A 57,671-nucleotide genomic window follows, 5' to 3' on the forward strand; every position below is an offset into this window, starting at 1 on the left:
CGCGCGCCAATCGTGCGCTGCATGCCCAACACGCCGGCGGCCATCGGCAAGGGCATGATGGTGGTGTTTTCCAACAGGCTGGTGTCCGACGACACCAAGCGCCTCGTCGCCGACCTGCTTTCGGCGAGCGGCGAAGTGACCGATATCGACGACGAAGGCCTGATGGATGCGGTGACGGCGGTGGCCGGGTCCGGCCCCGCCTATATCTTTCATTTCATCGAAGCGCTGACTGTGGCGGCCGAGAAGGCCGGATTGCCGACCAAGACCGCCAGGTTGCTCGCCATGCAGACGGTCTATGGCGCCGCCTCGCTCGCCGCCGAAAGCGGCGAAGATCCGGGCGTGCTGCGCCAGCAAGTGACCAGCCCCAATGGCACCACGGCCGCCGCGCTTGCGGTGCTGATGGGCGAGGAGCGGCTGACAAATCTGCTGACAGAAGCCGTGGAGGCCGCGCGGCTAAGGTCGATCGAACTGGGGAAGTAGTGGCAGGCTTCTGGCTAAGTCAGATCAGTGCGCGAAAAATCGTTGCCTGGTCGCTCCGTTCGCCCCCACAAGTCGTCGATCTCATCCTTGTTCACAGGCCGGCCGTCCTTGCCCGCTCTGGCTTTGAGATCGTGGGCAATGGCCGCGAGTCGTTCGGCCAGAGGACTGCGTCCACTTTCCCGCTTCAATTCGCCTTCACGCGCCTCGATCACTTCCCTGATCTCCGTACAGCATCTCGTCCTGCAGCCGGCGCAAGGCGAAAAGCCTGGTCGTCGGGTCGGGCGCGGCATTGCCTGACGTCAGCAGCTCGCCCTTCCTGACCGGTTTCAGCACCTTGCCGCCTTCGAGCAGCCCGACGGGCACGGCACCGTTGGCGCGAGCCTCTTCGACAGTCATGGTCCAGGAGCGGTAGCAGGTCTCGCCGATCGCATCGAACGTCTCGCCTGCGGCGAGATCGCGCTTGGCCACGGCGCAGACCTCGGCAACCGGTCTCGGCAGCGGCACCATGTCCGGCTTGCCATAAAGCGCAATGCGGGCGGCGGTGAGCGGTACTTCGAGCGAGGTCAGATGATACGGCCGGAAGAAGCTGTAATAGGGTCCGTGGCCGATATGCAGATCGTCCATGCGCTCGATGATGCGCGGATGCGTCGCCTCGACGATGACGAAGACGCCAGGCGCCACGCCCTTGCCGATAGTGTAGTCGACGACGCCCTTCTTCGACAGGATGCCGCCATCCGCGCGCGGGATAAGCACCTTGGCCAGTTCATCGCGGTCGGCCTTGGGGCCGTGCATGCCGGCAATATCGGGCACCAGCCCGGTGGCGTTGGCGATGGCGCACATCTCGACCATGGTTTTGGAGCCGTCGACGAATTCGACCAGCATGCGCGGGTTCATGTTGCGGCGCATCGCTTCCGCGCGATAGTCGTCGGGCACGGCGTCGTGGTTGAGCGGGTTGTTCTTACCCTTGCCAGCCGAGACGATGGTGTAGCCGAGCGCCGAGGCGAATTCGACCAGTTCCATGCAGCTCGACGGCTCGTCGCCGGCGCCCACGGAATAGACGACGCCGAGCCGGTCGGCCTGCTGCTTCAGATAACAGCCAATGGTGACGTCGGCCTCGACATTCATCATCACCAGATGCTTGCCGTGCTCCATCGCCATCAAGTCGAAATCGGCGGCGACGCCCGGCTTGCCGGTGGCGTCGATTACCACGTCGATCAGCGGATTGGTTACCAGCAGCTCGTTTGAGGTGATGGCGATCTTTCCGCTCTCGATTGCCTCGGTGACCTTCGTGTCGGTCTCGGCCTCCCGTGCCATCGCCTCGTCGCCATAGGCGATGCGGACAGCGTCACGTGCCGTATGCGGGCGGCGGGTCGAGACGGCGCACACCGAAATGCCCGGCATAAGCATGCCTTGCGTCACCAGGTCGGTGCCCATCTCGCCTGAGCCGATGACGCCGATGCGCACCGGATGGCCTTCCGCGGCGCGCTTGGCGAGATCGCGGGCAAGCCCGGTCAGGGCAACATTGGTCATGCGCAAGTCCACGGCTTTTGATTTGAACGGGGAATAGCAGGGAATAGTAACCTTTTGCCAACGAAACCGGGCCGCCGTCAGCAATTTCTTGTGGCGGGCTTTCACGCGACGAGCGGATAATGTTCAGCCCAGACACTGTTCAGAGATGAGGAGACGTGTCGGGCGCGGCGCGCGCCGGCAGGGACTTCAGGCGAAGTTGGCACGACAAAAGAGTTCACGCCGGCACGGCTTAGATCGATCAGGGACCGCTCCTCGGCGCTCGTCTGCCAGCTTCGTCGGAACTTGTATGCCGGCGATATCCCGAAGTCCGTTGCTGAACTGCAACAGCGCGGGAAAACCTTCGGCACGTCGAACCCTGGCCCGTATTGCCGCAAAGGGGAGCCCCACGCGGGCGTGGGGCATACGGCGCGTCCAACCGGCATCATGGCAAGCGGCAGGGCATAGGGCACAGCAACTTGACAAAGCCCCAGTCTTTCAAATTGAGTGAAATCACGATTAATAGACAGTCGGCAAAAGACAGATATGAGCGAGACAAACATGGCGTGGAGCGAAAGCACGAGCGATTACGGTAAAGGCCATTATTTCAACCAAATGGGCCTTGCCCTGCTGGTGCTCGTCGTTCTCGTCGCCCTGCCGCTCGTCTTCCTTCCCGACTCCATACGAAAAGTTTACCTCGGTGAGGGCGGTCCGATTGAGGTCTTCTCGGCCTCCGGCTATCTGATCGTCGTGGCAACGCTTATCCGGGAAATGCCCTATCGGGACCTGTTCAAGCGGTGGTATCTCGTCGCTATACCGATCGCGATGTGCCTGCGCGAGCTGGACTTCCATGCGCATTTCACGACATACAACATCACCAAGACCACCCTCTACATTTCGCCTGACGTTCCACTGTTGGAAAAGCTGATCGGCGTGACGATCATTGGTATCCTCGGCGTTGCCGTCTATTTGCTTCTGAGGGACGGCTTCCGTAGCTTCGTGCACGGGCTTCGCCATGGTGAGGCGACTGCGTTTGCCATTGCCGCCGCTATCGGTTGCACTGTTCTTTCCAAGGCTCTCGACGGAGCGCCATCAAATCTCACATTTCTCGACATCCACGTCACCCGGACCTATACCGCCATGGTGTTCGAGGAAATCCTCGAATTGGGGATTCCCATCTTTCTAGCCATCGCGGCGTTCTCGGCCTTCCCGACGCAGGATGGCCTTACGAAAAGGGTTTCGGCCCAAGTCGGTCCCAAAAACCCGAGATCCATCACCTAAACTCCGGATTCAAACGGACCATGACTTCTCGATTGCTGCTCTGGTCCGCTGCCGTGTTGCCTCTAATTGCTTGCTGAGAAGCAAGGTGACGCAACATGTGGAATGTGGCGAAAGAGGGCTGGGTGCTCCTTACGGAGAGCATTCTCGGCTTCATCAATGACAATGCCCTAAGCCACGGCGCAGCAATGGCATTTTATGCAACAACCTCGCTTGCGCCGATCCTGCTCATCGTTGTCGCCATCGCTGGCCTGGCCTTCGGAAACGATGCGGCGCAACTGGCGCTTTCGGCCCAGTTGTCGGGGCTGATGGGTCCGCAGAGCGCCGAGCTCTTGCAAGCGACAATCGAAAACGCGTCACGTCGAACGGCGGGCACTCTTGCTGCCATTGTGGGCCTCGTCGCGCTGTTCGTCACCGCGTCCGGCGTGTTCGGCGAAATGCAGCTTGCGCTGAACGAAATCTGGAAAGTCAAACCGGGCAGAACATCGATTTCCGGGCTTGTGCGCGCCCGCGCCGCAAGCCTTGGCCTGGTCGCGGCGCTCGGCTTCCTGCTCTTGGTGTCCCTGGTCGCCAGCGCTGCAATTTCGGCGCTTGGCGAAATCATCAACGAACATCTGCCCTTCGGCACCATTATCCTGAGTGCAATCAACGGGATCGTCTCGTTTGTCCTGATCGCGCTTTTGTTCGCGGCAATTTACAAGATCCTGCCCGACCGCGCACTGCGATGGCGCGATGTTGGCCTTGGCGCGGTGGTGACGGCGTTTCTCTTCACGATCGGCAAGTCACTGATCGGCTGGTATATCGGAGCAAGCGCGATCGCATCGTCATACGGGGCAGCCGGTGCATTGCTCGTTGTGCTGCTGTGGGTCTTTTATTCGTCGGAGATCTTTCTGTTGGGCGCCGAATTTACACGCGCCTACTCGGTTCGGCACGGCAGCCGGTCCGATCTGCAGGCGACCATCGACGCATCGCGAACAGAAGCTGGCGACGGTGGCCAGGATTGAAAACTCAGAAAACGAAATCCTCGGCTGGATTGTTTTCGGCAGTCTCCTCACCGTGTTTCTAAGCTATTTCTTGCATCGACACCGGCGCTGAGGTATCCGGCGCGGCGCCGCGAAGGGATCGCCCTAGGGGAATCCGTTCGAAGCGACGCGCGAAGTTCCTTCGCAGCGGCAACAAGTTTGGCGCGGTTGCTTCCATGTCTCTTGATCAACTGATGGACTTGCGCTGGGGTGATGCCGTTCTGCCGGGCAAAGTGCGTTACTATGTAGTCCTCGCTGCCGGAGATCCGATCCCGGTGGCGGGGATAGAGCTTCGCCGCGTCGGCTGTCATTGCTTATTCTCCTTTGGTTACGTTTGCTAACGACGCATGGTTGGCCAACGCAAAAGGAGCGATTTCGTTGCCACATGCGACACCGGTGCGCCTCGGCCGTTCGCTGCAGGCCGAGCGTATGCCAAAGCAAACGGACCGACGCACGCCCTCAACACGTCGATTTTTCGAGACTCAGGCCTCTGGCACGCGCATGATATGGGCAGGGAGGACGAGCCATGCGCGAATTGCCAAAGAGCATTGACGCAGACGTTGTAATCGAAATCAGCAGGTTGCTCGACGACCATGCAAAGTCGGCACCGGTGCCGGTCCACAAGCTTGCTTCGATGATCTCGAAGAGTGTCGAGACCGACCTGCAGACAGCTTCCATCGAAGAGCTGATTGTGGAAATGGCCATGACCCGCCAACTCCCGATGCTGTTCGATCTACCGGAGGCGGATGCAGATAACGTCATATCGATCGCCTTGGCACGCGCCAGTTGATCCGGGAATTTTCTGTCGAGCGGATGTGATTTTAAGACGCGGGTCGTCTCCACTCGTTCTCACTCCAATTCGCCCCGCAGGCTCCGGCCGGCGGCTTTTGCTGCGTCGCCAACGATAATCGTCATGGCCGATCCGCTGTTCGGGAACATGTGGCGTTCATTTGCATTTCCTCTGAGCAACAAAGGAGGAAATTCCATGAACTGGGATCAGATCAAGGGAAAATGGATGCAGTTCAAAGGCAGGGCCAAGGAGCAATGGGGCGACCTAACCGACGATGACCTTGATCGCATCGAGGGCAATCGTGACCAACTCGCAGGACGTATTCAGGAGCGGTATGGAATCGCCAAGGAAGAGGCAGAGCGCCAGATAGACGACTGGTCCAGAAGCCTCACCTGATCGTTCAGTCGCGACGTGAAAATCAATCAGTACTGCGAAGGCAGCGGACAGCGCCTTCGCGCTCCTTGTCAAACAAGGCTTGGAATGGTGCTGCGAGAGAGGATTGAACTCTCGACCTCTCCCTTACCAAGGGAGTGCTCTACCACTGAGCTACCGCAGCCGCTGATGGCGGGGCTTCTGCCATATCGAACCGGCAAGCGCAAGGCCGGGTGCAAGGCATATGTTGAAAGCCGGGACTGGAGATTTCCCGGACATGGCAACGCCACAATGTTGGCTATCCCTGATTAGCGGCCGGCGCATCGGCCCGAAAATCGGAATCGATTTTCGGAAAGCACGATGCGTGGATAAAAAGTGTTAGAGCGTACTTTGTGCGTTCAAGCGGACGCACGTCGCTCTAATCGTCAGCCGGGACGGAACCATGAACGACACGACAATTCCACCTGACAAAGACACCCCCCCGAAAAAGGCCGACCGCAAGAGCCGGCTTGCCGAGCAATTGCGCGCCAATCTGCAGAAGCGCAAGGCGCAGTCGCGCTCGCGGCGCACCGGGGACGCCGACAAGCGGCCGGACGGGCTCGGCGCGTTAAGGGAAACGCAAAAGGATTGACCTATATCAACAGGCTGGGACCAGGGTGGGGAATCCTGTTTCTTGAACCAAGCCGGCCAATGGTTTAGACGGGCCGGGGTCTAGACCGGCCACAACAGACTCAACCGATTGAAAACCGGCCTTGCGGCCGAGGGGACCCTCTTAAAATGGATCGCATCAGAATTGTCGGCGGCAACAAGCTTGCCGGAAGCATTCCGATCTCGGGCGCGAAAAATGCCGCGCTGCCGCTGATGATCGCCTCGCTGCTCACCGACGACACGCTGACCCTGGAAAACGTGCCGCACCTTGCCGATGTCGAACAGCTTATCCGCATCCTCGGCAATCATGGCGTCGACTATTCGGTCAACGGCCGCCGCGAAAAGCAGCAGGAGGGCTATTCGCGCACCATCAATTTCTCCGCCCGCAACATCGTCGACACCACGGCGCCCTACGAGCTGGTGTCGAAGATGCGCGCATCTTTCTGGGTGATCGGCCCGCTGCTTGCCCGCATGGGGGAGGCCAAGGTGTCGCTGCCCGGCGGCTGCGCCATCGGCACGCGCCCGGTCGATCTTTTCCTGGAAGGCCTTCAGGCGCTGGGCGCCGATATCGATGTCGACACCGGCTATGTCATCGCCAAGACCAGGAACGGCCGCCTTGTCGGCAACCGCTATGTCTTCCCGAAAGTATCGGTCGGCGCCACCCACGTGCTGATGATGGCCGCGTCGCTGGCCAAGGGCGAGACGGTGCTCGAAAACGCCGCCCGCGAGCCCGAGATCGTCAATCTCGCCGATTGCCTCAACGCCATGGGCGCCAGGATTTCCGGCGCCGGCACCGCGACCATCACCATCGACGGCGTCGAAGCGCTGTCGGGCGCGCGCGTCCGGGTGATACCCGACCGCATCGAGACCGGCACCTATGCGATGGCCGTCGCCATGACCGGCGGTGACGTCGTGCTCGAAGGCGCACGCGCAGACTTGTTGCAGACCGCGCTCGACGTGATTTCGCAGACCGGCGCCGAGATCACGCAGACCAATTCCGGCATCCGCGTGCGGCGCAACGGTGCCGGCATTGCGCCGGTCGATGTGGCGACGGCGCCGTTCCCGGCATTCCCGACCGATTTGCAGGCACAGTTCATGGGCCTGATGACCATGGCCAAGGGCAAGTCGCGGATCACCGAGACAATCTTCGAAAACCGCTTCATGCACGTCCAGGAGCTCGCCCGGCTCGGCGCCCACATCACGCTTTCCGGCCAGACGGCGATCGTCGACGGTGTTGCGAAGCTGAAGGGCGCCCCGGTTATGGCGACCGACCTTCGCGCCTCGGTGTCGCTGGTCATCGCCGGCCTGGCGGCCGAGGGCGAGACCACGGTCAACCGGGTCTATCATCTCGATCGCGGCTTCGAGCGGCTGGAGGAAAAGCTGTCCGGCTGCGGCGCGGTGATCGAGCGGATCTCGGCTTAACCCCAGGCTAACGGGGAGAAGGGGCTGGCCACAACCTCGGCTCCCTTTCTGCAACTCTGGAGATTAGCGAAATCCTCTGCCAAGGCGTCCTTGTCCCCTTCACTATACGGGGAGACGTGCCCGGTAGGGCGATGAGGGCAGCGCAAACCTGAAGCGATTGGCGCGGTTGCACGGATCGCCAAGACCGTCTGTTTTGTTGCCTGGAGCATGATCTTTTCCAAAAACCGGTTTCCACTTTCTGGGATCATGCTCTAACAGGAGGTTGAATAGTCAACTTTCAGGTACGAAATCCGCATGGCTCTCAAGCTTGTCGCGCTCGACGATCAGGATCTGAGCATCGTCTCGGCCCATGTCCAGGACGCCGTGCTGAAGGTCGGCGACCTCGAATACATGCCGGCCCTCAAGCGCTTCGTGATGACCATGAACCGCTTCGTCTGGGAGGCGAAATCCGGTTTCTTCCGCCAGCACAATGAGCGGCGGCAAAGCGTGCTGCATTTCGACCGCGTGCTCGGCGCCAAGACCAGCGGCATTGCCCGCGACAAGCCCGATGAGGTGCTGTCGCTGCTGGCGATCAGCTTCCTCGCCCTCGACAAGCCTGCCGGCATTGTCGAGCTGATCTTTTCAGGCGGCGGCGCGATCATGCTCGATGTCGAATGCATCGAGGCGCGGCTCGCCGACATCGGCGGCGCCTGGGAAGCGACCTCGCGCCCCTTCCACAGAGCCTGAGCAGCGCAAGATGGCCATCACCCTTCGCCAGTCCGATGCCGATTTCGAGCAGCGTTTTGCCGCGTTCCTTTTGACCAAGCGGGAGGTCTCGGCGGACGTCGACGCGGTGGTGCGCGAGATCATCGCACGAGTGCGCGCCGAGGGCGACGCGGCGCTGGTCGACTACACGCAAAAATTCGGCGGCGGCGACCTGACCAAGCTCGGCATTGCCGTCTCCAAGGATGACATTGCCAAGGCGTACGATGCGGCGGATCCGCAGACGGTCGAAGCGCTGAAATTCGCGCGCGAGCGCATCCGCACCCATCACCAGCGGCAACTGCCGCAGGACGACCGCTATACGGACGCCGCCGGCGTCGTGCTCGGTTCGCGCTGGACGCCGATCGAGGCGGTCGGGCTCTACGTGCCGGGCGGCACGGCGAGCTATCCGAGCTCGGTGCTGATGAACGCCATTCCAGCCAAGGTCGCCGGCGTCGAGCGCATTGCCATGGTTGTGCCTGCCTCAGGCGGCGAGGTGCCGCCGCTGGTGCTGGTGGCGGCCGATCTTGCCGGCATCTCCGAGATCTACCGTATCGGCGGCGCACAGGCGATCGCCGCGCTCGCTTATGGCACCGAAACGATAAAGCCGGTCGCCAAGATCGTCGGACCCGGCAACGCCTATGTCGCCGCGGCCAAGCGCCAGGTGTTCGGCACCGTCGGCATCGACATGATCGCCGGGCCTTCGGAAGTGCTTGTCGTGGCCGACGGCAGCAACGATCCGGACTGGATCGCCGCCGACCTGCTTGCCCAGGCCGAACACGACGTGTCGGCGCAGTCGATCCTGATCACCGACGACCCTGCCTTTGGCGCGACGGTCGAACGGGCGGTCGAACGCCAGTTGAAAAGTCTGTCGCGCGCCGAGACGGCGGCGGCGAGCTGGCGCGATTTCGGCGCCGTCATCCTCGTTCCCCGAATCGAGGCGGCACTGCCGCTGGTCGACCGCATCGCGGCCGAACATGTCGAGCTTGCCATCGATGAGCCGGAAGCCTTCCTGGCGCGGATGCGCAATGCCGGCGCCGTGTTTCTCGGCCGCCATACGCCGGAAGCCATCGGCGACTATGTCGGCGGCTCCAACCACGTGCTGCCGACGGCGCGCTCGGCGCGTTTCTCGTCCGGGCTTTCGGTGCTCGATTTCGTCAAGCGCACCTCGATCCTGAAGCTCGGGCCGGAGCAGTTGCGGGCGCTGGCGCCGGCGACCATCACGCTGGCCAAGGCGGAAGGGCTCGACGCGCATGGACGCTCCGTCGCCATACGGCTGAACATGTAGACTGACATGTCGGACTACGATCGAACCCATGCCAGGCTGATCGATGTCGAACTCGACGAGTCGATTGGCCGTTCGACGCCCGATGTCGAGCATGAGCGAGCGGTGGCGATCTTCGACCTGATCGAGGAAAACCATTTCCAGCCGGTCAATGACGACGGCGCCGGGCCCTACCGGCTGAAATTGTCGCTGGCCGAATCCCGCCTGGTCTTCGCGGTAACGCGCGAGGACGGCGCGACCGTGGTCACCCATATCCTGTCGCTGACGCCGCTCAGGCGCATCGTCAAGGACTATTACATGATCTGCGAAAGCTACTACGACGCTATCCGCACCTCGACGCCCAGCCAGATCGAGGCGATCGACATGGGCCGGCGCGGCCTGCACAATGAGGGCTCGCAGACGTTGATGGACCGGCTGGCCGGCAAGATCGACATCGATTTCGACACGGCGCGACGGCTGTTCACGCTGGTCTGCGTGCTGCACTGGCGAGGCTGAACTGCCAGCCCCTCTGCCCCGCTCGATCCTGCCCCGCTCGATCCTGTTTGTCTGCGGCATGAACGCCGTGCGCTCGCCGATGGCCGAGATGCTGGCGCGCAAGGCGCTGCCGACGACCACTTTCGTGGCGTCGGCCGGGGTGCGCGGCGGCGAACGCGACCCGTTCGTCGACGCCGTGCTGGCCGAGGACGGGCTTTCGCTGGGTGGGCGACACCCGAGAACGCTGGACGACCTCGAGGACGACTATTTCGACCTGATCGTCACGCTGTCGCCGGAGGCGCATCACACCGCGCTCGAGCTTACCCGATCGCTTGCCGTCGACGTCGAATACTGGCCGATGCCGGACCCGACCGACGTGGGCGGCACGCGCGAGCAGATCATGGCCGCCTATCGCGAGGTGCGCGAACGGCTGAAGGCGCGGATATCCAGCCGTTTTCTGGCGCCGGAAGCAAAAAACGGCGCTGATTAAGCATGTTCACAAGCGCGCGATTATCATATAGGTTCCGCCCAAATTCCGGCTGGAGTCGGATGATTTCAGGTCTGTTCGATCTGAAATCTGAATCCGCCTCTAAAGAAGTAGAGCATGATGTCGTCCGAAAACCGCTTCACACTTTTCGGCATCATGTTCTAGGCGCTGGGAATCCCATCCAAGCAAAGGTATCGAATGCCGAAGGAAGAAGTCCTCGAGTTTCCGGGTGTCGTCACGGAATTGTTGCCCAACGCGATGTTCAGGGTGAAGCTTGAAAACGAACACGAAATCATCGCCCACACGGCCGGCCGCATGCGCAAGAACCGCATCCGCGTGCTGACCGGCGACAAGGTCCTGGTCGAGATGACACCCTACGACCTGACTAAGGGCCGCATCACCTACCGTTTCAAGTAAGATCGCCAGAGTTCGGCCGGGATCGCGATGAGCATTTTGCAGAAGCTCGTGCTTGCCTCGGGTTCGCCGCGCCGGATCGAACTCTTGCAGCAGGCCGGGATCGAGCCGGACCGCGTGCTGCCGGCCGGTGTCGACGAGACGCCGCTGCGCGCCGAACATCCGCGCTCGCTGGCCAAGCGCCTGTCGAAGGACAAGGCCGAGAAGGCGCTGGCTTCGCTACAGAGCGAAGAGGACTATGCGCCCAGCTTCGTGCTGGCCGCTGACACGGTGGTCGCGGTTGGCCGGCGTATTCTGCCCAAGGCCGAAACATTCGACGACGTCGCCAATTGCCTCGGGCTGCTGTCCGGCCGTTCGCACCGGGTCTATTCCGGCATCTGCCTGATCACGCCGGGCGGCAAGCTGCGCCAGCGGCTGGTCGAGACCAGGGTGCGTTTCAAGCGGCTGCCGCGCGCCGAAATCGACGCTTATGTGGCCTCGGGAGAATGGCGCGGCAAGGCCGGCGGCTATGCCGTCCAGGGGCTGGCCGGCGCCTTCGTCGTCAAGCTTGTCGGCTCCTACACCAATGTCGTCGGGCTGCCGCTCTATGAGACGGTGGCGCTGCTGACCGGCGAAGGGTTCAAGGTGCACGCCAACTGGCAGTCGGTTCGGCCATGAATTTCGGGGCAACCATGACCTCGGGGCAACCATGAGCCCGGACGACAAGGTCACGCCGCTGCGCCCCAAGCGGCCCTGCCCCGAATGCGGCAAGCCATCGGCACGCGAGACCTATCCATTCTGCTCGGCGCGCTGCAAGGACATCGACCTTAACCGCTGGCTCAAGGGCGCCTACGTCATTCCGGCCCGCGACGATGAGGAAGAAACGGACGGCGATCCTCCCAAATGAAGCCGTTCGGGAGCAGTCCGCCGGTCTCGACCGCGCCCGATGAATCGGCCTGTCGAGCAACTCCTCGTTTCCCGCTTGAAATCAACGCTTAAGCGCTGGACAGGCCGGATTCCCGTGCTATAACCCACGCGCTTTCAAGGGGTGCCTGTGGCGCCTTCATGAAATCCGGTGTGCAGAATGCCCGCGTGCCGGAACAGGCCCAGATAGCTCAGTTGGTAGAGCAGCGGACTGAAAATCCGCGTGTCGGTGGTTCGAATCCGCCTCTGGGCACCATTCCCCCTTCTCCCGACATTCCTTTTCGCCGAACCTTCTACGCTGCAGTTTCTGCAAGCCCTTGGGATTGTTGATCTTTTGCAGTCGCATTGCGCAATTAAGCGGGACAGGGAGCGCATAGGGCGCATTTGGTCCAACGGGGCGGGGGGATGGTATTTCCGTTGGTATTGGACATCCTGATGGTATCCAAACAGCCAAGGGAGACCTGACGAATGCCCCTCTCCGACGTGAAATGTCGAAACGCCCGCCCTGCTTCCAAACTCGTGAAATTGTCTGACGGGGGCGGGCTGCAGCTATGGGTACAGCCCACGGGCTCTCGCCTCTGGCGGCTCGCCTACCGCTTTGACGGCAAGCAGAAACTGCTCGCGCTGGGCAGCTATCCCCTTCTCTCTCTCTCCGAGGCACGGGAGGCGCGCGATGATGCTAAAAGGCTCCTGCTAGCTGGCGTCGACCCTGGAAAGGAACGCAGCTTGCGGAAGGCCGATTCGGCAAAGGACTCCTTTCGCTCAATCGCGGAGGAATATGTCGACAAGCTAAAGAAGGAGGGACGTGCCGACCGGACGATCAGCAAGGTCAAATGGCTGCTCGATTTTGCCTACCCGATAATCGGCGACAAGTGCATTCGGGAGATCGATACGGCCAGCATCCTTACCGCCCTCCGTCGCGTCGAGGTTCGCGGTCGATATGAGTCGGCCAGGCGACTGCGCTCCACCATCGGCAGCGTGTTTCGATACGCGATCGCGACCGCACGCGCCGAGACAGATCCGACCTTCGCCCTCAGAGGCGCACTCATCAGTCCGAAGGTAACGTCTCGCGCCGCGATTACCGATCCGAAGGCCTTGGGCGGTTTGCTGAGGGCGATCCATGCATTTGACGGACAGCCTACAACCCGAGCCGGTCTGAAGCTGATGGCGCTGCTGTTTCCCCGCCCCGGCGAGCTTCGCGCCGCTGAATGGGAAGAGTTCGATTTTGAAAGCTCGGTGTGGACGATCCCTGAAGCACGCATGAAAATGCGACGGCCGCACCGCATACCCCTATCAAAGCAAGCGATCAGCGTCCTGACTTCACTGAGAGGAATCTCTGGTGATGGATCGCTGCTGTTTCCCAGTGTTCGATCGGCTTCGCGTCCGATTTCCGACAATACGCTTAACGCCGCACTGCGTCGTATGGGTTATAGCAAGGAAGAAGCTACCGCGCATGGTTTTCGGGCAACGGCATCAACGCTGCTAAACGAATGCGGAAAGTGGCACCCGGACGCCATAGAGCGGCAGCTGGCCCACATCGAGAACAACGACGTGCGTCGCGCCTACGCCCGGGCAGAGCACTGGGAAGAGCGCGTTAACATGATGCAATGGTGGGCCGATTATCTGGATGAACTGGGGAGCAAAAACGCGCGGGTGATCTCAATCGGGGAACGCGGCAAGCCTGCTGTCCCATCGCGAGCGTCCACTTTAACCCCAACAGCGACGGTTCACCAAACGCCAAGACGAGCCTCCAACCTTCGAAGATCATACTGAGTTTGAAAAAGGACGGATAACTAAATAGTGAGCCCGGAGGGTGTGATGCCTCTAAGGAAAATCGATTGTTTAGCTGATGGTTGCCCAGCCCATATTCTCCGGATGGTCTGGCGAACCTGAGGTCCGACGCCAGGAATGATCCTATAATCGTCAGATCGCTGCGGCCTACCGATTCGGGTCTTCTCAGTACGAGGTATTTCATCCGCGACCAAAAGTCATTCCAACTATCGGATGGGCGTAGCGTCTTTCATCACTCGACACCAAGCCGCGATTGTGCAAGGTCCAGTCTCGGAATCGCTATCTCCCACCGGGCACTGTTGCGTATCAGCCGACTGAGAAGAGTCCGCTAGACTTGCGCTCCAACCTAATGAATGACGTTCCGACAGCAGTCTTGCACCATGAGCGCAAGTGTGACATTGATTTGCCACAACAGGAAGACGCCGACTGCAGACCGTTCTTCTGTCGCGCGACAGACTAAATCATGGAAGTGTCTGATGGCCACACTGGAAGAGGTCTATACTGCCTTATTTTCACCAAGATCCGGGTCCGATATATTTGCAAGCGCACCTCTTCTGCCGACAGACCTTTTCGCGTTCGGAGCTCACCTCCTTGAGCGCTCCGGCGCCTATCATCATGTAGCACCGGATGTGAACCGGGCTCGGTCTAGCGGTTTTCGCGAGCTCCTCGTCGACGATGAACTGCGGGCCCGTGCGGTGCGAACGGGTCGAATATGGAGGGCATCCAAACCGCGCGCGGGCAGACGCCTGCCGCCCCCGCCGTCGCGCGTCGAGGTACTTTGGGAAGAACTTGAGCAATTTCGGGACGAACACGTATTCGAGCCGCTTGTGGAAACCGCTGACGCTCCGGAATGGTGGATGATCTGTCTCGAACTCGTCATGATTGCAGACGAGGCCTGCCAAGACATCGGTTTTGATCCTGGAAACAAATTCGCCCGCCCTATCCGGTCAGCTTATGTCGCAGCCGATCTGGGATCCGGTAAGGAGTTTCGGCGCATTCAACGTGCGCCTTTCTCGCTGTCCACTGCAGCCGAGGACTTGGTGTGCGTGCAAGCAAAATCACGCACTCCGTCAGTCGGCTGTACGTTGCGGTCCTTAACTCACAATCTGGCTCTACTGCCGCCCCGCGGCCAAGTGCGGGCGCGATGGGTCCATCCGCCATTTACACGAACGCCTGCTTTGGATGATGACAAACTGGGTCTTCTTTTGATTCCATTCCCTTACCGCGTGGACGAAAACGCTTTCGTGTCGGTCGGTGAACATCCCGGGGGTGGTTGGGGATGGTTCACCGCCCGGCCGACCTGGCTGCCTCTAAACACCGATCGGCAAAAGCGCTCCAGCTTTGTGACATTTGTCCAAGATTTGGTTGATCGAGCGCGCGAGAAAGGGCAGCGCGTTAATGGGGTTGTATTTCCGGAACTGTCGCTAAACTATACTCAATTTCTAGGCTTGGCTCGCGCCCTCGCACGCGACAATGGCATCGATTTTCTGATCGCCGGAGTGACACACGACCAGGACCATCGTCACGGCAACTTTGTCGCCATCGCGCCGTTCTTCCTGCTAGGACGTGAACGCACCGGCACGATTAGCGGCTGGGAACAGACCGTGCTCGTGCGAGAGAAACATCATCGCTGGAAACTCAACAGATCTCAGATCGAGACGTATAGCCTTGGGTTGGACCCCGCCAGGAGTTGGTGGGAAGACCTGAACATTCTTAGCCGCAGTCTTGATGTTTTGGTGTATCGGGGCTCTTCAACTCTCACGACCCTGATATGTGAAGATTTGGCGAGGGTTGATCCTTGCCAAGCGGTTGTTCGGGCCATCGGGCCGAACCTGCTGATCGCTCTTTTGATGGATGGACCGCAAATCGGCAGCCGTTGGCCAGCCCGATATGCTACCGTACTGGCCGACGACCCGGGCACATCAGTGCTCAGCCTAACTTCGTTCGGATTGATGGCCCGCCAGAATGATCTCGGCCAATGGCCGCAGTCCTGCGCGATCGGATTGTGGAAAGACGAGGCAGCCGGCATCAAGGTTCTCGAACTTCCGCGCGAGGCGGATGCGATTTCTCTGCAAATTAGATCGGTTGCTAAATCCGAAAACACGCTAGACGGCCGGTCGGACGGCGGTTCATCGCATCGTTGGGAATATGAATCCCATACCGGCGTTACTCTCGAACCCGCAGCGCGGCCGGATTGGGTTAGGACGGGTATTGGACGCTAGTACGCTTTCGCAGCAGATTTTGCCAATGGCACGGACTTTGACGATCCCATCGTACGATAGTCCTCCCGTGCGCGCTTCTTAAAGGTCGCATAGATGCGATCCTCCTCAGGATGAGGCGATGACGATTTTTCGGCTGCTGCGACCTTTCGCTGAGCCTGCTTTGTAACGGCCGCGTAGCGCTTCTTGATGTCGGCCATTTCGGTGTCCTTATTTATCAGAATCCATTTAGCCATAAGATGGCATCGACGCCAGTGGCATTCAAGCGCTGAGCCGACCGCGGGTAGAGGCGCCAACGTGTGGCCGCAAGCCTAACACACTGACGCATGGCCACGTAATCGGTCTGGCGCGCTTCCATTGACCCGCTGAAGACGCGTATTTTCATGCCCGGACGCGAAACGCGGTCCAGCTTTTCTCCAGCTCGGCATCCTCGTCCACCGTAAGAAGGCAAAATGGATGGCGCGCACGGGCGACTTTAGCACTCGCGCAGTGAATCCCAAGAGGTCCGTGTTCCCAGACTACATCATCAGCCTTGAAGACGGTCAGAAATACAAGTCGCTAAAACGCCATTTGGCAACTCGACATGGGATGACGCCCGATGAATACCGGGCGAAGTGGGGACTGGCGAAGGACTATCCCATGGTCGCTCCAAACTATTCGGCTACCCGATCGGCGCTGGCAAAATCGTTAGGATTGGGAAGGAAGGCTGCTCCGGCCAAGAAAGCTACCGCGAAACGCAAGGCGAAAGCCTGAGAGCAGTAGAGATCTTTGGCGTGCCAGGGAATTACCGTGATCATATCGGCACCGATGCACTGGAACGTGGCAGCCTAACGCTTTGGGATTTTGCAGACCCGGATGAGGCGGCCAAAACCGCTCTCGATATCTATGGGCCGGGCGCGGTGACCGCCGCGGCCCATTGCGCATTGACGGCGCGTTTTGATGGGCGCGAGCGCGACTATCGCTTTTGGGTCGCGGTTTTCTCGCAGCTCAAACACGCGTCTCTGGCGAGTCACCTCCGGCGAAGCCATTAGAGCGGATCAGTATCAGGGTCTGCGTCAAAGACAGCAGCTTTTGCGCTCAGGAAACTTCCTGGTGCTGCAATTCATCAGCTGTATCTCTACTCGGACAAGCCGAACCGCCCACGCTAAGTGTTGTCTAATGTTGAAGATGATTGCCTTCGTGGTTTCTCCGACGCGCCGGCGCCCGGCAGTCCTTCCTTTCTGGCCTTGGCAAACGCCCGGTCGCCTTCCAGGAACCCGACCAGCATAAAGGGAATCAGCTCAGCCACGGTTTCGGACTCGCCATAGGTCTGACGGTAAAGTGCGGCATAGTCGTTGAGTGCTTGGCTCAAGTCGGCGCCAACAGTGATGGTGATCTTCGAAGGCGTCCGGTCCGGAAGTTTTCCGAGTTTCAGGTTAGCCATGAAAGTCCTCCTGTTCACCCCGTGTATGGCCGCAACACGAGGTCCTTGTGCACGATGACGCGCAACGGCCAACCAGGGCGGACGGTGATCGTGGGTTGGATGTTCAGGTTCTTTTCAGTGATCCGTTGGCCGGCTTGACTGACGTTCTGCTGGGTGGATTCACGAATTGCCTTCACCAAGTCGCTTTCATTTTCCCCAAAGCTCAACTCGGTACCAACCCCCAGCAATGTGGCCACCGCGACGCCCTTGATCAGCTGCCAAGTATGGAAATCCACCTTGTCCTCGAGCCCGGCATAGCCGGCCGCGTCGGTCACGGGCAGATTGTCGATTTCGATCGATGAGCCGTCCGGCATCACAATGCGTTGCCACACCAACAGAGCGCGCCTTTGGCCAAAGGCTACAACACTATCGTAGGTGCCGATCAGCCGTGAGCCCTGCGGGATGAGCAGGGTGCTGCCGGTGACGCTGTCGCGCACATTCTCGGTAACCTGCGCGACAACGAGGCCGGGCAAGTCGGAATTGATGCCGGTGATCAGGCTTGCCGCAATCACGCTGCCGGCCATGATCTGATACGGCGAGGCCGGCGTCTGCCGCGCATGCGGATTGTAGATCCCGCTGGTGTTCCGTTGATCGATAAAATCGAGCTTGCGCTGTTGGTTGTTCTGGTCGCCCTCGGCCGGGGCGACGGAAGCTCGCGCGCCTTCGGTATCTGGCTGCGGAGGCGCCGTCTCGAAAGGTGAACGTCCGCCCTGCCCATTGCTAAAAGCTTCCGTTTGCTGGAGTCGGGTTTCGATGCGGAAGAGGACTTGCGACTCGCGCGCTTCAATCGCTTGCTGTGCAAGCCGCTGCGCCTCGGCGGAAACGTCTTGCCCGGGCGCGATGCCAAGCTGGCGCTGGTGCTCGAGAATAGGACGGCCGAGATCTCCGGGCAGCGGCGGTCCAAGCACCGGAGCCTTTGGCTTAATCCCGGAATAGTCCTTGGGCAGCGCTTCGAGTCCCTCGGCGGTCGGCTTGCGGTCGGTGCTGTAAAGCTCTTCGGCCTGCTGCTTCAGGCGCAATGCGGGCCCCTGCAGCGCCATCATCGTGACGCCAAAAACAGCGCCGGAACCAACAGCAGCGATGGCGACAATTATGCCGCGCCTGAACCGCACCGCTCGGCGGGGTGAGGCTCGCAGCTGCAGCTGTTCGGGATTGAGCTTCGGCGGAGCATTCGGGTGGGAAGTATCGGTCATGAGCCTCCCCTTACCTGCCAAAACGCGAAAACAGCGAAACCCGCCGCGGCGGTTGCCGACCGTCGGTTCTCGTAATGCGCACCACCTGCTGCTGTTTGGTGCCCAGCCTTAGCTCGGCCGCAGCAAAGAGGCGATCGACGATGTAGTAGTTGCCGCGCATGCGATAGTTGACGAGCTGGTTGTCCCCGTCGGCTCCGACGATGAAGAGCGGCGGCGCCTCACCTTGGTCGATACGGCGCGGGAATTCGATATAGACCTTGCTGCCATCATCAAAGGCGCGGGTCGGTCTCCACGGTGGCGTGTCGCCGGCGATCGAATAGCGGAAGCGGATGTTTTCGAGTGCTACGTTCGAGGCCGCGGGCATTTCAGCCTCTGCCTGAGCGTTGCGCCGCCGAAGCGCCACGAGTTGGTCTTCGCTGTAAATCCAGGAGAGCGCCGCCATGGCAGTTTTCTCAGTGCTTTGAAGCTGCAGGTGATAGGATCGCCTGTCGGTCGTGATGACCAGATTGGTGGCAAGCCCCGGCGCGAATGGCTTCACCAGCACATGAGTGCGCTGGTCATCGCCTGAGCCACTAACGGTGTCACCGATCACCCAACGGACCGTATCGCCGGCTGAGACCGAGGTCAGCTTCTCGCCCCGCTGCAATGAGATATCGGTGACGCGCTCCGGCGCGGCGTAGAGCTGGTAGAGCGCGCCGTCGGCAAAGGGGTAAACCTGCACCGCATTGACATAGCCAAACTTGGTGGGTTGTTGCGTCGCCGCCTTGTTGGCATCGGCGACCTGTTCTTCCGGCGAGCGCTTATCTGGGGCGGGCTTGCCGGGTGCGGGCATCAACTGACCAGGCAACGGTAACGGTTTCGGCACTTCCACGACCTTGATCGGCTTCTCCGGCGCCTTCTCGATCGCGGCTGGTTTGAAGTCCTCGTGGTCATAGGAAATCTGAGGCGGCGGCACTGGCTTCGAGGCACAGGCCGAAAGAACCGCAGCAGACGCCGACAGGATCAAGGCAGCACGAAGCAATGGGGCTCTATTTGTCATTGGCGGGCTCCTTAGGGGAAACGGGGGTTGGCGCGGCGCTGTCGAGCTCGCGCGACCAGTCGATGGCGTTGATGAAGACGCCGAGCGGGTTCTTGCGCAGCTGCTCGGTTGTCCTAGGCGGGCGGATGAGGATGGTGAGGATCCCGATCCAGCGCGTCGTGCTGGCGAGGCTGCCGCGCTCGAACACCTGCTCGGTCCATTTGACCTGGAACGAGTTGTCGGAAGCCCTGACCACGCTGGTCACCTGTACTGACACGCTGCGCGTGCCGATTTGGCCGAAAGGGTCGTTCGCCTTGGCATATTCGTTGAGGAAGAGCGCCGCTCGGTCGGTGGCAAAGTCGTAGGCCGACAGCCAATTCTGCCGCACCAGAACCGCATCGGTGGAAACCGAACGAACATTCTGGATGAAGCGGCTGAGATGCCAGGCGATCTGGGCATCGTCGGGCTGGTAGTTTTGGACTGCCGGCCCGACCGCGTGCGCCTCGCCAAAGCGGTCGACCTCGACGACATAAGGCACGACGCGGCCCTGCATCGACTGCCACAGAAGCCCACCGGAAAGCCCCGTCGTCAGAGCCAGGCAGCCAAAGGCCATGAAGCGCCAGTTCTTGGCCTGCACGCGCGCCGCGCCGATGCGCTCATCCCAGAGTTGGCTGGCCTTCTGGTAGGGTGTTACGGGTTCGGGCGTCTTTCCATAACGCTGAACGGGTCGCTTGAAGAGCATCTAGTCTTCCTTGTCATTGAGGGAGGGATTGGCGCCGCTTCCGCCCCGATCTCCATCGCGCACCGCCTGCGTGGCAGCATTGCGATGGGCGCGTGCGGTCTGTTCGGAACGCAGACGCCTTGCCCAGGCAGGCGCGGCCGCGGGAGCTATAACTGGAGAGCTTCCGCTCATCGAGCTGGTCGGCATGCCGCCGGTCGCGGTCCAGCCGGCATCGCGACCGGCGTCGGCACTACGGCGGAATGGTTCTGCTGCGGATCGCATTCCCCGCACTGCGGCGCCGCTAGCGGCACTCGCAACCCCCTGCAGCCCAGCAGCTACCCCGGACAGCCCGGACTCGGGCGATGTCGCGCGCCCCGTCTGCCAAGCGACGGTGGCAGCGGACCCCATGGCGGCGCCGGCACGGACTGCGGCGAGGCCGCCGCCTGTTGCCATGCGCGCGCCGGCAAACGCAGCGCCTCCGGCAACGAGCGTTGATCCAGCTGCGGCCGCCGTTGTTCCAAGTGCCGCGCCGGCGCCAAGCTGCGGCGCGCCGGAAACAAGACCCGAGGCAATCCCGGGGCCGAAAATGCCGAGCCCAAGCAGCGCCAGCGCACCCAGTACCTGAGACATGGCCGCCGCCAGGTCCGGCTCCTGGCCCTGCAGGGCGGAAGCGAACTCGCCAAAGAGCGTGGAGCCGATGCCGACGATGACGGCAAGCACCATCACCTTGATGCCCGACGAAATCACATTGCCGAGCACGCGCTCGGCCAGAAACGCCGAGCGGTTCCAGAGCGCGAAGGGCACCAGGACGAAGCCGGCCAGCGTGGTGAGCTTGAACTCGAGGATGGTGATGAAGAGCTGGATGGAAAGAATGAAGAAGGCGATGAGGACCAGGAACCAGGCCAGAAGCAGCACGAAGATGGTGAGCGCGTTACCGAAGATCTCGGGGAAGCCTACTAGCTGGCTCGCTTGATTGAGGAGCGGCCAGGCGCCCTCGAAGCCGGCCGCGGCAATGCGGCCTGGCCGCAGGAGACTGTCGGCGGACAGGTTGCCGGGCGATGCGTTGATGCCGAGACCGGCAAAGGAGCGGTAAATTATGTCGGCGAGGTTCTTGAAATTGTTCAGGACGAAGGCGAAGGCGCCGACATAGAGCACTTTGCGAACAAGCCGGCCAAGAATGTTGGGCTCGCCGCCGAACGCCCAGACCAAGCCCGCGAGCGTGATGTCAATGCCGATCAGAATGGTGGTGAGAAAGGCGACGTCGCCCGAAAGCAGACCGAACCCACTGTCAATGTAGCGGGTAAAGGTCTCCATGAAGCGATCGATGACTCCGAGGTCGTTCATGTCGCCGCCTTCCTCGTTGTCTTGAAGAACTGCCGCTCAGTTGCCGGGATAAGCGGTGGCGGTGCCCAGGAAACGCTTCGTCGTCTCGCGAGCGGCTTCCTCAGACTGCGCCTTGCGCGCCGCATCCTCGGCCTCGGCCCGGAACTGGGTCGCAAGCAGCGTCTGGATCTGCATCTGCTGCTTGGTCGAAAGCGCGATCAGCTGATTCGTAGCCTGGCTTGCCTCGAGGGCACCTGCCGCGCTCTGACTGCGATTGACGAGATCGGTAAGCAGGTCGCCATCGGCCTGCACGTTCTCGACGATCTGCGACTGCGCGCTCATGGTCTGGCGGAACGCCTGCATGGCGCTCTGCCAGCGCTCGCGCGCTGCGCTCGCCACATCGCTGACCTTGATGGTGGCGTCGTAGCTTTCCGGATATTGCTGGCGCCACTGGTCCTGCAGCTTGTCGAGATCGAAGCTCAGGCCGCTCGCCTGGGTCATCAGACCGTCAATCCGTTGGAGCGAGCCGGTAAGCTGGCCCACGGAAGAGAAATCCAGGCGCTGAAGGTTGCGCGCCATGTTCTGCAGCATGGTCGCCTGGTTCTGAAGCGACTGGATTTGGTTGTTGATCTGCTCCAATGCGCGTGCTGCCGACAGCACATTCTGCGTATAGTTGGACGGGTCAAACACGATGAGCGCATAGGCCGGCTGGACGTAGTCAGCCATCGGTTTGGCGATCAGGGAAACGGTGACCAGGCTAGTAAAAAGGCGGCGTCCGATCATGACGATTGCTCCTTGTTAGGTTGAGGAAATTGCTGGAGAAGCTCGGCAGCCCAATCCAGGCCGCGCGCACTGAAGAAACGGGCGGCAAAGCTGCCCTGCCCTTCTTCGGAAAGAATATTGTCGATCAGGGTCTGCGCGGCCGGGTCGGAGGCGCCGCAAAGCGCAAGAGCGATCGGGCCTAGCCCGAGCTCGAAGAGGCGATTGCCGCGGCGCGACTGCAGATAGTAGTGGCGCTTCGGCGTGGCGCGGGCGACCAATTCGATCTGTCGCTCATTGAGACCGAAGCGCTCATAGGCTGCCCGTGCCTGCGGCTCCACCGCACGATCATTGGGGAGAAAAATGCGCTGCGGGCAGCTCTCGATGATTGCGGGTGCGATAGAAGAGCCGGCGATGTCGGCAAGCGACTGCGTCGCGAAGATGACGGAGACGTTTTTCTTACGCAGCACCTTGAGCCATTCGCGGATGCGGGCGGCAAAGAGCGGGTTGTCGAGATAGACCCAGGCCTCGTCGAGCATGAGCAGCGTCGGCCGCCCGTCAAACCGGTCCTCAAGACGATGGAACAGATACGTGAGCACAGGCAGCACAGCGCCTTGGCTGTGCATCAGCTCCTGGGTCTCGAAACACTGCACATCCGAGATGGCCAGCCGGTCGTCATCGGCATCGAGCAGCCGGCCGAATGGACCGTCGAGCGTGTAGGGCATCAACGCCGATTTGAGCGCATTGGACTGAAGCAGGACCGACAGGCCAGTCAGCGTGCGTTCCTGCGCCGGCGCGGTGGCGAGGCTGGTGAGCGCCGACCAGATTGCCTCCTTCACCTCCGGGGTGACGGTGACATTCTCGTGGGCAATGAGGCCGGCGATCCATTCGGCCGCCCAGCTCTGTGTGGCCGGGTCGTCGATGTGGCGCAGCGGCTGGAAAGCAAGCGCACCATTCGCACCCAACGCATGGTGGTCGCCGCCCATGGCAAGAGCGGCGGCGCGGGCCGAATTGCCTTTGTCGAAGACATAGATTTGCGCGCCAGCGTAGCGCCGGAACTGCAAAGCGATCAGGGCAAGCAGAACCGACTTGCCGGCACCGGTCGGCCCGACAATCAGCATGTGGCCGACATCGCCGATATGAGTCGAAAGCCGAAACGGCGTCGAGCCGCTGGTTTCGGCGAAAAGAAGCGGCGGAGCGTAATCGCCGGTGACCTCGGCAAGATGCTCGTTCTCCGCTGGACCTGCCCACACGGACGACAGCGGCATGAGATGGGCAAGGTTAAGCGTGTGAACGAGCGGCTGGCGAACGTTGGCGTAGACATGACCCGGCAATGAACCAAGCCACGCTTCGACGGCGTTGATGCTTTCGCGAATGGTGGTGAAGCCGAGCCCGTTGACGATCCGCTCGACGGCGCGAAGCTTTTCCGCGGCGGCTTTACGGTTCTGATCCCACACCGTCACCGTTGTGGTGAGATAGCCGAAGCCGACATGATCGCCGCCCAATGCCTGCAGTGCTGCATCGGCATCGAGCGCCTTGTTGTCGGCGTCGCTGTCGACGAGAGGCACCGGTTCGTTGGTCATTACCTCGCGCAGAATAGCCGCGAGCGATTTGCGCTTGGCAAACCACTGCCGGCGGAGCCGAGTCAGCGTCTTCGTGGCTTCCGCCTTGTCGAGTGGAATGAAGCGCGTCACCCAGCGATAGGCGAAATCCTGGTTATTGAGCGCATCAAGCATTCCTGGCCGGGTGACGTTCGGAAAGCCGAGAACTGTGAGCGTGCGCAGATGCTGCTCGCCCAGCATCGGCTCTAGGCCGCCGGTCAGCGGCGCGTCAACCAGGACGCCGTCGAGATACATTGGCGTTTCCGGCACGGCAACGGGATGATGGCGGGTCGAAATCGTGCCGTGCAGGTACGTCAGGGTCTCGGCATCGTCGAGCGCGCGCACCTCGGGCACGAAGCCCGAAAGAAGATCGAGAACGCGGTCAGTCTCGTCTCGGAACCGGGCAAGCTCCTGGCGCCAGTCTCTTTCCCCTCCCAAGTGATGCGAGTCGACGAGAGCACTTTCCGCGCGCGCTTGGCCATCGGGCCCAGGCATGAAGACCAAGGTCAGATGATAGATGCTCTCGAAATGCGCGACCTTGCCCCCGAAGGCCGCGCGCCGTTCCTCATCGATCAGCCATGAGGCAGCATCGGGAAGGGCCGAGCTCGGATAGCCCCGCGCTTCGATGCGCTCGGCCTCGAAGAATAATGCCCAGCCAGAGCCGAGCCTTCTCAGCGCATTGTTTGCCCGCGCGCATATGCCGATAAGTTCGGCCTCCGTCGCGCTTTCAAGGTCGGGGCCACGAAACCCCAATGTCCGTTGGAAGCTGCCATCCTTGTTGAGCACGATGCCGGGCGCGACGAGTGCTGCCCAGGGCAGATGGTCGGCAAGCCGGTCGGCTTTGCCGCGGTATTCGGAAAGCTTCAGCATGCAAGCCAGCCCTTCTGACGAAGATGACGGACAAGTACGCTGGCAAAATCAGGATCACGCCGTGCGGCAAAGACCGCGAGCGTGTGGCCGGCGATCCAGAGGATCAGACCGGCAATCCACTGCTGCAGGCCTAGGCCGATGGCCGCGGCCACCGTGCCATTGAGGATCGCCACCGCCCGCGGCGCGCCGCCGAGCAGGATCGGCTCGGTGAGCGCCCGATGGACCAGAACCTCGAAGCCTTCGATATGCTGCTCTCCGGTGCTCATCAGACGACTGCCCCGCCGCCAAAGGAGAAGAAGGAAAGAAAGAAGCTCGAGGCCGCGAAGGCGATCGACAGGCCGAAGACGATCTGGATCAGCCGGCGGAAACCGCCCGCCGTGTCGCCGAAGGCAAGGGTCAGGCCGGTGGTGATGATGATGATCACCGCGATGATCTTGGCGACCGGCCCCTGCACCGATTCCAGGATCTGCTGCAGCGGCTGTTCCCACGGCATGCCGGAGCCGGCAGCGTGGGCCTGGGCCGTGAGAAGAAGCGCGACGGCGGCGAACGAAAGAAAGCGAAGCTTCTTGCGCATGAGGTGACCTTTCAGAGCTGCTGGAGTTGCGGAAGTGTGAGCGGGGTGACGGCGTAATCGCCGCTGCCGTCGAGACCCGTGACCTCGGCGATCGCGTCAACGCGGCGCGCGGGTCCTCTTCCGGCAATAAAGATGACCAAGTCGACGGCATCGGCGATCAGCCGGCGGGGAACGGTGACAACGGCTTCCTGGGCGAGCTGCTCAATACGATAGAGTGCGGAGCGTGCCGAATTGGCGTGAACCGTGGCAATGCCGCCGGGATGTCCGGTGTTCCATGCCTTCAGCATATCGAGCGCTTCCGCGCCTCTGACTTCGCCGACGATGATGCGGTCGGGCCTCAGCCGTAAGGTCGAGCGTACGAGATCGGCGAGTGTGATGGAGCCCCGCCTCGTCCTCATGGCAACGCAGTCCTTGGCCGCGCATTGCAGCTCGCGGGTGTCCTCAATCAGGATCACCCGCTCATCGCATTCGGCGACTTCTGCCAGTAGAGCATTGGTAAGTGTCGTTTTGCCCGACGATGTGCCGCCGGCGACCAGGATGTTGCGCCGCTCGCGCACTGCCTTCCTCAGGGCATCAGCCTGCAGCGGGAGCATGACGCGATCGGCGACGTAGTTGGCCAGCGTGTAGAGTTTTGCCGCCGGTTTGCGGATGGCGAAGCATGGCGCCAGCACGACCGGCGGTAGCAGACCCTCGAAGCGCTCGCCTGATGGCAATTCGGCACTGACAATCGGACTATCTGCATGCGCCTCGGCGCGTACATGGGAGGCGACGAGCCGGATGATGCGTTCCGCCTCGGATGGATGCATATGCACGCCTGTATCGACCCGGCCTTCTCCCAACCGGTCGAGCCGCAGCGCGCCGTCGGGGTTGACCATCACCTCGATGACGGTCGGATCGGCAAGGGCCTCGGTGATCGCGGCGCCCATGGCTGTGCGCAGCATGGCTCGGCGGCGGTGGTCCGCTGCGGGATGAGAGTTCATCCTTCGCCTCCATTGCCATTGCCGTAACCAAGCGAGCGCTTCCCGGAGGCTATCTGGCGACCGACCTGCTCGACGAATTTGTCAAAGCGCTCTTGGGCGATCGCCTGTGTCGCCCGATCCGGAATTGGCGTGTGGGCATGAAGCGTGATTGAAAAGCGGATTAAGAGCGCCAGGCTCTCCAGAGTTATTTCGGCGTCGCGCCTGACATGGTCGAGATCGCGGGAAAGACGGTCCAGCCGCTTGCCGTAGCGCTGGTCGAGCTCGTTTTCACCACGCCGTTCGATGAAGGCCTCGACCGCTTTCGCGACGATTGCCGATTTCGTGGTCGACGGGTTGCGGCTGAGGGTTTCCAGCTTCTCGCTCAATTCGGGTTCGAGCAGAAACTGGTGGCGAATGCGATGGGGCTTCATACGTCTCGTTCCGACTGGCCGGCGCTGATGCGCCGGCGGTGCGAACGAACATCGCCGAGATCCGCAAAATCGCTTATGGGCGTTATCTACGCCGAGATACGCCTCAGTTGCGGAAAGCGTTCAGAAGCCGGGGATGATGTCCTTGTCGTCGCCCCTTCCCTCGTTGAGGCCGTAGGCGTTCGCCGCGGTGGAAACCCGGTCCATGACGCGCTTGTCTGCGAGTGCCTCGGCGTCATCGTCCGACAGATTGAAGAGGTCATCCTGATCAGGCTCCCGAGAGACGACGACGTGTTCTTCAGGCAGGCCGGGATGACGCTGCTGTTGCACGCCGCTCCCTTCTTCGATTGCCGCGCCGGCGTGTTCGTCATCGGCAGCGAGACGGCGGTCAACACTGCGGACTTGTCCGCTCCAATCGTCGGGGCGCGACGCAGGACAGTCCGCGTACAGACCGTCGCGCAACACCGGCGCCGGCAGCACCCGTTCGGTGAAATTCGGATCCTGGTAATAGCGCAACTTCTGGGCGCGGATCGGCGGCAACCCGGAAACAAGGATTAATTCGTCAGCTTGCGGCAACTGCATCACTTCGCCAGGCGTCAGCAGCGGGCGAGCGGTCTCCTGGCGACTGACCATGACGTGCGAAAGCCAGGGCGCCAGCCGGTGGCCGGCGTAGTTGCGCATGGACCTGAGTTCCGTCGCCGTACCGAGCGCATCCGATATGCGTTTGGCCGTGCGCTCGTCGTTGGAGGAAAAGGCAATGCGCACATGGCAATTGTCGAGAATGGCGTTGTTCTCGCCATAGGCTTTGGAGATCTGGTTCAAGGATTGCGCGATCAGATAGGCGCGGATGCCGTAACCCGCCATGAAGGCGAGCGCGGTCTCGAAGAAGTCGAGGCGACCAAGAGCCGGAAATTCGTCCAGCATCATGAGCAGTTGGTACTTGCGGCTTTTCTTCGGGTCACCTTCCAGCCGCTCCGTCAGTCGCCTGCCGATCTGATTGAGCACCAGTCGCACCAGTGGCTTGGTGCGCGAAATATCCGATGGCGGCACCACTAGATAGAGCGACATCGGTCGTTCCGCATCCATGAGGTCGGCAATGCGCCAGTCGCAGGCCGATGTTGCCGAGGCAACCGTCGGATCACGATAGAGCCCGAGAAACGACATTGCGGTCGAGAGAACGCCAGAACGCTCGTTCTCTGACTTGTTCAGCACCTCGCGAGCCGCCGAGGCCACGACGGGATGGACCCGAGGTGTGTCCGCCGTGCCGAGGTGGTTGGTGGTCATCATCCGCAGCAGTGTCGCGGCAAACGAGCGTTGCGGATCCGACAGGAAAGTGGCGACGCGCGCGAGCGTCTTTTCTTCTTCCGCGTAGAGCACGTGCAAGATGGTCCCGACCAAGAGTGAATGACTAGTCTTCTCCCAATGATTCCGCCGCTCCAGCGCGCCTTCCGGATCGACGAGAATGTCCGCGATGTTCTGAACGTCGCGGACCTCATCTGAACCCCTGCGCACTTCCAGCAGCGGGTTATAGCGCGCCGATCTCGAGTCGGTCGGATTGAACAGGAGGCAGAAAGAGAACTTCGACCGCCAGCCGGAAGTCAGCTGCCAGTTCTCGCCTTTGATGTCGTGAATGACGGCCGAGCCGGTCCAGGAAAGAAGCGTTGGAACGACCAATCCCACGCCCTTGCCCGAACGTGTCGGCGCAAAGGCCATGACATGTTCCGGCCCGTCATGTCGCAGATAGTGATCCTTCAGTTTGCCAAGGAAAACGCCGGCCGGCTCAAACAGGCCTGCCTTCTCGATTTCCCGAGCCGCGGCCCATCGTGAGGAACCGTAGGTGGTGACCAACCCCCTCTGCCGCGCGCGCCAGAGGGAGCCAGCTATTGCGGCCGCACACCCCAAGAATCCGCTGGCTCCGGCAAGCATGCCGGCCTTGTCGAAGACCTCAGGCGCATAGGCGTCGAAGTGAAACCACCATTCGAACAGTTTCCACGGCTTGTAGATCGGCCGGGCCGCCGCGGCAAACCATGGCGCGCCAAGCTGCGGCTGATAGTCCAGCATGTGGGCGCACCATTGCGTTGCCGCCCATACGCCAACGATGACGATGGCGAACACAACTACGATCTGGCCGACAAGGAGCTTCGTCGGTGTCACGGGCACAGCCTCCACTGTTTGGTAGTAGATGGAAGCAGCATGACGTGACGTTTCAGAATATCGAAGATACCCAATATACGCGCCCGTGCGATGGAGTGAACGTTGCAGGCTTGGAAGACTGGGGCGCCAAGAAGTGTCATCGCGAAGGGCGACGAGCGAATGACTTGTATGAGGCCGTGGAACGAACCCGCTGCGCGGGAGGGGTGCCTGCGGTTGAGGTAGAGATCAAGAACCGGTCGTCGCGCTCGCGTTGAGCGTCGTTCGGCTGGAGCAGAGCATGGCGGGCTTCTTCAACAAGGAGCCTGACCATGCACCATCCCGTTCTCGACGCACCCGTGAGCCCGCTGCGCCAGCGGCTGATCGACGACATGAACATGCGGCGTTTCTCACGCGAGACACAGCGCAACTATCTCCGCGATATCGGACGCCTGGCCACATTCCTCGGGCGTTCACCACACACAGCGACCGCCGACGACCTGCGCCGGTTCCAGATCGAGCAGCAGGACGACGGCGTTCCCGTGCCAACGATGAACAGCATCGTGTCGGCGCTGCGCTTCTTCTTCACCCACACGCTCGACCGCCCGGACCTGGCGCGCCGGCTTGTCCGGCTGGCGCATCCGCGTAACCTTCCCGTGGTGCTCAGTCGCGACGAGGTCGCCCGGCTGCTCAACGCCACCACGTGTCTCAAGCACCAGGCCGCGCTCTCGGTCGCCTATGGCGCGGGCCTGCGTGTCGCCGAGGTGTCGATGCTGAAGGTTGCCGACGTCGACAGCGAGCGCATGCTGCTGCGCGTCGAGCGTGGCAAGGGCGGGCGCTATCGCAACGCCATGCTCTCGGCGGACCTGCTCACGCTTCTGCGTGAGTGATGGAAGGTCGGACGTCAGCAGGGCGTAATGCACCGCGACGGCTGGCTGTTCCCCGGACAGCACGCGATGAAGCCGATCAGCACGAGGCAGCTCTATCGCATCGTCGTCGAGGCGGCCCAGGCCGCCGACATCGCCAAGCGGGTGGGGCCGCACACGCTGCGCCACAGCTTCGCCACCCACCTTCTGGAGGACGGCACCGACATCCGGATCATCCAGGTGCTGCTCGGGCACGCCAAGCTCAACAATACCGCTTTCTACACCAAGGTCGCGACCCGCACGGTGCGCACGGTCACGAGCCCGCTCGACAAGCTCGGCCTGTTCAAGCCGGGAGAGATCTCGCCCGACGGCTGAGCCGTGCGCACCTCGATCGAGGCCGCCGACATCTTCCGTGCTGCCGGGCCACCCTACCGGGCCGCCCATGCAGGTCACCTGAACCTCGCCCAGCTCAAGGTCATGTCGGCGATCGAGTATTGCCGCCCCGCAGCCCTTGGCGGTCACGTCGAGGCTTGCGAGGACTGCGGCCAATGGCGGATCGCCTACAACTCCTGCCGCAACCGGCACTGCCGTGCCAGGGCGCGGCCGCACGGACGTGGTTGGCCGAGCGCGAGGCCGACCTGCTGCCGGTCGGCTACTTCCATGTCGTGTTCACGCTGCCCGCCGAGGCCGCCGACATCGCGTTCCAGAACAAGGCGCTCATCTACGACCTGCTGTTCAAGGCGGCAGCGGAGACGATGCTGACCATCGCCGCCGACCCAAGACACCTCGGCGCGCGCATCGGCATCACCGCGGTGCTCCACACCTGGGGATCGGCGATGACGCACCATCCGCACCGCGCGGACCGCCGGACTCCACGGCGACGAACCGGGAGAACTCTCCATGACCCGGCATGGCATGCTCCAGCCTTCAGCCGCAGGCACTCAGCCTCCGGCAACGGACCCACGCGTGTCCATGGTGATCATCGACGCCGAACGGGTCGCGTCCGGCCGCGCGACCAGCCGACAACACCGCGTGGCCGAAAGGCGAAACGGTCCGTCCGCACCAAACCCGCCGCTTCCAAGCGGCGGTCGCGCCATCGCCGACACCAGCCGCAAATCGAAATCCCCATAACCATCGCCTGCGGCCCGCGCGTTCCTTCCTCGGGGACTTTCGTACGCCTGCCGGCGCCCGAAACTCTTCACGTAACCGGACTGTCAGGTCTTCGCGGCGGTTACGCAGAAAGCTGCCGTTCTACAGTCGACCCCTTCGGAGACGTTCGGAATTCCGAAGAGCGATGCCGGAAGCGGACGTTCAATTCATGCCTCAAGCGTCATGACCGCATCGGGCACCCAGACGCGTTCACCTATATCCTTCTCACAGAAGGCTTGCCGCCGATCAGACCAGATCGACGGCAATCGGGCGGAACAGATCGATTGGGCCCAGCACATGGCCGTCCGGGAGAAAGCTCGCCCCGCTGAAGCCAGTGACCCGGCGCTCTATGCGCGGGAGATCGTTGATCGTCATCGGTCCGTTTCGCGCGGTGCCGACCAGGTGTCGAAAGGTCTTCTCCTCGATGCCGATGAAAGTGCCTGTGCTCCGATCGAGCCTGAAGGGATCGTTCGGCACGGCGACCAACTTTCCGTCTTCGACCTTGAAGGGCAGAACGCCCTTGGGATCGGTTGGGAAATAGCCTCCGACAAACCGCAGTCCCTTCAGATTCGCCAGCAGACATTCCCACAGAACGATCTGGAAGCTCAGTTCGTCAGTGATCGTCGTACCTGTCGCGAGCGCGGCCGAGAGGACGGGCTGGCGAATCTTCGCAAGGCTCGGCGCATAATGGAGAGAGCGGATCGCGGCTGCAAAACCGCCACTTTCATCGAAAAAGGGGCGCTCGCCCGGAGTCCGCGGATCCTCTGCGGAGAGGGTCGTGAAGATGGCGGGGCTATGGGTGTGGACTGCCCATCGCATCGCGACGATGTAACCCTTTACGCTCAGCGCGTTTTTAGACCGATCAAGAACGCGCACCCGATTGAACTGATTGCGCCACGTCGAGAATTTCTTAGCCTTGAAACCGACCGCCTCGATCGTGCCCTTCGCCTCTGCGAGCGACACCTGGCCTGTCGACTCCACGCAGAAATAGTCGGGTGCATCTCCCTCGGTGCCGGGATTGCATTCGACTGACACGCCATTGGTCCAAGAAAGCGCGCCGTGATTGCGGACGTCATCGATCCGGGCGACGTGCGTGATATCGAGGTGCTCGGCCAAGAACCAGCGACAAAAGGCCTCGCCGAGCTCGTTCGAGTTGTTTTGCTTCTTCGTTTTGTTGGCGCCGAGGCCGTTCGGCTGGAACCGAAAAGCGGTGCATGGCTCCAGATATCGAACATGTTCGAACTGGGCAGGGTCAGGGTTCGGCGGTCCCTTGTCGTAGCTCTGCAGATAATATTGGTGATACAAGTCGGCTAGATCGACCATGATTTCCGGCACTTGACTCCCCGGCTTCGCTGGATTCCTGAGTGAAGTGGGCACCGCCGGAAACTTGTTAAGCGCCAGTCTTACTGATTTCTGCATGCATCCCCCCAAGGCGTGGCCCAGCCAACGTCAGACAGCGACATCACGCGCATTACGCTGTTGCCGCTTTCCATCCGCTATACTGCGATAGTGGAGGAAAGTCCTTCCTCGATCGCGTCTCAGGCTATTGTGCTCATGTGGCGCGCATGATCGACCCGGCCCGGGAATGCATAATCCTCGACCGAGCCTCCACGTCGTTCGAGCCAATGCAGAAGGCTGGCTCTCACGTCGTTGGTGATCTCGAACTGAACCGGCCGCCCCGTCTTTTGCTGAACAACGATCGCGCGGGTCCTTATCTCCGGTCCGGCGACCACATCGCGAATCCTGATTTGACCAGGTCACAGCCGCGAAGCTTGCTGTCGATTGCCAGATCGAACAGCGCACGGTCCCGAACGCGTCTCTCGTAATCGAGCAAAAAGCAATAGCCCAAATCTGCTTCTGGGTGAAAGGACGCTTGGTGCCGACCTTCTTCCCAGCATTCCAGGCTGCGTGCTGGCGGCTGGCATCGTGAAATTGAGAATGGCCCATGTGAATTCTCCTCGGCCGTGATTGGCCGAGAGAGAACCGTCGCAGGACACTGCCGCTCATGGGGCCGCAAGCAGACTGTCAGGTTTAGCGAATTGGGGTCTGGTGAACTGATTTTTGGGAGAACCAACAACCTGGTTAGCCGCCGGTAAGAATTCCAAAACCACCAATCTAATGGCATCTCATTGTAGCTACCAGTTTTTCATCGCCTCTTGAGATTTACGCGTATCTCATCACCCAGGAACCAACCACCTCCCTCGCTCCACGAAGAGATGATTCCGCGAGTCTCAAGCCATTGGACCAATGCACGATTTTCATCTGATCTTGGCAATCTTGGAGTGTGATATCCTGTCGTGATCTCAGAGAACGGATATGGAAGCGCCGCAAGCACTTCGCGCGCTTCGTCGACCGCCATAGTCGAGTGAAACTTGTTGAGCAGGGAAATCTGCGTCTCAACGGGCCTTGAATTCAGGATCAGTGACCGCGCTTTAGCCGCATCCATGCCGGATATACGAACGTTGGTGCGGTCAAGAATCGGGCCTATGAGTGCCGCTCGCTTGGGCAGTTCCGTTAGCCTATTCAAATCGATCAGGTCGATTATCGCGCGCTTATCGTCATCTGTTATGTCGGCTTGAAGGAGCTCTTCTCGGAAGACGTCGTCGAGACCGAACATTCCGGGATCGGTGAGATAAGCTTCGATGTTTTTTGCCATGAAAAGGACCGGCAAGTCCGTATTGGCGTCTAGGCTTTCAAGGGTCTCCTTTGAAAAGGTGATCTTGCGCTCCACTATGAGAATAGTATTCTTCGAAGAATCGAGGCTTTTGGGAAAATTCTTGAACGTATTGGGCAACGCTCGGACATATTCCCGGTAACTGTCATCGCTCAGTGCATTCGCGTTAACAAGGAATTGGCGTAGCGGCAGTGTCTCGGGACCGTTACGCAGACTATGCTTCAGAATTACCGCGCGCACATCTTTCCGGTCAAGATAGGCCACTAGGATTTCCGCCGCGAAGCCACTGCCTCCCATGAACGAGATACAATTGTCCCATGTCGGCGCGATACGTCGCAGCTCAAATACCGTGGCGTGCAATTTCTCCGGAACACCCTCCAGCGCTGGCAGGAGAGCCGTCTGTCGACCGAGAAATTCACGAAGATTGTCTTCGTCAAGTCCCTCACGACCTAGGAGATCAGTTATGGCTGCCGCATCTTCTTCAGAATTGTCGTGAAGCTCAAGGAGCACGTCGCTAAGATAGATATCAAGATCGCGTTCGACCCTGGTGATCAAGGCAGGATCTGTGAGCGAACGCAGCGTAGTGTAATTGCGCTCGCGAAACGCCATGAGATTGGTCTCGCCCATGACCTCGCGATAGATGTGTTCCACATTGGCAATCGAGAGTTCAAAAAGGCCCCGTTTTACCATGAAGCGCACGATGCCGGTGAACTTCCCTATTGCCGGAAGGTCTCGAACCTCGAAGTCAATGCGCTCGAGGCGTTCGGGTGCCAAGTCAGGTGCAAGTGCCAGAATTTCAGGGAGTTTCGCCGCGACGAAATCAGGGAACTCGTCGCCATCGCGTGCTAGTGTTTCTAGCGCTCTTTCCGGCAGGTTGGTTACCAACTGTGTGATATGGGAAAGATTGCGCTTGCTGGCGATTGCCGTCGGAACGAACTGCCTCCATTCGTCAGCCAGGCGGGAAAGCAACTTGGGGACGGCGCGTCCCGTGGCGTAGTAGGCCTCTAAGAAATCTTCGCAGCCTTCGAACTGGGACGCGATGAACTCGAAAAACTTACGAGTCTGATCGCTGTAGCGGCTCGCCTCGTTTAGAAGGCAGTCAACCAATTTGACGTTAAGAACATAGCTTTGCCCGAAGTCCGCTTCGCGCATCGCTGCGATGACCTCATTCGGGTTGTCAATCTGAAAGTCGGGGTCGGGAGTAAAGAACGCCCGTATCTGGATCAGAAACTTGTTGTCATTAGGCGACAGCCGACCAGAATGGAACAGCGACGTATATTGATAATACGTATCGTCGAGATGGCCTTCTAGAATCAAGAAGCGAGCCAGCTCGCCCTTCTCGCCGAAGCCGTCGAAAAGATCAGTCACACGGTCGGCGCTTGAACGCACGAGTTCATTGAACTTGGCTGTTCGAAGTGTCGCGATCTTCGCTCTAAGCTCGCGAATCCGTTGCAGGCTCTCGCTCTTGTTGGCCTCAGATTTGCTTTCAATTTCCGCCTTGCGCTGAAAGTAGGTTTTCTCGCTATCCACTTCGTTCTGCAAGGCGGAGATATCGATCCGCTGTCGGCTATTATAGACATCGCGGCAGGTAATATGCGGAACTGCGATTAACTGTTCAAACGCGTCGTGCCCAACAAGCGAGTGAAGTGCGATCCAAGACTGCCCGTCAAGGCTGATGCTATTGACGTTCGCAGGAAGCATCTGAACGAGCGTCATCGCGTAGATTTGGCGCAATTCTTTCAGGTCAGAAGGTGTCTGCCTTTCGGCAACGTCAATCTTTCGTTCGATTTCCGCTATCTCTGCCTTACAGGCCACCTCCTCGTGCGCAACGAGTTCATCGTGGCGGCCCAGAATGTCAGCGAGATTGCCTTCGCCCCGGTGCAGTTGTTCGAAATCCCTGGGGTAGACGTTCTTATATATCAGGACCGCAAGAAGCTTGTTGGCGTTGAGAGTATTTTCGTCGTCGGTCTCCAAATTGGCAACGTAGATGGCGTATTCATTGAAGATATTCTGAATAAGTCTCAGGTCGTCTAGATACCGTGAGACCTCTCGAAGGAACTGTCGATCAAGACGACCGTCGAGTTCAAGCCTCTTTCCCTGCTCCAGCACCATATCAATCGAGTTCGAAGCGTTTATGATGGGAATAACAGGAATAACGAATTCGAAGAACTTGGTCCGGTCTGTATTAACAAATACGTCGTCGCGCAGAGCGTAAAGAAATCTAATAGTTCGTCTGACTCCCGCGTTCGCATTCACCAAGCCGTTGATTTCACGCAACGTCACGAATATTTCTGCATCTTCGAATCGGTCCAGATCCTCAATTATGACGAGATCATATTCTGTTGACTGAAAGAAGTAGATAATTTCATCCAAATGACGGTTAAGTATTGAGTCGAGATTGTCTGATGCTGGCCTTATTTCTATGTCTTTTAGAGAGATACTTTTGAGTGACAGCCCAAAGCTGGCGACATAAAAGTTGTGCAGCGCAACCCACAGAAAAAGCAACGAAAACCCGAATATTGTAAAATTAGGCCAATTGCTGAATTCGAGTGGATCGAAAAAGGTGCCGTTGATTATCGCTTCCCGCTTTGTGAATACGTACCAAATCGAAAGTAAGCCGAACATGATGCACAGCGATTTGAAGATCGACAACACGCCAGGGGATTGAATTCGCTTAAAGCGCGACAGTGGAAGTTTGTTGGCATCTGCACCATACAGCATTTGCTGAAGTATGCTTCTTTCAATCTCCTGCCGGCTCACTTTGAGGCTTGGGGTGCTAGCTTCTTTGTCGCCTGGTGGGCTGGCCTCTTTCACGAACGCCGCGAGAGATATGTGAAGTGAAGGTCTTCGGTATCTTTTCAGGAACGATTGGATGATGCTGCTTTTTCCTGAACCATAAGGCCCCGTCAGCGCTATATTGTTCACCCTCGGGTCTGTCGTCGCGAAGAGCAAAGCTTCGGAATATACACCGGCCTTGTCAGCTTGGTCGGTCGGTGCAAGATTTACAAATTTTGCTTTTGTGACGGCGGGTCGACCAATACCTTCCAAGAAGGCGCCGAAACTAGTGAACCAGCCACCCAGCCAATTTGTTAATGTTGGAGTTCGTTCGCCCATAAGTAACCCAAATATCACTGATCCAAGCGGCAAATATCACTGAGGAGCCGGAAAACACCGACTTTTTATCTCCGAGAACTCCGCATTTGGGAATCGATCAATAGAGTCCCGCCGCCCGCAATCATAGCGGGAAGTAGCCATAGGCAATAGTCTCGATGATTGGCAGCTTTCGGGCGCTCACGGTATCAGCCGCAACGACCGAGATTGTGCGCGTTCCCGCCTGGCAGCTTTGGGGCCGGAACCGGAATTTCCGCTTTCGGTTCGGCCGGGCAGATAGCTGCCTTTCAGCAACCAGCCTCATTGTCGCCATCCGTTTATTGCTGCGAGAATGGTCGCTTCGACCCGCTCATTTCAATTTGGATCACACACCTTTTCTACCAGTGTCTCAGTCTAGTGTGCCCTATGGCCGCGCGATCTTGCTTTCCTTGCTAAACAATCATTATGCTGACCAGCGAGTGGGTGAAATCGCGGAACTAGCGTGTGCCGTCGTTCTGTAGCTTCCTCATATTTGAACCAAGTCAAACTACGTTGGTGATGTCCCTTTGTCGGCGCGTCGGTTGGACCGTTCGCTTTATTCCTGATCCTTCAAGACGCTATAAGTTTCACAAAAGCGGGGTGGCCGTTGCGATGGCGGTCAACGCTTGGCCAGATAGGCGAATTGTCTATGCGATCCACAAACTCTCAAGATGCTACGAAACAGAAGCCTCACGCCCTGGTCGGCGCACCCACGGTTTGGACAGATCTTTGAGAAACATTCCGACGAGTTCTCAGACCATGTCCGCAGTTCGATTGCGATAAACCTTGCCTTCTCCGCTATCGAAGAGATGAACCTGCAAGTGAAATCCAGCCGGGAAAAGCCGCGATGGCTGGACAACAAATACACGTGGAACCCGACAGTCTTGATGGACCTCAAGTCTCGACTCGACAGGGTTGGCATTAATCCAGAGAGAACCTTCGATTGGATAGTGAGGGGAGACGAGACCGAAATACCGATCGAACCGGTGCGCGACCAATTCTCAGCATATAGCGATGGAAAAATAGTCAGAGATGTCCAATTCTCTCTTCCTGACGCTATTCACGCATGCAGTTACTTACGGAATTTCATGACTGCACATGCCTTTGGAAAAAGTACACAGCGTCTGGGGCCTTACGAAGTGTACAATGTCCAGCAAGTAGCGCGCTTTCCGATCCTCTCAATATGCGGCCTATTTAACGTGTGGACACGTGATCTGATGGAACAAATGGCACTCCAACTTAAATGTGACGAAAGTTGACCCGGCTGATTTTTGAGGCACCGAGAGCTCGCACGCAGCGGGCCATCCGGTGACAACCACCTCTGGCATCTGCCTAGCGGTATGGCCCGGAAGACGCTCTGTAGAACCAGTGCTCGACGTCGATCTGCGCGCGAGTCCCGATGAACATATGCGCCAGAACTTGGACCGGTGGATGGGCGCTGCCGCGCATGTGTCCCGGGCCCGATCTCTTCAAGTTTCCCAGACCTTCGCGCTCCCGCTGTCGAAGAATGTGTAGCCGATCGTGGAGCCTGCGGTCTTCTGATACTTTGCCAGGAGACCGTCCAGCGCCCTGAGCTTGTCGCCATCCGGTTTGTAGACGCCGAAGTAGATGTGCTTGGTCTCAGACCCGAAAATGGCGCGGTAAATATGAGCGTCGTTCTCGTCAGCGCTATGTCCGTATATGAACGTCACCGCGGAATTGCCCCTGAGGATGTCGAGGCAATGGCGGAGGTAGGCGACTGAGTTAATCCTGCGCATCTTCTGGGTGCTCGTGCCTTCCGCAACGTAGACCGGGAACTTGCCGCGCTTGGCGATCTCGTCAGTGATCGTGGCGATGACTCCAGAACCAGTGTCGACTGCCTTCATTATCTCTCCTGCTCCGCTCTCAAAGAGATGGAGGCCGCCGTGCAGGTTGTAGAGATGGCAGTATGCGTCCTCCGAGAAGGGGCCGTGGAAGGAGCCAGCAGTCTTACCCAACCCGAATCCGTCCCGGAGAAGCCGCTTCTCAAGATTCACCCAGTAAAGCAGAAGATCATAGTTCAGCGAGAACACGGTGGAGAAGCAAGACAAGAAGTCTGCGCTGCTCGTGTATTTCGAACCTAGATCCTCCCGGTGCTTGGGGTGTGTCGCGTTGACTGCCTCCACCAGTGCCTCTCGCACCTTCCGGGCATCCCCCTCGATCTCGGCGGCATGGGCGGCGTTCCCGTACGCCCGCTCCACCAGCACCGCCCCTTCTAGAGCGCGCACCACGGCCTCGAAGTCGACCGTCGCGAGAGCGTCGAAGAGATCGCGCACCGGAGTGCCGGCGGCGAGGCCAGACTTGTCGAGGAGATTGCGGTAGCTGAAGTATTGAGCGGAGAAGCCATTGCGAGCAGCAAGGCGCGATCCTCGCCCTCCGTCCGCTTCATGGCATCATCAAAATCGATCACGTCCGGCATCGCGTACTCGCTCCAAGTTGGGATCTTTTATTCTGTGCCACGCTTTTGACCACTCAGGTGGCATGCGAACAACCGATTTATCAGTGAGATGGTGTGAGTGGGCCGGATTGCTGCCCGTCCGGTTTCGTGATGATTCGGCAATAAGCTGCCGCTCCGATATCGACCGCCTGGCGAAAAGACCGGGCCGCCTGTTACGGACGGCTTTCAATGTCGCGGGGAATGCAAAGCGGTCCCCAAACCGGCCGGCGCAGGGGAGCGCCCTTGCACTTGAACTGACCCCTTAAAGTTGGACAGTTTAAGATGGCGGCAGATTTAAGGGCTGGGTTCTGTATTGCACAGGGCTCAGCCCTTTCAGTTTCAGTTTGATGCGATCATGATTGTAGTAGTGGATGTAATCCTCGATGCTGGCCTTGAGGCTCTGAACGTTCTCGAAGGTATTGGGGTAGAAGAGCTCGGATTTGAGTGTTGCGAAGAAGCTCTCGATAGGTGCGTTGTCGAGGCAATTGCCTTTGCGTGACATGCTCTGGGCAATGCCTCGTGCCTGGAGCCTGCGCTGGTAGGCAGGCGTCTGATACTGCCATCCCTGATCGGAGTGTAGGATGGGCCGTTGGGTTTGGTCGAGTCGGTCCAGCGCTCTGGCGAGCATATTTTCCACCAGCTTGAAGAGCGGTCGCCTTGCGGTCTCGAAGGCGATGATCTCGCCGTTATAAAGGTCCATGACCGGTGAGAGATAGAGTTTGTTGCCCGCCAGGTTGAACTCCGTCACATCGGTCACCCATTTATGGTTGGCGCTGTCAGCATTGAACTGGCGTTGAATGAGATCGGGAGCCGTCCTTCCGATGCCGCCTTTGTAGGAGCGATACTTCTTCGGCCTGACCAGCGACTTCAATCCCATCTCCACCATCCGACACTGCACCGCCTTGTGATTGACGACATGACCGAGCCGGCGCAGTGCAGCAGCCACCCGGCGATAACCGTAGCGGCCCTTGTGGCTGTCGAAGACGGCTCTGATCTTCTCCTTGAGACCAGCATGGCGGTCGACGCGGGACGCCTTCTGTCGATAGTAGAACGTGCTGCGGGAAAGCCCTGCCAGTTTGAGAAGACCATCGAGCGGATAGAGCAGCCTTAACGCTTGGACAGCTTGCGCTTTTTGGGCGCGTGTCCCTGCGTTAAGGCCTCCAGTTTTTTTAGGTAGGCGTTCTCCATGCGCAGATGGTTCAGTTCCGCAAGCAGCTCTTCGCGGCTCTTGGTCTCATCACTCTGCGCCACGGGCGGCTCGCCAGGCGACGGCGGGTCTGACATCGATCGCGGCCTTCCTCTGCGGCGCGGCGCGAGCGCCTCTATCCCACCGGCTTCGTAGCGCCTCTCCCAGTCCGGAAGGCAGCCGGCGTTGCGGATATTGAACAGCGCGGCCGTCTGTCGGCAGGACAGTCCATCTTCCCACATCCGGTGCAGAACCGACAGCTTGAACTCGCCGTCATAGTGGCTGAGCTTGCGAGCGAGGCCGGCAACCCCGTGCGCTTGATAGCTCGCAACCCATTTGCGCACCGTCGCAGCATCTACGCCGTCGGCTGCACCGGCGCTCGCATAGCTCTCTTCATCACTCAAATAACGATCAACAACAGTGCGCTTCAAATTCTCGCTGTGTTTGGACATGAAAACCCCCGAAGGCTGATGTCCAACTTTCGGGGGTCAGTTCAACTTGCGGGGCCATCCTAATTGAGCTCGTGGATCGCAACGCCCGGCACAACGGCCCTGGCGATCTCGCACAGGTGCTGATGATGGGTGAGGTAGATCACCTGGCCGGCAGAAGCCATTTCCGCAAATAGTTTGAAAACCTCCTCCGACCGGACATGGTCGAACGTTTCCATGATGTCATCGGCAATGAACGGGACCGACGGTCGAAGCTTCGCGAATTCGTAGTAGCCGGCAAGCCGCAGCGCCAAATAGAGCTGAAATTGTGCGCCCTTCGACAAGGCGTCGGCGATCTTGGACTTGCCGTCGCGTTGCAATGCAATCAAGACCTCGCCGCCTTTGGCAGGCTGGGTTGCCAGCCCCAAATACTGGCCGCGCGTGATCAGCGCGAAGGCGTCCGACGCCCGCGCCATCATTCCGGAGCGATGACGGTCACGATAGAGCCGCAACGCGTTTCCAGCCGACATGACGCCGAGTTTGAGCTCGAGATAACGCACAGCCTTCTCCTCGATCTCGAGCAGGACGGTTCGGCGTTCGGCATCGATCCGGGCAACGGTGCTGTCGCTGCCAATAGCGTCGAGCTTGTCGGATGCTCGGGTCTGCCTAACAAGCTGCTGCTTTATCGCTTCGTCAAGACCCTGAATCCGCTGCTCGTTTTTGGCCTTTTCGACCAGGAGCCTTTCGGGATCGAGAACGCCCAACATCGCAATGGCCTGCTCCAGTCCATCCACCGCGAGTTCAGCGCACAGTTGCTGCTCAAGTCCGATCACAGCCGCGCGAAGCCGATCCCTGTCGCGCAGAACCTCGTCGCGTTCAACGACCTCGGAAAGTGTCGTCACGCCAAAGGCGCTCAGGATCTCGTTTTTGCGACGCTCATGGGCCGAAATCTCAGCATCGAGAGCTTCGCGCGCCTCTTGTGGGCGCTTCATGTCCTCGACAAGGTTTGCTTTCATTTCGCGCGTGCGTTCGGCGCGCTCTAGACGCGCGGCAAGCCGGATCGCCAATTGCTCCGGCTCGTCGTCGCTGGCCGGCTCGCAAGTGGCAACCGCGGCAGCGGCAACTTCGACCACGAAGTTGGCCCTGTCGGCTTCCATCTTCTCGATGCGGAGGCGCATGGCATCCCGCTCCTGCAGGCCTTTGGCGAGTTCGGCCAGCTGATCAAGGACGGTGCCGACGCTCGATGCGGGAACCCCGCTCTCGAGCCATGTGCCTTCCAGCGCTTGCGCGATGGCCGCCAGCCACTCCTCCTCGCGCCGCTCCGCCATGCCCACCGAGCGTCGTCGCGCGGCCAGATCCTCTTCCCTGGCGGTCACCATCCTGAGAGCTTCGGCATGTTCGGCATCCACCTTGCGTTGGCGGTCAAGGAAAAGCTCCGCGACGGCCGCTATGGTCTCCAGTCTGTCGCCAGGCTCAGGAACTATGCCGACGCTTCGCAGTGCGCCGTCCAATTCAAGTCGGATACCCTCCTCCTCGTCCGTCGCACGCCCAGCCCTCTTGCGGGCAAGCTCGATCTCCTCCCAAGCCACGAGCGCAACTGCTCGCGCGGCGCCACGGTCTTCGATCAGTTCGATCGCGCGCTCGAGCGATGAGGCGAGGTTGTCAGCGAGAAGCTCTCTTGCGGCGCCACGCATTTCCAAAGACAGAGCCTCCACCGCCGCGTCGGTCCGCTCGAGTTGCTCGCCTATGCGCGCAACATCGGCCGCGGCTCCGGCAAGGCTGCTTGTTGTCGTTCGGATCTCGGCCAGTTCGCGGGCGTCGGACAGCCTGCCGGCGCCAATACTGTCGTCGCGCGCCAACGCCACGGCAAAATCATCCGCTGTCTTGCCTGTGAGTTCGCCCCGGTGCTTTGCCCAGGCCGCGTCCCGATCACGCCTGATGACAGCGGCTGTTTCATCGTCGGCCACATCGGTAGAGGCACGCAACGCGTCAAGCCGCCTCGCGAGCAGGGCATGACTGGCTTCATGTTCGGCAAGGCGTTCGGAAAGCATGGCCCTGGCCTTGCCGAGATCCGCGGCCTGCACCTTCCACGCCCCGATCTGTGCGGCGCTGGGCGCGGTGATGCTGGCTAGCGCTCGCGCACCTGCTGACCACGGCAGAAGGCGCAAGAGCGCTGCTTCCCAGCGAACGGTGCCCCCATCTTGCGCGTCGCGTGCTGCCTTGAGTTCCCTGACGTGGTCGCTCGCCCGCGCTTTTGCCAACGCCGAGGTGAGCCTGGATCTAGCGGGCGCGGGCACGGCCCTTTCCTCGCCAATCTTTTGCCGCGCGGTCTGCAGCGCATCGACGGCTGCCGCGGCCTCGTCGCGGGCGACGCGCACGCTTGTGGCGACGCCGGATCGCTGCTCGATCAAGGCGCGGACAGCCCCAACGGTGGCGGCAGGCAAGAGCAGTGCTGCCGGGTTCGGTTCGGACGACCTGGCCAGGGCGGCAAGGCATGTCGCCACCGCGCTGTCGAGGATCTGCAGCTCCATCCTTCTGTTGGGAAGGTCAAGGCCCGCCGAAGCATAGCGCACCCTGCTTTCCGCGAGATTGCGGATGCGCTCTGAAATCGCAAGAATCGCCTCGTCCATGTCGACCGCGGCGACCCTTGCTGTCAAACGCTCGATTTCGTCGATGTTGCCGGCGAGCCGTGTTCTCAAGCTCGCGTCGTCATCGATGAGACCGGCCACACTTCCGGTCCAGGTGCGCGACGGCGCCGCGATATCGGGCAGTTCAGCCAGTTGGTCCGTCTGGCGCTCGATCTCCTTCAGGATCGGGAAGGCGCGAAGATACCTGGCAATCGTATCGAGCCGCGCCGACAACACGGAGCGCTCCGTGATGCTGTGCTCATATTTTTCCGTAGCATCGACACGGTCGGCCTCGAGCGTCTCGAAGGTCGAAGCCAATGTGTCGATGGCGTCCTTCTCAGCCTTCAGCTCGGCGAGGCGCTTCTTGAGCCGTGCCAGGTCGGTCCCGTGCGCCTGCTTCCGGTAGAGCCCGTCCGCCTCGGCGTCGAGCGCGCTCAACATATCGTTGGCTTGCCCGAGCCCGGCACTGGCGGTGAACAGCAGCTTGCCAAGGTCGCCGCGCGACTCCAGGATCGATTTGCCGCCTTCTTCCAGGGTCTCGTCGTTCAACGAGAACATGGTCTGATATGCATCGCGCGACAGACCGGCGAGATGGGCCGTTATCGCCACCTCACTCAAGGGCTGGCCAACCTCGTTGAGCAGCGAGTTGCTGCGCTGTTTCGTGCGCGTAAACGTCTGCTCGGTTCCCGTGAATTCGAGCACGCCCCCGATGCGCATCGCGCCGTACTCGTGCAGGAAATTGTAACGGCTGCGCTCCTCGATGCCGAACAACAGGTCGAGGTAGCCCGAAAGCGCGGTCGACTTGCCGGCCTCGTTCAGGCCGAACACGATATGCAAGTCGGGTCCGGACGCCGGCTTCGGGCCGAAGTCGATCGTACGATCGGTGAATTTGCCGTAGCGGATAAGGTCAAGGCGGCGCAGCCTCATGGCGACCCACCGGCCTTGAGGCGGGCTGTCACCAGGTCGGCGCCGCCGGCAAGCACCTTGCTGAGAAACAGTTCCAGTCCGACCTCGTCCTTGCCGGCGAAATCGCGCCCCTCGGCCGGAAGGTCGGCGATCAGCTTCTGGACAAACGCCCTCACCTCGGCACGGAAGGCTTCTGAAGTAGCGTCGGCGCGCATGGATTGGGCTAGTTCGAGAATCGGGTCCGCTGTGCCACGGCTCGTTTCCGCCCTGCGCTCGGCAAGGTCGAGCTCAAGCTTTTCCACCCATATATCGCCCGTCTGTTCCGCGACCTGATTGGCTTCCTCCAGCAACACATCGCGGTCGCGGATCAAGGCCCACGACAGGGGGGACGCTCCGGAAAGGCTGAGCCGGATAACCGCATGGCGGGACCGGACGGAAGTCCGGATGTCTTGCAGAGCGGATCGGATGCGGCCCACTGCCTCCGGCCATTCGACAGTGCCGGTCACGTCAACGTTCACGCGTTCGAACTGCGCGATGCTGGTCAGCCGTTCCTCGATCTCTATCAAGCGGTCGTCGCGGATCGTCACCAGGGTGACGGATTTCTCGCCGGCCTCGTTGATGTCCCTGCCCTGCGGCATTCCCGGCATGACCACCGTGCTTGCATCGGGATGAATGGTGCGCATATGGATATGGCCGAGCGCCCAGTAGTCGAAACCATGCGCGTGCAGATCAGCCAGGTTGCAGGGGGCATAGACATCGTGCCCGGGCGATCCGGCGAGACTGGTGTGCATGATGCCGACATTGACCGCGCCCTCATGGGCGGCCGGATATTTGGGCAGCAAGCTCTCCGGTGCCTTTGGGGTCGCGAAGCTCAATCCATGAAATATGACGTCGAGCCCGCCGGCGGTTTGCTGCACAGACTGGGGACGGCCGCCGAAGATCGTGACGGTGTCGGGAAACACAAGCTGTTTCGATATCCGCGACAGGGCGTCGTGGTTGCCGCGGATCTTGAAGACCCTGATGCCGGCCTGGTGCAGGCGGGACATTTGCGAGGCCAGAAAGCGGGCGGTTTTCATCGACGTCTGATCGCCATCGTAGAGATCGCCCGCAATGACCAGCGCATCGACACGCTCGGCAAGACAGAGATCGACAATCGAGATGAACGCTTGGCGGCTGGCGTCACCGACGAGCTCGGCAAGCTCAGGGTTGCGCAGCGCCAGCGAGCGCAGCGGCGAGTCAAGATGAATGTCGGCGGTGTGTACGAATCGAAATGCCATTCAGGTCTCCAGCCCCTGAACATAGTGATATTCGACTGCGGCTCGATAGATGAATTTCACGACAGGTAGTGGTGCTAGCCGAGCCGTTCTACAGGTCGTGTCTCGGGAGGCGGTTCACCTCGCTATCTCCTGGCCGCAAGATGTCCAAAGCCGTAAGGGGTGGTGACCGCCGCGGCGATGGTGGTAACGTCGTCCAGCGTGTTGCTGGAGGTCGATATCAATTCGAACGTCGCCCCACCATGCAGCCGGCGCAACAACTCTGAGATCGCCAATGTCGCTGCCAACAGCCCTACGAAGGGAACACCGACCGTGCGCGAGGCCAATATGGCAAGCCCGCACTCGTCCATGCCCGCGTTGACGAGTTTTTCGTAGGCCGGCATGTGCGCGACGGATGCGGCGGGGATCGCGACATTCGACCAAATCGAGCGCGCCGTTCGCGACCCAGGAAACGTATGGACAGAAATGCCGCGGAACCCGTCGGGGCCAGCGCCAAGGCCTGCCTCAACCACAAAGTCGAAATCAGCATCCTCCAATGCCGCGCGCGCTAGCGCATTGTCGACGCCACACAGCGCAACGCCCGGCTCAGCGTTCTCGCGCTTGATCGCCGGACCGAAGCGACGCTCCTCGATGACCGTTTTGAACCCCTGCGCTTCCAGCCATGCGGCGGCAATCCGAGCCTTTTTCGTACCGACGTCGGCGTCAAAAGAGAGCATCGACGTGCTAGCGTTCGAGGTCGCCAAGGTGTCGAAATCCTGGAGGACCAGCTCGACCTCGACGTGATCCTTGTAGGGCAGCGCGGCCAATACCCAGCAGAATGCTTGCCCGAGATTGCCAAGGCCAATGAGCCAGAGGCGCGATGGCAAATAGCTGAGGGCAGGTTCGTCAGCCGACGGTTCACGCCAATCCACACCCGGCCTCCAGAGCGATAGGCCCGCCACGCGCCGACCCGCCATCGGATGATCGCCAGCGTGGAAGCTGAAGACCTCCGTCATAAGGCAAGCCGCCGCTACCAGCGGCGCGAGGGCCATGTGCTCATCATCCGCAAGGCGCAACTGATCGCGCAATGGCGCAACGCCTCCGCGCCAGCCTTCCCAGGTGAGCCGCCATCCGACAACGGTGTTTGGTGGAGCCTCGCCATTCCCGATGACGGCAGCAGGTGCAACGGCATCCGCCGCGTCACAGCACAGGCCGCCCAGATCTGCGATCGCATCACGCAGCGTCGGCGCTGTGCTGAGCGTAGTCAGGTTGTTGCATTCGGGAGCCCCGACTACCCGTACCCCGGCAAGCAGGGTGCGGTGGCCGAGATTGACCAGGGAAAGCAGCGCCACCTGCTTAGCAGCCGAGGCGGCGATGTCGGCGCCGACATGGACATTGAGGCCAAAGCGGCCCAGCATGGCCATCGCTTCCTGATGAGAGGCGGCTGTGCCACGATCCATGAAGTACTTGGCGGTGCGGTGCAGATTATCAGCGCTGAGCGTGTTGGTCATCATTATCCCCAGAAGCCATTGTAGAAGTAGCCGGTGGCATGTGCTTCGGTCCGGTCGAACCACTGATGTCCGCCCCGGTATTCGAAGATGCCCAATCTCGCCTGCTGAACCGGGACGGCGGCGAAGTTCGGTACGATGATCGCAATGTGCCCCTCGCGAGCGACCATCGGGTTGGTGCGATCGCTACCACTCTGCAGCGCAACGCCCGGATGCGTATGCACGTCCGCGACGACCGTTAGGCCAAGCGATCGGCAGCGCGCCCACAGCTTGGCGAAGGCATCTCCATGGAGGACGCACACACCCGACGAATACGCGTCGGGATCCAACTCATCATAATAGATTGCCGTGACCGCCCGCCGCCGCTTGCCCGCGATGACGCCGAGGAGAAACACGCCGGATTCGGTGCGCCCGCCACCTCGGCGCCGCAATTCGGCAAGCGTGTTGCCCCACATTTTGCGCGACATCGATAACCGGTGCTCAGGCGCCACGAACGCCCGAATAATCGCCTTGATGGAAAAGGTCATGGAGCTGCTCCAGGTAACAGGTGATGCCGCGTTTTGGATCCCACAGACGGCTCGGATGGTCGGTGATCCAACCGGGATGGCCTTCGATCGAGAGGCGATCGCAGGGCAGGTAGAGGCACCGCCCCTCACGCCACTCCGGGCGGAAGATGGAGGGCACGATGGACCGGCCCGTGGGCCAGTCCTTCGCCGGCAGTGGTCCGTTAGTGCGCAGGTCCCATGGCTGCGCCGTCACCGGCAACTGCCGGTAGCCAGTGCACTCGAAGCGGAATGCGAACTCGGCAGGGCTATTGGGCCGCTGCGGCGCCGTGACCGCGATGATGACGTGCGGCCAGGAGATCATGCCTAGACGCCAGCGCCCATCGATCTCGCCGACCCGGAAGGCAGTGGCCGCCAGATCGGCCTCCAAGAGCAGTCGGTCCGGCGGCACCACACGGTTCATGGCTCAGCCCTCGACGCGCTTCTCGGGGACGAGGTCGAAGCAGACGGCACAGGTCTTGCCGTCCGTCAGTTCGTTGAGCGGCGTATCGCTTGCCGGACGGCGCGTGGTGCCACACATCTGCAGCACATGCTCGTCCGCGTCGTGCGCGCTCAGCTTGAATTTGTCGATCGCCCAGGCCTTGACACGGCGCACGCGTGCGCCCGGGGCGAACTTGTGCGTCGCCGTCTCCGCCAGATAGTTGATCGTCACCTCGATCTTCTTGCATTTGGTGACGTGCACGTGGGAGCCGCGCTTAAGGTCTGTCGCCGGCAAGTTCGGCGTCATCGCGTGTGGTACCTCCGCCTCGTCGATGAAAATCGCGGTGTCGGCGTTGATTGCGATCCCGGCATGTTTGATCGCTTCCAAGAGATCCGCGACGAGCGCGGCCTCCACGATCTCGGTCTCGATGGCCGCGGGCAGTTCACGGCTACGGATGAAGATGGTTTTCGTAGGCATTTTCGGTGCTTCCTTTCTGGGGCGTAAAACCCTCTGAAAGTGAAGCGCCGCGAGCGCGGAAAAATGGGAACTGGCCGGCTAGCCGCCGCAGGTCAAATAGTAGGGGCAGCCTGGGCAACTCCGGCCCGTCTTAGGACCGAAGTCGCCACTCTCGATTCCGGCGATTGCTTCCGAATATCGTTCCAGCAGCTTGCCATCATCCTTCAGCGGCGGAACCATACGTTCACCGGTCCCCAGGTAGTATGCCTCGACCGTGATCCGCCTGCCGGGATAAAGCTGACGGGCACCCAGCCGAAGCAAGGCGTAGATTTCCTTGTCCGATTCCGACTTGGTCTTCTTGCCGGTGCGAACCCTCTGGATCGTCACGCAGCCGTCGGTCGCGATGATGACACGATCGGGGGTAACCGCAACCTTGCGGCCATCGAGGTTGACCAACCATTCCCGCCGGTCGTAGTGACCAGTTTCACCTATGACGGCTTCGGCCATACGCGTGACCATTTGCATCCCGATGGCACGGTAGTATTTCTGAAATGGGTGTTTAATCGGACCGTGTTCGGCCCAATCGGCGGTGAAGTGCGCCAGCGTATCCGCGACCCCAGCCGTAGTGCCTGCCGCGCGCTGGTCCTCAAGCCAGCCGACCGTATCGTAGACACAGGCGTGGAACCGCACATAGGCCGAGCTCTCCGGACCACCAAGAAGCCCATCCTTCACCTTGTAGCCATAGCGCGCAGGGCAGTTGATATAAACCCCGAGAGCATCTTCCCCATAGCTCAGGGCGGGCGCGGTCGCCCGCGCTAGCCCCCGCTTGGCGTGGGCCGCTGGCCCTGCCGCACGGTTTCTGCTGGAAAGCCCTGCAAGGAGCGCGAGAAACTTCGATGGACTGGATTTTCGGGAAGGTGTGTATCGCTCGGCGCGGCTCAATGCGAGGTGATCGCGCGCTCTCGAGAGTGCAACGAAGAATAGTGACTGCTCCTCGTGATCGTGGTCATCCGACGTCATAGCGAGCCGGTCGAGAGAAGGCGGCGGCTGAACGCGCACGGCTTGGCGGTTGCTCGGCATGTACGTCGTGGCGAGGCCCGGCAAATGCACGCCGCGAAATTCCAATCCCTTGCTGCCGTGAATGGTCATGACGCGGACCGCGTCCATGTCGGTCGCTTCCGACGAAATTGCTCTGTACGCCGTATCTTCGTTGAGCGCCTCGATGCGCCGTACGCGAGCCAGAAAGCGTCGCCGGCTTCGCCCGCCAGTGGCCGCGAATTCGACAGCCACCTTCAAGAACTGATAGATTGCAATGAGCTGCTGCTGCGCGGCCGGGTCCTGGCGCAAGAGAATAGGTCGAAGATAGTCACTCCGCTCGAAAAGCCAGGTGGTGAGCATTGTCCAGGGTGAAGAGCGGCGCAAACCCCCTAACTGTCCAGCCAGCCTGGCCAGACCTGCCCCTCCGGCCCCACTGAGACCTGGCACCTCAGCAAGGCGTGCAAGCGCTTCAAAGACGGACACTCCATTTGCGCGGCCCCACTCGATTAACGTGAGCACTTCTTCCCGCAACACGGCGTATTCGGGCAGTGCCGCGACGCGCGCCAGGCCCACCGCGCCACGCTCGGCGTCAAGCGCGAGGAGGGATAGCAAGTCCCGGATCTCAGCGCGCTCAAAGAGGTCGCCAAGATAAAGGAGTGGCACGTTCATCGCCTCAAGGGGCCCCGTAATTCGCGCCAGGGTTAAGTGCGTTCGGGCCAGGATGACCTGGTCCGCGAACGGAATGCCGTTCGCATGAAACTGCGCTATCTGATCGCGGATGCCAGCAGCCTCGTCGCTCACGGTCGGCGCGACTGTGAGTGAAATGCTGCCCGCTTCCGGGCGCTCAACTTTCCATTGGCTGGCTACGCGCATGCCGTCGTTGGCGAAGCGTTGAAAGGCGTCAACGATAGGTTTCGTCGACCGGTAATTTGTATTGAGGGCCAGGCGCGTCCCCTTGAAGTCCGGCACGAAGCGCGCGACGTTCTCCGGCTCCGCGCCGCGGAAACGATAGATCGACTGGCGTGGATCCGCGACGACCCAAAGATTGGGATTGGCGCCGGCGATCGCCTGCAGGAATTTGGCGCTGGCGAAGTTGACGTCCTGGTATTCGTCGACCAGCACGTGTTTGAAGCCCATCACATAGGCACGCGCATCCGCGTTGTTCTGAATGAGATCGATTGCGAGCCTGATGAGATCTCCGAAGTCGACCGCGTTCGCCAGCAATAAGGCGTCCTCGTAGACTTCATAGATGTGGGCGAACTCCAGCATCTTGTCTGCAGCTTCAAGGTCCTCCTCATCCGAAGCTGTTGCTTTATAATCGACAGCCGCGCGGGCATAGTCAGCCGGCGAGACCAGCTCATCCTTACAGCGTGAAATCGCGCGCAAGACCGGCGCGAGCTCAAAGGCAGGCTCGTACAGATTCTGATAGTAGACGAGGTCCAGCTTCTCAAGGTTGGCTTCCAAGAGTGCGAGCGATGCCGTCTGGTCGAATACCTTCAAGGGAAGCGTGCGGCCAAGGCCTGAGGGCCACTTCTTGAGGAGTTCGAGCCCGAAGGCGTGGAAGGTTCCCACCCACATCTGAATGGATGCTTCCGCATTGGCGGCCGAAAGCCGCTCGCGCATTTCCTCGGCAGCCCGGTTCGAAAAAGTGAGTGCGAGGAATTCGGTCGGCATGACGTTGTTTGCGAGCAAATGCTCGATGCGGCGCACCAGTGTGCGCGTCTTGCCGGTGCCGGGACCAGCATCGAGTAGCAGCGGTCCCTGATCCCACAGCACTGCCCCTTGTTGGCTATCATCGAGCTCGGCTGCATTGACGGGTCGTTGCGGGGGCGGCGGTCGGAGCGGTGGGAGAAGGAGCGCGCGCGCCATTTGGCTGCTGACAAGAGCGGCGGGCAGTCCGAGCGCAGCGGCGATCTCGGATGGGCGGCGGCGTCTTTCGACAAATTCCGTCCTTAACCAGTCCGAGGGGCAAAGGAACTCGCCTGCAAAAACGTCGGCTTGGACCTCCTTGCGCTCGGTCGGCGCGTATCCTTCGACCCGGCCTGCGCCACTATCAATCGGGTCGCCTCCAAGCGCGTGGGCTGTCACACGCACTTCGCTGCGAGTGTCCAAGTGCAGATAGAAATGGCCGAGTTCATGGGCGATCACGACGCGCTCGTCGATAGGATCTTGGCCCTGTGCGACGTTGACGAGTTCTGCGGCCCTGTCGAGGGAACCCAATACCCCTGGGGCCAACGCTACCCTCCGCAGCTCAAGATCCGCCACGTTGAGTGCGCCCGCGACAAGTGCCTCAGCACTCCGATCGCCATTTGCACCCTTAAGTGCTGCCAGATGAACCTCACGGGCTTTCCGCCGAATATCGATCCAGGCATCCAAAAGCTAATCCTCTTCAAGCCAGTAATGTATTCGCTCTGCCGACATCCCGCTGCTCTCGACAATTTCCCTGTAGCTACGTTGTAAGACCTGCGGTGGCCCGGATGCCTTCGCCTCACCCATGCGCGGATTGGCGAGCGCAAACAAAACTTCTCTGTCGAAGGCCGCTTGATCAATACGCAGCGCATGCATCACCGCGCGCGAAAGCCTTCCGCCCACGGGGGGCCGCATCCAGCCATTGAAGAGGTCCGCCACAACCGCTCGCGCGATCCCGATCTCGGTAGCGATACCCGAAATCCTGGTTCCCGCGCGCCTCAAAAGTTCGAAAAAGCCGACCGCCTGGGAGGGCACTCCACTGTCGGCCTCGGCACTTCGATAGATTATGTTCAGCGCACGGCTATGAGCACGCTGGAGGGTAACTTCGTCGATCTCAACATCTACGTCCGCCTGAGCCGTCCAGTCGCGCGCAATTGCGGCGTGCGCACGAATATCCTCGGCATATTGTGGAAACCGCTTAGTCCATTCGATGATGTCGGCGGCGCTCGGCGCCGGGCAGTCAGTATGGAAGCTGTATAGGACATCATCTCGATCCTTGCTCATTGTTTTCGCCATTATCATTCTCCCGCTGCGCGCCGCGTCACGGCTCGAACTTGGTTCACGTTCTCGATCAGCAACGCGCGAACCTCCGCGACCCAATGTTCTGCCGTCTTGCGGTCAATTCCTAAAGCCCCCGCGATTGAGACAGTCCCCTTTGTCCCACCGCAGGGAACCTGATCCACGTGAAGCCGAAACGCGAGACGTTTGCGCGGATCGGGGATCTGGGCAAGGGTCCGCTCCACATCTATTGTCTCGGCGAGCTCCTCAACGTTCTGTAGCAACGCCGGGTCTGGTCGTTTGACACCGGCATCCGCAGTATGTTCCTCGATCTCAAACAAGCCATCGGCGCTCTCTTCTAGCGCTGGCCTCAATTCCATTTTACCTGAGATCTCGCCATCGTCGGCCTTGCTGTCATCGTTCGAGTTACGGGCCGCGGGCTTTTTCTCCTCGGGCGGCGGGATCCGCTTCGCCGCCTCCTCCTCGGCGATAGCGTCCTTGAGCCGGAACGTCAGTCGTCCATAGAAGGATTCTCGGTATCCTTTGGCGTCGGCGCAGTTCGGATTGCAGATTGCGGCGAAGAATTCGTCGTAGACGTCGTCGATGATGTCCTGGCCGCTATTCATCTTGTTGGTTCCGACGCGCTTGCGCAGAACCCGCTGCGCCAGATTGGAGAGATAGCTAGCCATATCCTCACGAAGGTGCCGATCCTTGCTGCCGGCATATTGGAAGGCAGCGATGATCGCCTCTGGTGCATAACGACCGAGTTGCCCAGCCTGTGTGATCTTACGCCAACCGATTGCGTCGGTGCACGGCGGCGGCTTCAGCTTGTTCGTTGAGATCACCATCGGCCGAGGCCCTCTTTGACATTATCTCCAGGTGAAGCGGTCCCAGCGGAGAAAAATGGGAAGCGCCCTTCAGAATGTCTTCAACCAGACCAGGCTGAAGCTCGACGATGTCTCAAGTTCGGTTGCATGCCGACCGCAAAAACGCCGGGAAGTCGCGGGATACACCGAAGCCGATTTCTGCTCGATGCAAACCCTATTGCGGTGGAGTGCCAAAGCCTTCCAGTTGCCAACCGCTTCAAGGTCGGGACGATGCGATGGTGCCGCACCGCCTCATGTCCGGCGCCTTCGAATTGAACAATGACAAATGACCTCGAACCGGCTCTACACGCATTCACGAGTCAGCCTGCCAGCGCCGGTAGCGCCCTTCGGGATCGTGGATGCCCGAAAGGCTCGGTTTGGCCCTCAGCGCCCATATCTTCCTGGCCAGCGCTTCGAGATCTGCGGCGTGGTCAGGCCGCCATCCACGCCGGATAGCCCAAGACTTGATATTTGCAGATTGGTCGGAGTGTCCCTTGGTTCGGAGAATGCGCATGATCTCGTTTGCCATCGCCTTGTCGCGAGGATGCCCCAGGCCGGTCGATAGGTTGATCATGCTGGATAGCGTTTCAATCGCGCGCACAAACACAGGGTCGTCGATCAGGGCGGATGGCGGAGCCTGTTGCGCCTGGCCGTGTATGATCGCGCCCCAGCGGGCCACCCAACCATCCGCCGCTGCGGGGATGTCCGGGACGACCACTACGCCAGCGATGTTATTCAGATCATCGACAAAATCGAGGATTCGCGGCTCCGCATAGTAGACCACAACCACCGACTTTCGCGGCGGGTAGCGCCATGTCTTCATGGTTTCAGCATGCAAGCGGCCACCCCCGGAGAGTGAGATCGGTCCCTTGGCAAGAGCCTTGACATGGCCAGCACCCAACGACTGGGAAAGACCCGTGTGGTCCAGCTGTTGCTTGGTATGTACTAGTAGGACTATGTCCTGTACCTCCGGTCCAAATTTCTCACAGATCTTCTGGGCATAACCCAGCGCAATGCGAAGCGCTTCGGCGTCTTGGCTATCGACTGGTACGAGGATCCGAATGGGCTTGGTCATGTTTATTCTCTGACTTACTGGAGCTTGCCTTCACCTATGATTCCGTATCTTTTCCTCCTAGCGTGGAATCACCGGAGCTATGAGCATAGCACGTCGCGCGTGACCTGGGTGTTGACGCAGCTATGTCCGCTTCTGGTAGACGGAAATGCTAGTGGAGTGATGGTCACGCATCTCTCTCAAAATTGAGGCTAGAGTTGACAGAGTTGGATTTCGGTTCCTCTCCCTCCAGGGCAGCGTCCCTAAAATTGCGCCCTCGACATCGCCGACGAGCTCCTCGACAAGCCTGTGTGCCGAGGGCCAGGCGACGCGTGACCTTACGGTCAGGTTGCTTGCCAGACTGTATCCGGTTCTGGCCATAGTCCCCCTGGATATGGTCGCGAGCTCTCAAGCCCAAGCGCTCGAGCGCTTGGCAAAGTCGATCAATCCAAAATTCAGCATCCGGCGTTCCGGCAAGTATGCGACGGTCTGTGTAGCTGCAGGCGCGGTGCACCCATCACTTCGGTGCCCAACGTTTTTCATGGGATCGCAGGGTTGGGCGGCAAAGCTGTCGCGTACGGACCCGGTGGGCTCTGGCTCGAGCTTGCTGCCCTTTGGAGCTGGCGCCGCAAGCTGCTTCGCCGCGGCCAACGTCTTTCGAACCATCTTTGCTTCCCAGCTGACCGGCGCCGAGCTGGACGAGAACATCGACCTCTCTTTGTGCACCTACAACAAGATTGGCGAAATGCACCTCGTTGGGCTCGGCGCGATAGGCCATGGCTCGCTCTGGGCGCTGGCGAGGCAATCCGGTCTGTCGGGGCGCCTGCATGTAGTTGATCACGAAGCTATCGAACTCTCAAACCTGCAGCGCTACGTGTTGGCAGGTCAGGCGGAGGTCGGCCTCTCTAAGGCGGCCCTTGCAACCAACGCCCTTCGGTCCACCGCCCTTGAAGTCGAGGCGCACCCTATGAAGTGGGCAGAATATGTTGCGCGCCGGGGCGACTGGGTATTCGACCGAGTGGGTGTGGCGCTTGACACCGCCGCCGACCGTCTAGCTCTCCAAGGTGCTCTGCCCCGATGGATCGCGAACGCCTGGACTCAGGAGCAAGATCTAGGCATCTCGCGGCATGGTTTCGATGACGGCCAGGCTTGCCTTTGCTGCATGTACATGCCGACCGGGAAATCCAAGGACGAACACCAACTGGTCGCGGAGGAACTCGGAATGCCGGAAGCACACGATGAGGTAAAAACGCTCCTGCAGACCAATACCGGGGTCCCCAATGAGTTCGTAGCTCGGGTGGCTACGGCGATGGCTGTGCCGTTTGGGCCGCTCGCCGCGTTTGTTGGCCAGCCCCTCCGTTCCTTTTATCAGCAGGCTATCTGCGGCGGTCTGGTGTTCCAGCTTAGCGATGGAAGTCGTCTCGTTCGAACCGTGGTTCCGATGGCCTTTCAATCAGCGCTTGCCGGGATCATGCTTGCCGCAGACCTAGTCAAGCATAGTGCGGGTTTTCCGATGAGTCGGACAACCAGCACTACTGCGCCCCCTTTGGTTCTCACCTCCATGATCCGAAAGCCAAAGATTCCAGCGGCCGCTGCATCTGCAGCGATGAGGATTTCATTTCCGCCTACAGGCTGAAATACGGCTGTGCCGTTGAACAGCTGAGCAACGGGTCCGCCTAAAAAGATCTGAAGTCTTCGTTACCGCGGACGGCGCGCTGTCAAGCGCTCACCGATGTTTTCGACCACGATCGAGTGCCTGATGAGAGTGCGGGGCGGATACTATGACACGCTCGGCCCGCTGCTTGTCAATGTCAGGCCCAGAACCCACGACAGAGATCCTTGAGCGACGGCTCGCCGTTTAACGTTTTTTGTACTGTTATCTACGTTCGACCATATTCGTCGTCGAAGCGAACGATATCATCCTCGGCGAGATAATCGCCGCTCTGCACTTCAATGATAACCAGGTCAATTCTGCCTGGGTTCTCGAGCCGATGCTTATGGCCGCAGGGGATGTAAGTAGATTCGTTTGTCCCCAGGAACAGCTCCTGCTCGCCATTGACGATTTTGGCGGAGCCGCTGACCACGACCCAGTGCTCCGAACGATGATAGTGCATCTGCAGGCTCAACTGGCGACCGGGCTTCACCTCGATGCGTTTGATCTTGAAGCGCTCGCCTTCCTCCAGAACCGTATAGGTACCCCAGGGCCGGTGTACCGTGCTATGGACCAGATGAGCTTCATGTCCCGAAGCCTTGAGGCCCTCGAAGAGCTTCTTAACGTCCTGAACGCGGTCGCGGGATGTGACAAGCAAAGCGTCCGGGGAATCCACGATCACCAGATCGCTTACGCCCACCGTGCCGATGACGCGCTTGTCGGAGCTCACATAGGTGCCGGTCGTGTCGACCATGTGCACATCGCCGCGTATCCTGTTCCCGCTTTCGTCGGGGGCGATCAAATCGGCCATTGCGTTCCAGGATCCGATGTCGTTCCAATCCATGTCGCAGGGAATCACGGCAAGTCTGTTAGTCTTCTCCATGACAGCGTGGTCGAGCGAGATTCGCGGCGCGGAACCGAAATGCTCAGGCGCGAGTTCGATTTTGGCAAAGCCTTGGCATTGACTGGCGCGGCCGTTCTCATAGCTGTCGGCGACGGCCTGGAGCACCTCGGGACAATGCAAAACCATCTCGTCGAGCATGGTTTGCGCACTGAAGCAGAAGATGCCGGCGTTCCAGAAGAAGCGTTGAGACGCGACATAGGCTTTGGCTGTCTCCAGATCCGGTTTTTCAACGAAACGGACGACGTTCTCACCATCTGCTTCGATGTAGCCGAATGCGGTGTCCGGTCTGGTTGGGGTGATGCCCAATGTGGCGATCCGCCCGAGCTTCGCATGTTCCATGGCCAGGCCCATGACGTCTAGAAACGCAGGCAGGTTGCCAATCAGGTGATCGGCCGGGAAGACGCACAGGATCGCGTCAGGGCCTTGCGTTGCCCTCGCATGGATCGCGGCTGCAGCCACGGCGGCGGCCGTATCCCGAGCTTCGGGCTCGAGCAGAAAGGTGCGTGGCAGGACCACGGAATCCAGTTCGTCAAATTCGTCCTTGGTCAGGAAGAGGTGGTCCCCGGATGTCACAGCGACGAGTTCCACGACACCTTCTATCGAAGCGGCGCGCAGCACAGTCTGCTGAATGAGAGAATATCCATCCGCTACTTTGAGGAAAGGTTTGGGGTGCGATTGCCTTGAGGCGGGCCATAGCCGCGAT

48 protein-coding genes, 2 tRNA genes and 4 pseudogenes (2 of these 54 cut by a window edge) are annotated in these 57,671 nt (G+C 60.4%); 22 read left to right on the top strand and 32 right to left on the bottom strand.

Annotated features, from left to right (window positions below; translation table 11 throughout):
* On the top strand, positions 1–480 hold the 3' portion of the coding sequence (gene proC, locus NKH73_RS26175) for a pyrroline-5-carboxylate reductase (RefSeq protein ID WP_352937299.1). Its footprint begins 336 nt before the window's first position; 480 of the gene's 816 nt are visible here — the last part of the coding sequence; its start codon lies off the left edge, out of view; its stop codon occupies positions 478–480.
* A 14-nt stretch (positions 481–494) separates the two neighbouring features.
* On the opposite strand, the gene NKH73_RS26180 is transcribed toward proC, so the two are convergent.
* Positions 495–692, bottom strand: a complete 198-nt coding sequence (locus tag NKH73_RS26180) for a hypothetical protein (protein WP_352937300.1) — start codon at positions 690–692, stop codon at positions 495–497.
* A complete protein-coding gene (locus tag NKH73_RS26185; RefSeq protein ID WP_352937301.1) occupies positions 676–2,010 on the bottom strand; it encodes an NAD(P)H-dependent oxidoreductase in 1,335 nt (444 codons plus the stop codon). Before NKH73_RS26185 ends, NKH73_RS26180 begins: the two co-directional genes overlap by 17 nt.
* A gap of 522 nt (positions 2,011–2,532) precedes the next feature.
* On the opposite strand from NKH73_RS26185, the gene NKH73_RS26190 reads away from it, so the two are divergent.
* Positions 2,533–3,267, top strand: coding sequence for a hypothetical protein (locus NKH73_RS26190; RefSeq protein WP_352937302.1), 735 nt, complete (start codon positions 2,533–2,535; stop codon positions 3,265–3,267).
* A gap of 95 nt (positions 3,268–3,362) precedes the next feature.
* Positions 3,363–4,268, top strand: coding sequence for a YihY/virulence factor BrkB family protein (locus tag NKH73_RS26195; RefSeq protein ID WP_352937303.1), 906 nt, complete (start codon positions 3,363–3,365; stop codon positions 4,266–4,268).
* A 47-nt stretch (positions 4,269–4,315) separates the two neighbouring features.
* On the opposite strand, the gene NKH73_RS26200 is transcribed toward NKH73_RS26195, so the two are convergent.
* A complete protein-coding gene (locus NKH73_RS26200) occupies positions 4,316–4,597 on the bottom strand; it encodes a DUF3606 domain-containing protein (protein ID WP_352937304.1) in 282 nt (93 codons plus the stop codon).
* 215 nt (positions 4,598–4,812) lie between these two features.
* Between NKH73_RS26200 and NKH73_RS26205 the strand changes: the two genes are divergently transcribed.
* Together NKH73_RS26205 and NKH73_RS26210 are read left to right on the top strand one after the other, a co-directional pair.
* A complete protein-coding gene (locus tag NKH73_RS26205) occupies positions 4,813–5,076 on the top strand; it encodes a hypothetical protein (RefSeq protein ID WP_352937305.1) in 264 nt (87 codons plus the stop codon).
* A 195-nt stretch (positions 5,077–5,271) separates the two neighbouring features.
* Positions 5,272–5,472, top strand: a complete 201-nt coding sequence (locus NKH73_RS26210) for a CsbD family protein (RefSeq protein WP_352937345.1) — start codon at positions 5,272–5,274, stop codon at positions 5,470–5,472.
* A gap of 85 nt (positions 5,473–5,557) precedes the next feature.
* On the opposite strand, the gene NKH73_RS26215 is transcribed toward NKH73_RS26210, so the two are convergent.
* Positions 5,558–5,632: transfer RNA gene (locus tag NKH73_RS26215), tRNA-Thr, on the bottom strand.
* A 258-nt stretch (positions 5,633–5,890) separates the two neighbouring features.
* Between NKH73_RS26215 and NKH73_RS26220 the strand changes: the two genes are divergently transcribed.
* The 12 genes from NKH73_RS26220 (at position 5,891) to NKH73_RS26275 (ending at position 15,835) form a co-directional block, all read left to right on the top strand.
* Positions 5,891–6,079: a hypothetical protein gene (locus tag NKH73_RS26220; protein WP_352937307.1), complete on the top strand. Its 189-nt coding sequence runs from the start codon at positions 5,891–5,893 to the stop codon at positions 6,077–6,079.
* A 146-nt stretch (positions 6,080–6,225) separates the two neighbouring features.
* On the top strand, positions 6,226–7,518 hold the full coding sequence (gene murA, locus NKH73_RS26225; RefSeq protein WP_352937308.1) for a UDP-N-acetylglucosamine 1-carboxyvinyltransferase: 1,293 nt from the start codon (positions 6,226–6,228) through the stop codon (positions 7,516–7,518).
* 294 nt (positions 7,519–7,812) lie between these two features.
* Positions 7,813–8,244, top strand: a complete 432-nt coding sequence (locus NKH73_RS26230; protein WP_352937310.1) for a DUF2948 family protein — start codon at positions 7,813–7,815, stop codon at positions 8,242–8,244.
* A 10-nt stretch (positions 8,245–8,254) separates the two neighbouring features.
* Complete coding sequence (gene hisD / locus NKH73_RS26235; protein WP_352937311.1) at positions 8,255–9,547, top strand: histidinol dehydrogenase; 1,293 nt, start codon at positions 8,255–8,257, stop codon at positions 9,545–9,547.
* A gap of 6 nt (positions 9,548–9,553) precedes the next feature.
* Positions 9,554–10,039 (top strand): UPF0262 family protein, encoded by a 486-nt coding sequence (locus NKH73_RS26240; RefSeq protein WP_352937313.1) that lies wholly within the window; start codon positions 9,554–9,556, stop codon positions 10,037–10,039.
* Position 10,040: 1 nt separating this feature from the next.
* Positions 10,041–10,508, top strand: a complete 468-nt coding sequence (locus NKH73_RS26245) for an arsenate-mycothiol transferase ArsC (RefSeq protein WP_352937347.1) — start codon at positions 10,041–10,043, stop codon at positions 10,506–10,508.
* Between the two features lie 195 nt (positions 10,509–10,703).
* Positions 10,704–10,922: a translation initiation factor IF-1 gene (gene infA, locus NKH73_RS26250; protein WP_006200926.1), complete on the top strand. Its 219-nt coding sequence runs from the start codon at positions 10,704–10,706 to the stop codon at positions 10,920–10,922.
* Positions 10,923–10,949: 27 nt separating this feature from the next.
* Positions 10,950–11,576 (top strand): Maf-like protein, encoded by a 627-nt coding sequence (locus NKH73_RS26255; RefSeq protein WP_352937314.1) that lies wholly within the window; start codon positions 10,950–10,952, stop codon positions 11,574–11,576.
* Positions 11,577–11,607: 31 nt separating this feature from the next.
* On the top strand, positions 11,608–11,805 hold the full coding sequence (gene yacG / locus NKH73_RS26260) for a DNA gyrase inhibitor YacG (protein WP_352937315.1): 198 nt from the start codon (positions 11,608–11,610) through the stop codon (positions 11,803–11,805).
* A gap of 197 nt (positions 11,806–12,002) precedes the next feature.
* Positions 12,003–12,078: transfer RNA gene (locus NKH73_RS26265), tRNA-Phe, on the top strand.
* A 212-nt stretch (positions 12,079–12,290) separates the two neighbouring features.
* Positions 12,291–13,595: a tyrosine-type recombinase/integrase gene (locus tag NKH73_RS26270; RefSeq protein WP_352937317.1), complete on the top strand. Its 1,305-nt coding sequence runs from the start codon at positions 12,291–12,293 to the stop codon at positions 13,593–13,595.
* Between the two features lie 494 nt (positions 13,596–14,089).
* Positions 14,090–15,835, top strand: coding sequence for a hypothetical protein (locus NKH73_RS26275; protein ID WP_352656950.1), 1,746 nt, complete (start codon positions 14,090–14,092; stop codon positions 15,833–15,835).
* On the opposite strand, the gene NKH73_RS26280 is transcribed toward NKH73_RS26275, so the two are convergent.
* Positions 15,832–16,032 carry a hypothetical protein gene (locus tag NKH73_RS26280; RefSeq protein WP_156934446.1) on the bottom strand — a complete coding sequence of 67 codons (201 nt, stop codon included), beginning with the start codon at positions 16,030–16,032 and terminating at the stop codon, positions 15,832–15,834. The two genes, NKH73_RS26275 and NKH73_RS26280, sit on opposite strands and share 4 nt — an antisense overlap.
* A gap of 286 nt (positions 16,033–16,318) precedes the next feature.
* Here NKH73_RS26280 and NKH73_RS26285 point away from each other — a divergent pair.
* Both NKH73_RS26285 and NKH73_RS26290 read left to right on the top strand, forming a co-directional pair.
* Positions 16,319–16,585 (top strand): annotated as a pseudogene (locus tag NKH73_RS26285) (Ros/MucR family transcriptional regulator); the annotation flags it as partial.
* A gap of 20 nt (positions 16,586–16,605) precedes the next feature.
* The gene (locus NKH73_RS26290; protein WP_352937318.1) at positions 16,606–16,863 is read left to right on the top strand and encodes a Y4oE-related protein; all 258 of its coding nucleotides are present in this window, start codon (positions 16,606–16,608) and stop codon (positions 16,861–16,863) included.
* A gap of 113 nt (positions 16,864–16,976) precedes the next feature.
* On the opposite strand, the gene NKH73_RS26295 is transcribed toward NKH73_RS26290, so the two are convergent.
* From NKH73_RS26295 to NKH73_RS26350, 12 genes are all read right to left on the bottom strand, one after another.
* Entirely contained in the window at positions 16,977–17,255 is a 279-nt protein-coding gene (locus NKH73_RS26295) for a DUF2274 domain-containing protein (protein WP_023766659.1), read from the bottom strand.
* A gap of 14 nt (positions 17,256–17,269) precedes the next feature.
* Complete coding sequence (locus NKH73_RS26300; protein ID WP_352654474.1) at positions 17,270–18,487, bottom strand: TraB/TrbI/VirB10 family type IV secretion system protein; 1,218 nt, start codon at positions 18,485–18,487, stop codon at positions 17,270–17,272.
* 10 nt (positions 18,488–18,497) lie between these two features.
* On the bottom strand, positions 18,498–19,526 hold the full coding sequence (gene trbG, locus NKH73_RS26305) for a P-type conjugative transfer protein TrbG (protein ID WP_352937320.1): 1,029 nt from the start codon (positions 19,524–19,526) through the stop codon (positions 18,498–18,500).
* On the bottom strand, positions 19,516–20,247 hold the full coding sequence (gene trbF / locus NKH73_RS26310) for a conjugal transfer protein TrbF (protein ID WP_352937322.1): 732 nt from the start codon (positions 20,245–20,247) through the stop codon (positions 19,516–19,518). Before trbF ends, trbG begins: the two co-directional genes overlap by 11 nt.
* Entirely contained in the window at positions 20,248–21,570 is a 1,323-nt protein-coding gene (gene trbL / locus NKH73_RS26315) for a P-type conjugative transfer protein TrbL (protein ID WP_023766655.1), read from the bottom strand.
* A 36-nt stretch (positions 21,571–21,606) separates the two neighbouring features.
* On the bottom strand, positions 21,607–22,332 hold the full coding sequence (gene trbJ, locus NKH73_RS26320; RefSeq protein WP_352937324.1) for a P-type conjugative transfer protein TrbJ: 726 nt from the start codon (positions 22,330–22,332) through the stop codon (positions 21,607–21,609).
* Complete coding sequence (trbE, locus tag NKH73_RS26325) at positions 22,329–24,779, bottom strand: conjugal transfer protein TrbE (RefSeq protein ID WP_352937325.1); 2,451 nt, start codon at positions 24,777–24,779, stop codon at positions 22,329–22,331. The genes trbJ and trbE overlap by 4 nt, the downstream gene beginning before the upstream one ends.
* A complete protein-coding gene (locus NKH73_RS26330) occupies positions 24,773–25,045 on the bottom strand; it encodes a VirB3 family type IV secretion system protein (RefSeq protein WP_023689361.1) in 273 nt (90 codons plus the stop codon). Before NKH73_RS26330 ends, trbE begins: the two co-directional genes overlap by 7 nt.
* Positions 25,045–25,353: a TrbC/VirB2 family type IV secretion system protein gene (locus NKH73_RS26335; RefSeq protein ID WP_023689362.1), complete on the bottom strand. Its 309-nt coding sequence runs from the start codon at positions 25,351–25,353 to the stop codon at positions 25,045–25,047. Before NKH73_RS26335 ends, NKH73_RS26330 begins: the two co-directional genes overlap by 1 nt.
* Before the next feature lie 11 nt (positions 25,354–25,364).
* Complete coding sequence (trbB, locus tag NKH73_RS26340; protein ID WP_023831004.1) at positions 25,365–26,333, bottom strand: P-type conjugative transfer ATPase TrbB; 969 nt, start codon at positions 26,331–26,333, stop codon at positions 25,365–25,367.
* On the bottom strand, positions 26,330–26,743 hold the full coding sequence (locus NKH73_RS26345; protein ID WP_023708017.1) for a CopG family transcriptional regulator: 414 nt from the start codon (positions 26,741–26,743) through the stop codon (positions 26,330–26,332). The genes trbB and NKH73_RS26345 overlap by 4 nt, the downstream gene beginning before the upstream one ends.
* A gap of 120 nt (positions 26,744–26,863) precedes the next feature.
* A complete protein-coding gene (locus NKH73_RS26350) occupies positions 26,864–28,894 on the bottom strand; it encodes a conjugal transfer protein TraG (RefSeq protein WP_352937326.1) in 2,031 nt (676 codons plus the stop codon).
* A 308-nt stretch (positions 28,895–29,202) separates the two neighbouring features.
* Here NKH73_RS26350 and NKH73_RS26355 point away from each other — a divergent pair.
* A pseudogene (locus NKH73_RS26355) lies at positions 29,203–30,111 on the top strand (tyrosine-type recombinase/integrase).
* Positions 30,112–30,114: 3 nt separating this feature from the next.
* Positions 30,115–30,590, top strand: a pseudogene (locus tag NKH73_RS26360) (IS91 family transposase); the annotation flags it as partial.
* 541 nt (positions 30,591–31,131) lie between these two features.
* On the opposite strand, the gene NKH73_RS26365 reads toward NKH73_RS26360, so the two are convergent.
* The 14 genes and pseudogenes from NKH73_RS26365 to NKH73_RS26430 form a co-directional block, all read right to left on the bottom strand.
* Complete coding sequence (locus NKH73_RS26365) at positions 31,132–32,304, bottom strand: hypothetical protein (RefSeq protein ID WP_156938500.1); 1,173 nt, start codon at positions 32,302–32,304, stop codon at positions 31,132–31,134.
* A gap of 727 nt (positions 32,305–33,031) precedes the next feature.
* The gene (locus NKH73_RS26370) at positions 33,032–36,673 is read right to left on the bottom strand and encodes a YobI family P-loop NTPase (protein WP_023758427.1); all 3,642 of its coding nucleotides are present in this window, start codon (positions 36,671–36,673) and stop codon (positions 33,032–33,034) included.
* 1,484 nt (positions 36,674–38,157) lie between these two features.
* Positions 38,158–39,033 (bottom strand): annotated as a pseudogene (locus tag NKH73_RS26375) (DUF4917 family protein); the annotation flags it as partial.
* Between the two features lie 387 nt (positions 39,034–39,420).
* A protein-coding gene (locus tag NKH73_RS26380; RefSeq protein WP_502894085.1) for an IS3 family transposase occupies positions 39,421–40,781 on the bottom strand; the annotation gives its coding sequence in 2 pieces (ribosomal slippage) (positions 39,421–40,293 and positions 40,296–40,781; 1,359 coding nt in all).
* Positions 40,782–40,840: 59 nt separating this feature from the next.
* Positions 40,841–44,311, bottom strand: coding sequence for an ATP-binding protein (locus NKH73_RS26385; protein WP_352937328.1), 3,471 nt, complete (start codon positions 44,309–44,311; stop codon positions 40,841–40,843).
* Positions 44,308–45,567, bottom strand: coding sequence for a metallophosphoesterase family protein (locus tag NKH73_RS26390; RefSeq protein WP_352937329.1), 1,260 nt, complete (start codon positions 45,565–45,567; stop codon positions 44,308–44,310). Before NKH73_RS26390 ends, NKH73_RS26385 begins: the two co-directional genes overlap by 4 nt.
* Positions 45,568–45,689: 122 nt before the next feature.
* Positions 45,690–47,054 (bottom strand): BilD N-terminal domain-containing protein, encoded by a 1,365-nt coding sequence (locus tag NKH73_RS26395; RefSeq protein ID WP_352937331.1) that lies wholly within the window; start codon positions 47,052–47,054, stop codon positions 45,690–45,692.
* A gap of 2 nt (positions 47,055–47,056) precedes the next feature.
* The gene (locus tag NKH73_RS26400) at positions 47,057–47,578 is read right to left on the bottom strand and encodes an MPN domain-containing protein (RefSeq protein ID WP_050589498.1); all 522 of its coding nucleotides are present in this window, start codon (positions 47,576–47,578) and stop codon (positions 47,057–47,059) included.
* Positions 47,532–48,017 (bottom strand): DUF7665 family protein, encoded by a 486-nt coding sequence (locus NKH73_RS26405; protein ID WP_352734686.1) that lies wholly within the window; start codon positions 48,015–48,017, stop codon positions 47,532–47,534. Before NKH73_RS26405 ends, NKH73_RS26400 begins: the two co-directional genes overlap by 47 nt.
* Before the next feature lie 3 nt (positions 48,018–48,020).
* Positions 48,021–48,512, bottom strand: a complete 492-nt coding sequence (locus NKH73_RS26410; protein WP_023758437.1) for a hypothetical protein — start codon at positions 48,510–48,512, stop codon at positions 48,021–48,023.
* A gap of 78 nt (positions 48,513–48,590) precedes the next feature.
* On the bottom strand, positions 48,591–51,905 hold the full coding sequence (locus NKH73_RS26415) for a UvrD-helicase domain-containing protein (protein WP_352937333.1): 3,315 nt from the start codon (positions 51,903–51,905) through the stop codon (positions 48,591–48,593).
* A 3-nt stretch (positions 51,906–51,908) separates the two neighbouring features.
* Positions 51,909–52,514, bottom strand: coding sequence for a hypothetical protein (locus tag NKH73_RS26420; RefSeq protein ID WP_352937334.1), 606 nt, complete (start codon positions 52,512–52,514; stop codon positions 51,909–51,911).
* Positions 52,515–52,516: 2 nt separating this feature from the next.
* Positions 52,517–53,344, bottom strand: coding sequence for a hypothetical protein (locus tag NKH73_RS26425; protein ID WP_352734678.1), 828 nt, complete (start codon positions 53,342–53,344; stop codon positions 52,517–52,519).
* Positions 53,345–53,675: 331 nt separating this feature from the next.
* Entirely contained in the window at positions 53,676–54,437 is a 762-nt protein-coding gene (locus NKH73_RS26430; RefSeq protein ID WP_023758442.1) for a DUF1889 family protein, read from the bottom strand.
* 325 nt (positions 54,438–54,762) lie between these two features.
* Between NKH73_RS26430 and NKH73_RS26435 the strand changes: the two genes are divergently transcribed.
* Complete coding sequence (locus NKH73_RS26435; protein ID WP_352937337.1) at positions 54,763–56,049, top strand: E2 ligase fold family C protein; 1,287 nt, start codon at positions 54,763–54,765, stop codon at positions 56,047–56,049.
* A 244-nt stretch (positions 56,050–56,293) separates the two neighbouring features.
* Here NKH73_RS26435 and NKH73_RS26440 read toward each other — a convergent pair whose 3' ends face one another.
* Positions 56,294–57,671 carry the 3' portion of a mannose-1-phosphate guanylyltransferase/mannose-6-phosphate isomerase gene (locus tag NKH73_RS26440; protein ID WP_352937349.1) on the bottom strand. Its footprint extends 38 nt past the window's final position, so only the last 1,378 of its 1,416 coding nucleotides appear in the window; its start codon lies off the right edge, out of view; its stop codon occupies positions 56,294–56,296.

It is taken from the genome of Mesorhizobium sp. M0938, assembly GCF_040319125.1.
Lineage (GTDB): Bacteria > Pseudomonadota > Alphaproteobacteria > Rhizobiales > Rhizobiaceae > Mesorhizobium > Mesorhizobium robiniae.

Bases quoted from the DNA above. Each gene is read 5' to 3' on its own strand.
- NKH73_RS26185 (WP_352937301.1), bottom strand. From the start codon at position 2,010: ATGACCAATGTTGCCCTGACCGGGCTTGCCCGCGATCTCGCCAAGCGC.
- NKH73_RS26190 (WP_352937302.1), top strand. From the start codon at position 2,533: ATGAGCGAGACAAACATGGCGTGGAGCGAAAGCACGAGCGATTACGGT.
- NKH73_RS26195 (WP_352937303.1), top strand. From the start codon at position 3,363: ATGTGGAATGTGGCGAAAGAGGGCTGGGTGCTCCTTACGGAGAGCATT.
- NKH73_RS26200 (WP_352937304.1), bottom strand. From the start codon at position 4,597: ATGACAGCCGACGCGGCGAAGCTCTATCCCCGCCACCGGGATCGGATC.
- NKH73_RS26205 (WP_352937305.1), top strand. From the start codon at position 4,813: ATGCGCGAATTGCCAAAGAGCATTGACGCAGACGTTGTAATCGAAATC.
- NKH73_RS26210 (WP_352937345.1), top strand. From the start codon at position 5,272: ATGAACTGGGATCAGATCAAGGGAAAATGGATGCAGTTCAAAGGCAGG.
- NKH73_RS26220 (WP_352937307.1), top strand. From the start codon at position 5,891: ATGAACGACACGACAATTCCACCTGACAAAGACACCCCCCCGAAAAAG.
- murA (WP_352937308.1), top strand. From the start codon at position 6,226: ATGGATCGCATCAGAATTGTCGGCGGCAACAAGCTTGCCGGAAGCATT.
- NKH73_RS26230 (WP_352937310.1), top strand. From the start codon at position 7,813: ATGGCTCTCAAGCTTGTCGCGCTCGACGATCAGGATCTGAGCATCGTC.
- hisD (WP_352937311.1), top strand. From the start codon at position 8,255: ATGGCCATCACCCTTCGCCAGTCCGATGCCGATTTCGAGCAGCGTTTT.
- NKH73_RS26240 (WP_352937313.1), top strand. From the start codon at position 9,554: ATGTCGGACTACGATCGAACCCATGCCAGGCTGATCGATGTCGAACTC.
- infA (WP_006200926.1), top strand. From the start codon at position 10,704: ATGCCGAAGGAAGAAGTCCTCGAGTTTCCGGGTGTCGTCACGGAATTG.
- NKH73_RS26255 (WP_352937314.1), top strand. From the start codon at position 10,950: ATGAGCATTTTGCAGAAGCTCGTGCTTGCCTCGGGTTCGCCGCGCCGG.
- yacG (WP_352937315.1), top strand. From the start codon at position 11,608: ATGAGCCCGGACGACAAGGTCACGCCGCTGCGCCCCAAGCGGCCCTGC.
- NKH73_RS26270 (WP_352937317.1), top strand. From the start codon at position 12,291: ATGCCCCTCTCCGACGTGAAATGTCGAAACGCCCGCCCTGCTTCCAAA.
- NKH73_RS26275 (WP_352656950.1), top strand. From the start codon at position 14,090: ATGGCCACACTGGAAGAGGTCTATACTGCCTTATTTTCACCAAGATCC.
- NKH73_RS26280 (WP_156934446.1), bottom strand. From the start codon at position 16,032: ATGGCCGACATCAAGAAGCGCTACGCGGCCGTTACAAAGCAGGCTCAG.
- NKH73_RS26295 (WP_023766659.1), bottom strand. From the start codon at position 17,255: ATGGCTAACCTGAAACTCGGAAAACTTCCGGACCGGACGCCTTCGAAG.
- NKH73_RS26300 (WP_352654474.1), bottom strand. From the start codon at position 18,487: ATGACCGATACTTCCCACCCGAATGCTCCGCCGAAGCTCAATCCCGAA.
- trbG (WP_352937320.1), bottom strand. From the start codon at position 19,526: ATGACAAATAGAGCCCCATTGCTTCGTGCTGCCTTGATCCTGTCGGCG.
- trbF (WP_352937322.1), bottom strand. From the start codon at position 20,247: ATGCTCTTCAAGCGACCCGTTCAGCGTTATGGAAAGACGCCCGAACCC.
- trbL (WP_023766655.1), bottom strand. From the start codon at position 21,570: ATGAACGACCTCGGAGTCATCGATCGCTTCATGGAGACCTTTACCCGC.
- trbJ (WP_352937324.1), bottom strand. From the start codon at position 22,332: ATGATCGGACGCCGCCTTTTTACTAGCCTGGTCACCGTTTCCCTGATC.
- trbE (WP_352937325.1), bottom strand. From the start codon at position 24,779: ATGCTGAAGCTTTCCGAATACCGCGGCAAAGCCGACCGGCTTGCCGAC.
- NKH73_RS26330 (WP_023689361.1), bottom strand. From the start codon at position 25,045: ATGAGCACCGGAGAGCAGCATATCGAAGGCTTCGAGGTTCTGGTCCAT.
- NKH73_RS26335 (WP_023689362.1), bottom strand. From the start codon at position 25,353: ATGCGCAAGAAGCTTCGCTTTCTTTCGTTCGCCGCCGTCGCGCTTCTT.
- trbB (WP_023831004.1), bottom strand. From the start codon at position 26,333: ATGAACTCTCATCCCGCAGCGGACCACCGCCGCCGAGCCATGCTGCGC.
- NKH73_RS26345 (WP_023708017.1), bottom strand. From the start codon at position 26,743: ATGAAGCCCCATCGCATTCGCCACCAGTTTCTGCTCGAACCCGAATTG.
- NKH73_RS26365 (WP_156938500.1), bottom strand. From the start codon at position 32,304: ATGCAGAAATCAGTAAGACTGGCGCTTAACAAGTTTCCGGCGGTGCCC.
- NKH73_RS26370 (WP_023758427.1), bottom strand. From the start codon at position 36,673: ATGGGCGAACGAACTCCAACATTAACAAATTGGCTGGGTGGCTGGTTC.
- NKH73_RS26385 (WP_352937328.1), bottom strand. From the start codon at position 44,311: ATGAGGCTGCGCCGCCTTGACCTTATCCGCTACGGCAAATTCACCGAT.
- NKH73_RS26390 (WP_352937329.1), bottom strand. From the start codon at position 45,567: ATGGCATTTCGATTCGTACACACCGCCGACATTCATCTTGACTCGCCG.
- NKH73_RS26395 (WP_352937331.1), bottom strand. From the start codon at position 47,054: ATGACCAACACGCTCAGCGCTGATAATCTGCACCGCACCGCCAAGTAC.
- NKH73_RS26400 (WP_050589498.1), bottom strand. From the start codon at position 47,578: ATGACCTTTTCCATCAAGGCGATTATTCGGGCGTTCGTGGCGCCTGAG.
- NKH73_RS26405 (WP_352734686.1), bottom strand. From the start codon at position 48,017: ATGAACCGTGTGGTGCCGCCGGACCGACTGCTCTTGGAGGCCGATCTG.
- NKH73_RS26410 (WP_023758437.1), bottom strand. From the start codon at position 48,512: ATGCCTACGAAAACCATCTTCATCCGTAGCCGTGAACTGCCCGCGGCC.
- NKH73_RS26420 (WP_352937334.1), bottom strand. From the start codon at position 52,514: ATGGCGAAAACAATGAGCAAGGATCGAGATGATGTCCTATACAGCTTC.
- NKH73_RS26425 (WP_352734678.1), bottom strand. From the start codon at position 53,344: ATGGTGATCTCAACGAACAAGCTGAAGCCGCCGCCGTGCACCGACGCA.
- NKH73_RS26430 (WP_023758442.1), bottom strand. From the start codon at position 54,437: ATGACCAAGCCCATTCGGATCCTCGTACCAGTCGATAGCCAAGACGCC.